This is a genomic window from Sporomusa rhizae, from assembly GCF_041428845.1.
In the GTDB taxonomy this organism is placed as follows: Bacteria; Bacillota; Negativicutes; order Sporomusales; family Sporomusaceae; genus Sporomusa; species Sporomusa rhizae.
This window is the reverse complement of sequence record NZ_CP156925.1, coordinates 556,676-614,346: the sequence shown is the minus strand read 5'-3', so window position 1 is coordinate 614,346 and position 57,671 is coordinate 556,676. Positions and strand designations below refer to the sequence as shown.

The window sequence follows — 57,671 nt, the reverse complement described above, 5'->3', positions numbered from 1 at the left end:
GGCATTTTCGGGGCATTTTTGTCGCAGTATGCTATGAATCTGCAAAACAGTGTTTATATGCAGATTGGAGTAATCATGCTGATCGGTTTAGCTGCTAAAAATGCAATTCTAATCGTTGAGTTTGCCAAAGTCAGAGTAGACAAAGGCATGGACCCGGCTAAAGCTGCAGTCGAAGCCGCAGCCCTAAGGCTTCGGCCAATACTGATGACTTCTTTTGCCTTTATTATCGGTTGCCTGCCACTAGCGATTGCCAGCGGTGCCGGTGCCGGTGCAAGACAAGCAATGGGAACCGCGGTGGTCGGCGGCATGACGATTGCTACAGCTTTTGGCATCTTCCTCATCCCAGTATTATTTGTTGTTGTAGAATGGCTGGTAATTAAATTAAATTGGAAGAAAAAGAAGAAAGAAGCTTATTCAATATAAATATTACTATAATAGCAATGTCCTTGATTCCTCCTGCTGAGGATCAAGGACATTGTTCTACGTGCATTCATGATAAAAGGCCCACTATTTATTTAACCCTTTCCCACCAGCGGGAAAAGATTTGTTGCTGATTTTCAAGTTCTACTGGTTCCCCGATCATTGGAGTAAGAAGTTTGTAGTTCTTATTCTGACTAGCATCAGTTATACGTTTGAGCGGTTCATCCCAAGAATGATTGGCGAGTGCGAACTTGCCTGAATGTCCTGGCAATAAGGCCTTGGCTTTTAATTCTTCAGCAGCCTGTGCCATTTCTTCCGGCATCATGTGTATATATGGCCACCTTTTGTTATACTGTCCGTTCTCCATAATTACAAGATCAAAACCATTTAACGTTTCACCAATATTCTTGAAATGTGGCCCATATCCACCGTCACCACTGAAGAATATGCGCCGCTTGGGGGTTACCATCGCAAATGAAATCCACAGAGTCTTATTGGGTCTTAGTAAGCGGCCAGAAAAATGGCGCGCCGGCAATACGTGGACGATAAAGTCTTTTTCAAATTCTAATTTTGTAAACCAGTCAGCCTCATGTATAAGATTTTTTTCGAATCCCCACTGTTCAAAATATGCTCCTACTCCTAAACCGCAGATCACATTTTTGATTTTTGGTCTCAAAGCAGTAACCGTGGGATAATCTAAGTGATCCCAATGATCATGAGAAATAAGCAAATAATCAATTTCCGGCATATCTTCCGCCGTGTATTGATACGTTCCTTCAAAAGCCTTGTTTACGAAAGAAACAGGTGCTGCAAAAGAACTAAATACTGGATCAATCAGAACCCTTTTGCCTCCAAGTTGCATAAAGTACGAAGAATGACCAAGCCAAATAACTATGTCCTTACCTTTGTCCAAGGTCATCAGGTCTGTTTTTACTGTAGGAATAGAATCTATTGGTACTAACCGTTCTTTTTTGCTAAAAAGAAATTTCCACAGCACAGAAGCAGAACTGCTATCTTTAATTAATTTAGGAGTGGTAATTAAATTCTGAAATTGCCCGTCAACGTAATTAGGTGAACTTTTGATTCTTTTAAGGCGGACACCTTCCGGCAAAATTCCAAACTTAGGCCGCTGTAGATAAAGACCTATACTAAGAGATAACAGAGCAAGGCATATTATTAACAAAGCAAATAGCATTTTTCTTTTAAAACTCCTTTTTATCCTATTTTCCGTCCGTATTCTCTACGGTGTGATGGTAATTTAAGCATACATCTTAGAGTAAACTCAAAGTCAAGCACCTTTTTATCGTTTGACATTATGGCTTAGAGTAACAATTTTCCTTGATCCTAAAACTACTATCTGAAGCTCTGCTTTAAAAAATATAGGCATCAAAAATGGCTCCTAACAGCAGTTGGCAAGAGCCATTACCGTTTTATACGGACTTGACGCTAGACAACATTAACATAACAATAAAACTCATAGCTAATTCTATTTTATTCTATATATTTTTTATTCTATGGTTATTATTGGTAAGGGAATGGACTATATTTATAAATAAAATAGATTAATAGGGACGGCGATGATGTTGGAACTATTATGCTTCCGGATTGTAGTGGTTTGTATTTTTATGATAGCGGCATGGCGTCTCGGTGATTGGAAAAACTGGCAGAGGTATTATCCCACTATTCTTTTTGTGATGGCGGTCAATCTAAGTGCCGGTTACCTCTCTTACCACCATTCACTTTGGAATTACTCAAAAGACTTCGTTGTTACAACGGGAACTATTGTTGAATTTGTTAACACATATATAAACCTTCCCTCAGCTGTCCTAATATATTTATCTTTGTTTCCAGCGCATGGTGTATTACGGCAAAGAGTCTACCTGGTTCTTTGGGTAGTCATTTTCGGGACACTAGAATTTATTGACCACTATGTCTTTAATGGGATATTCTATACAAACAGCTGGTCTTGGGCACATTCAGTTATCTTTGACATAGCTATGTTCTATATCATCCGAGTGCATTTTATCAGTCCGTGGAAAGGTTGGGTTCTCTCTTTTATAGTTGCCGCATTTATAATTTCGCAGTTCGGGTTCTTAACGGCTGAAATGAAATAACTCTAACATGACGCTGTAATTGAACTAACAAAATGAGGACACCTGATTGATTTACAGGTGTCCTCATTTTGTTTTATCAGTTGCAAAGCTCATGCGTAATTTTTTATTCTGTTTTCCTAATAACATATTCAAACCCAAAATGTCTGTAATCCTCCCAAAAGAGGCTGCGATTCTTAGGAAATTGGGATGATTCACTCAGGCGCCGCTGTTCATTAAGCGATTCTTCCTTTGGACGTTCTTCTGCCAGCAGCTCTTGTCGGCATTGATCAAAAAGGTCTGCGCCTTTGGGCGAGTTCACCAAAATAACGGAGACTCCCAAAGGGTCAAACCAATCAGGGCTATATTTCTCTATTCCCCAATAATCTGCGATAGTCAAATCAGAAGCACGATGAATATCCGTAAATCGGCATTGGGAACAGGACGGGCGAGTGATGGCACCTACTGTAAAGAATAAATGATAAAACCGATCATCCTCTTGTAATATATCCGGATTTCTTTCTGTAGAAAAGAGAAACCCCTTATTGCTGTTGGCACGACTCCAGCCATGTTTCTTCGAGCGAAATTGTACATTGACAAGCTTTCCACCATTTTCCCGTTCAAGTAACCGTTTATACTCCTCCCAGATTAGTGGGCTTGGAATACTATGACAAATCAAATCGCAAATATACAGCCTGTCCGTAAGTCGGGATTTAGCCATAAATCCACGCAGTCCGGCAGCTTGACAAGGGGTTCCGGTGAAAAGTACCTTGCGACCCTCTTGCAGGTCGGCCTTAATTTGAGTAAAGATGTCCCGCATATCGCTTTGCACATATTTAGATATCCTCATTCGGTCCCGCTGTCCGGCGGTTTCCGCCCGTTGATGAAGGACATGAAAATCTTCATCATAATCCGCGCCATAAATAACACCGTTCTGCCGAAGAATAAGATTGGAAATAGCAGTAAATGCGCCACCGGATGTAGATTGCCGCAAAACCTCCTCCGCTTTATGACGCGCAACGTAAAAACGGGGTATACCGGTTTCTTTGTAGTTACCTTTACTTGTCAACGGACAGATGTCGGTACATTTGCCACAATCAACACAATTCCCTTGATCAATTTCTGGGTATAAAAAACCTTCCTCGTCCGGCTTCATGGTAATGGCTTGTTTAGCACAGACGTTATAGCAAGCACTGCAACCGCAACAGTCCTCTTTTTTTAGGTAAACTGAGTTCATGATTACATGCTCCCTTCTTTACTAGATACCAATATATATCCCATACAGAGAACTGCGGAAACGGCTTGAAATCTGTCATGTTCCGCATAGACACTCTCTTATTTTTCGATTTTAAATAATCATTTTTATCTCCAATACGATTATTTAAAATCATTTTATCTTCACCCCAAGCTATTGTCAATCCCCCGTACGTTATTGACATACGTTTTAATTAGCACGTACAATACATTTGAGACCATGAGGAAAGGGTGAGCGTAGGTGGAAACAATAGAACAACGAGCCTGTAAAACAGAGCTTTCCAGTAATGATAAAACGGTTTTGGACTTTATACTTAAGAACAAAAAACAAGCTTGCTTTCTTACATCCAACGAAATTGCAGAAAGGCTTGGTGTAAGCGCTTCTACCGTAATACGTCTTTCCAAAAAACTTGGTTTTGACAATTTTACCACATTCAAAAAAGCCTTTCAGCGAGAGCAAGCAGAACGGGAGCCTGATTGTATCCCGCTGGAAATACCTTATGAAAAAATCAAGCAGTATGAGAATCTTACAGATTCTGAACTGATACTTGCAGTAAGACAAAATACTTTGGCAAATATCAAAAAGGATATCTCAAATGAATCAAACGCTACATTTATTGAGTCGGCAGAGATAATCTCCAAAGCGAAGCGAGTATACATTGTAGGGTTCCGCACTTGTTATGGATTTGCGTTTTCGTTTGGCATTATGCTATCCTGCATCCGTCCGGGAGTCTTAGTCATCGGTAACCAGCAGCCGTTAGTGGATTGTCTGATTGATTTGGACGCTGAGGATGTAATGATTGCGATTTCTTTTAAGCGATATTCCAGCGATGCTATTTTTGCCGTCGAGATGGCAAAGGATGCCGGCTGCAAAGTTATCGCTATGACAGACAGCTACACGGCACCTATCGCGCAGGGAGCGGAAAAAGTTATCGTCAATAGCATAGATAACGTAAGCTTCTTCAACTCATACACAAGTTTCATAATGAATATGGAAACAATTACTGCGCTTGTTAGCAAGCGGAACAAAGAATTAAATGAAGGCCGTCTTATGAAAATGGAAGATTATCTCGAAAGGACAGGACAATACTGATCTGTAAACACTGTCCCATTCCCCGGTATGTATAGTACAGTAGCGTCTGCAGTATAGAAATTTAGAAACATACTCTGATATAAAATGTAGAAGAACCCAGTGCATCCACTGGGTTCTTCTACATTTTATACATACCCTCTCGCCAAGCTGTATAATTTCCTTATTATAGGCTTCTCTGTCTATTTCATTCACAATCAAAGCCAGCATCCTCTACGGCCTTCGCTAGTGCATCCCGATCAGCGTTGCCCTCTACAAGCGCTTCTTTCCTTTCTAAATCGACACTGGCGCTTACTACTCCCGGAACAGCCTGAAGTGCTTTTTCAACAGCCATTTTGCAATGACCGCAGGACATACCCTCTATTTTTAAAACTATATGACTCACTTTCATCACCTCCCCTCATAAAGTGATTGCTTAGTCCCGTTTACTCGTTATAAGGGTTGAAGCGTTTCAGTCTCAATGCCGCAGTCTCTACATGTGTTTGATTCCCGTTGTTCATACTTTTCAGCTCGATAATCTTAACTATAAAATATAAATAATAAATATATTTTATTTTTTGTACTATACCCCTGTATAGTATATACTATGAACCTAAATTTTCTTATTGTCAATACTTTTAGTTTGGCCTGGAAAAAATAATAAGCCGATGTTAAGGCAAGAACACACTGCATCAATATGCTCCGTGACTGTATTGACATTTGCGCCATGTCTGCACAATATATGGCTCGCGGCAGCCATCATGCCAAATAGCTATGTTCTCTCTGCGCAACCATTCGCGATACGTGCGCCAGTGATGCGCTCAGTTCAAAGACCCTCATTGCCAAGAATGCGCCAATACTTGCAAAAGCATGTGCAGCAGAGTGTCGAAAAATGGCCCAATAACTACAATATGCCCCCATACATAAGGCATGTTGCCTATGTACGGGGGCATATTTTTTAGTAGTGAACAAGTTTCATGGCAATGAGAATAAAAAATCGGATAGTTCTGGTCTTTTGTTTTTAACACTCTTTCAAATTCAGCTTGCGCTAATTAAACCATAACTATCGAAATAATATACGGCACGTCATCATATATTCTTAAATAAGTATTAATTTGCTGGGGATGGAAGAAGCAATGCTAGATTCATTCTCACCATTTATAAAATTGGTAACAACACGCCTTAAACCTCTAGGCCCAAATAAAGCTATGAAGTGTGCTGTTGCGTCAGGATCAATATTGGTAAGGCAATTAAATCCAGATGAACAAAAAATCATTGGCAGTGCTTTTTTAGTGCTAGGAAAGAAACATACTAACAAAAATACCATACTATCACTATGATAAATCAGAAACTGAATGGCAGCTAGCGCAAGATATTCAAATTGAACTTTTAGAAATAGAAATTGAAATACAAAAGTTGCAAAAATGTATAGATGACTAGCAGAAAAAACTAGTAGTTCAGCTAAAAAATAATTGCTTTTAGCATTTATTTTTCCTTATATATTATTTTAAGGATGAAAAGTATATGAAAAATGAAATGCTTTTTTTTGAACTGTCTACTGATGAACTTACTTTCTTAGCATCGCTTGTTGCTTTACTCTTATCTAGAGGATTAAATGCGGATCAAATAAATATACTGGGTAATTTTATAGTAGCTGTAGGATCTTTAATGACAACAATAGCCGCACAAGAAGCAGCACTTATCGCACAGAATGAAAAACAACAGAATGAAAAAAACTCAGATGATGTGCAAAAACAAATAAAGGAATTGCAAGAAAAAATTCAGCAAATCTTAGAAAAAAAATAGTCACCAACCTTTTAGTCCCGCATTACATGCAGCATAGCACCAAAAATGACTAGGCAACAAAAAAATGACATCGTTATTTAAGCATAACGCTTAAGTAACGATGTCTCAATTTTTGTTATTGAATTATTGTATCTGTATCAGCAGGGACAGACGACACAATTTTAATTACAATATGATAAGGCAGGCATACAACTGCTGAGGTGCACTTTGAATCCACATTTTCAATAAACATAGCACATCAATTGAGGTGACCGAAGAAGGCTATAGTTTAATAGCTTTTAAGAAAGGTAATTTGTCTTCTATATATCTCCAAAGAAGAAAAAGTGAAATGGTATTTGAATTTTCATCCCAAAATTAGAAAACCCGGCTCCGCCGGGTTGTATTAAATCCGTTTATCTACCTTTTTCCGAAACTATATCACGCGCCCAAATATAACGAACTAAATATCCCAAAACCAGTATTTGCACAACTATCAGCCACCACATATTCGTCACCTCAACATTTTTTTGTGGCATTCATCTGTATATGAAGGAGCCTAATCCGGTTGCTCGACGGGCAGGAAGACAAAAAAAACACTGCCCAAACCTAAAGTACTTTCAACTTTCACCTGCCCGCCATGGCTTTCGACCAGTTGCTTAACAATAGCTAGCCCTATGCCGGAGCCACCGCTTTTTCTGTCACGGGACTTTTCCCCCCGGTAAAAATGGTCAAACACATAAGGCAAATCCTCAGGAGCAATTCCTGGGCCATTGTCTTCAATCGATATTTTCAGCCATGGCTTATCTTGAGAGTTAGCTAAAGTGGTAGTAACTTGCACATGCCCTTTGCAGGGCGAATAGCGGATTGCATTAACTAAGATATTGTAAAAAACTTGACTCATCCTGTCAGAATCCACTAGCGCTACCGGCAAGTTTTCCGCCAGTGTATGGCTGACCTCAATCTCTTTTTCATCCGCAAGTGGTTTTAGCATCATGACTGTCCGGGTAATTAACTGATTAATGTCGATTGGCTGCTGTTCCAAGGCCAACTGCCGTACCTCGGCAAGCGACAAATCACGCAAGTCGGTAATCAGGCGGTTTAACCGCACAGCCTCATCATGCAGTGAACTCAGTTGTTCTTTACTTGGCTCAATAACACCGTCAACCATGCCTTCTAAGTGCCCCTGGATAACGGCAAGCGGTGTCCGCAGCTCATGGGCAATATTGGCTAAGAGCTGTCGCCTGAGTTTGGTATTTGTCGCTAACGTTTCAGACATGCGATTAAAAATGGTTGCTAAGTGCCCGACCTCATCATTGGTTCCAACCATAACAGTTTGTCCCAAATTCCCCTGCTCCAACTGTTCAGCCGCGCGGCTTAATTTACGAAGCGGCACAGTAATACTGCGCGCCAAAGCATAGCTGGCCGCCAAGCCAACTGCCATAATACCGATACCTACCCATATCAGGGATTTGTGCACAGACGCAAGAAAAGTTTTTTCGAGCGGGCCCATAACCAACGTTACGGCAGGTTGATCGGTCAGCCCCTGGCTCATTTCCATATGCTGTACCACCAGATACTCTTGAAATAATTCAATCATCTGTTCATCAGCCAGATAAATTAATAAAAAAACCGTTGCTGCAATAGAGAGAAACATCAGCCCGGTGATGCGGGCTGTAATACTGTTAACTCTATTCATTACTGTCACCAGTGAATTTATAGCCAATCCCGTAAACGGTCTGAATATAAGTCGGCTTCTTAGGATTTGGCTCTAGCTTGCGGCGCAAATTCTTAATATGGGCATCAATGGTTCGCTCATAGCCTTCGAACGTATAGCCTTGCGTTTGTTCTACAATCTGCAGACGGGTAAATACCCTGCCGGCATTAGATGCCAATATTTCTAACAATTTAAATTCTGTAGGTGTTAATTCTATTTCCTGGCTGCCGTTTAGTACCTGATGACGTTCGAAATCAATAGTAAGCCCCCCTGCCTTAATTGGTTCTTTACGTATCACTTCTTTATTAGCCCGGCGCAAAATGGCTTTAACGCGAGCAACAACTTCTTTGGGGCTAAAGGGTTTAGTAACATAGTCGTCAGCGCCAATTTCCAATCCTACCAGCCTGTCACTTTCTTCATCCCGGGCCGTCAGCATGATAATGGGAATGTCGCTGTCACGGCGAATTTTCTTGCAAACCTCATAGCCGTCGAGACCAGGCAGCATGAGGTCAAGCACCATAATGTCCGGTTTACGTTCTCTAACTGCAATCAGGGCATCTAATCCGTCCCCGGCAGTATACGTAATAAACCCTTCTTTATTAAAGTAAGTTTGCAATAGCTGAACTAATTTCACATCATCATCAACAATTAATACCGTATATTGGGCCATAGTAGGCCTCCTCTCACACATTGTCCTTTATTTTTTCTTACTATAGCTACTATCGCTACAATACATCATACAGCTCTATTCATTATTGCTTCCCCTAGTTCTTCACCTTTAGTATACAAGGCTATTATGAATAAGTCTTGAATAAACTATGAAGAAATTGTGATAATTTAACCTATCGGCAAAAATAGCAAAACAGCCCCTCCTTAAGAAGGACTGTTTTAGAATATCCGGGACTGGAGGGTCACCTACTATTTTTTTCTTAACATTTCCGCAAAAGGCGTTTGCACAGGTGTAATATAAGACAGAAACCAGGATTGCTCCTGGTTTCTGTCCAGTTCTATTATTTATTATTGTTATTTACATTGCCTGTGCCACAGGTTTGATTCATTCCGCTATTACCCATCATGCCGCCGTTCATCATGCCACCATTTTGCATCATCTTTTGCATTACAGGGGCCATCTGCTGCATATGCTCATTCATTTGAGCTGCTTGGTCGGCTGTGATAGTACCGTTGTCGACAGCTTGCTGCACCATTTGTTTGTGATTGTTGAACATCTGGTTAAACCAGTCATTCGACTGAGCCTGGTCAGCGGTCGCTGCAAATACCGGCACGGCGGCTAAGGCTGCCAACATAGCAGCAATCAATATTTTCTTTTTCATATAATTATACCTCCTGTTTTTGTTTGTCTATATTTTAATCTAACATTGTGGAGAAATTATGGAGCCTTTATGAAGAATCTATGTTGATTTTATTCTAATTCTTTTTTCATTCGCTGATATTCTTCAGCATTAATTTCACCCTTGACATACCGTTGTTTTACTATTTCTACCGCGCTTGTTGTCTGTGGCACCCCGCCGCGAAATACAGCTTTGAACATCCAAATGGCTGCCATTATAATTAGAGCGGCAAATGCTAGGTGAATAATCATGCCGAACCCCATGCCTAACCAGCCCAGTGAACCCCCGCCAAAACCACAACCCATCATCATAGTTTGCACCTCCTTCGTTTGGTTTCATTGTATCTAAACAATGTGGAGATTTTATGGAGAAAGTGTGCATCTTTTATGTTTATTTAGCGGTAGCCTTACAGTAAAAGTACTGCCCTGCCCAAGTTTGCTTGTTACACAAACTTGGCCGCCGTGTACTGTCACCATTTGCTTAACTAAGGCCAATCCCAGACCGGTACCACCGCTTTTTTTTGATCTAGCCTGATCAACTCGATAAAAATAATCAAATATATGTTTACTGTCAGCTGGCGCAATTCCAATACCAGTGTCGATAACATCTATATAGACATCTTGTTCGTGCCAACCTGCTTTCACGGTTATGCTGCCATCCGTGGTATAGCGGATGGCATTAATTATTAGATTGTAGACCATCTGCTGCAACATAGCATTATCTGCCCATAAATGCGGAACGTTGTCATCCACGTCTAAAATTAATTCTAAATTCTTTTCATATGCCAAGGGTTTTATCTTCTGTACTACCTGGCTCAGCGTGGTATTTACTTCAACATCGCTGTATTCAGGTACCATCTGTCCGGCTTCTAACAAAGATAAATCCCGAAGCTCCCCTACCAATTTCGTTAACCGGTCCACCTCTTCAGTCAGTGAATTAATTTGTTCTTGCTCTGGTGAAATAATTCCATCAGCGATACCTTCTAAGTTTGCTTTCAGAATTGTTAATGGCGTGCGCAGTTCGTGCGCAACACCTGCTAAAAACCGTTGTCTAAGAATTGTATTGGACTTAAGCTTCGCCGTCATTTCATTAAACGCTTCCGCTAATTGTCCTACCTCATCTTGCCGCTCAATAGCAACCGCTGTATCAAGGTTACCTGCTGTGACGTTATTGATAGCTTTATTAAGATTGATCACAGGTACAGCAATACTACGAGCCAGGTAGTAGCTTACTATCGCACCGATTAGCAACATAACAACGGAAGTCACCACTAGCGAATGCCGAAGCGATGTCATAAACTGCCGTTCCGGCATGCCCATCATGGCTGCCATACTGCCATGATTCATCATCATGCCATGCATCCCACTCATATATAAGTACGAGCTAAAATTCTCAGATACCTGATAATTAACAACAAACATTAGTCCGACTACTACAATAAATGTTGTTGCAAAAACAGTAATTGCAACCCGGGCAAGCAAACTACGCATTTTGTTCACCTGCCAATTTATAGCCAACGCCATAAATAGTTTTAATATAATGCGGTTCATCAGGCAAAGCATTTAATTTTTTACGCAGGTTTTTAATATGCGAATCCATCGTACGCTCATAGCCTTCAAACGCATAACCTTGTATATTTTCAACCAATTGAAGCCGGGAAAAAACCTGACCGGGATGAGCAAGTAATAGTTCCAATAGTTTATATTCTGTTGGTGTTACTTCTATAGGGGTTCCGGCAAGAGTGACAATATGATTATTTTTATTCAAAACCAGTCCGCCGATTTGGCTAACGCCTTCCTTGCTTTCCCGTTCAATAGGTTGTAAGCGGCGGAAAATCGCCCGAATCCTGGCAATCACTTCTTTGGGGCTAAATGGTTTAACGACATAATCATCAGCACCTAATTCCAAACCGATAATTCGATCCATTTCGGCATCTCTAGCTGTCAGCATGATGATAGGAACAGCGCTGGTACGTCGAATTTCTTTGCATACCTCCCAACCATCGAGACTAGGCAGCATCACATCGAGAAGGATTATATCAGGTTCAAGCTTACGCGCCTTATCCACCGCTTCTAAGCCATCCTTTGCTGTTATTACCGTATAACCCTCTTTTTCTAAATATGCAGTCAGCACTTTCACTATCTTTTCGTCATCGTCCACAACTAATACTTTCATATTACTCACCCCATACCTTTTATAAATTACTCAGCTATAAAAATCACGCCCTGCTAGAAGCAGAGCGCTACAATAACTAGCTCACTTTTACTATTTGTTATATCCGAAACTGCCTCACAGCATTCGCCAATAAAAGTGACATTTGTGCCAGCCTCTGGCTTGAAGCTGCCATTTTTTCCATTGATGCCGACTGTTCCTCTGTTGCTGCAGAACCTATCCTCTTTTCTTTGCTACTGCTAGTATACATTTTCATTATGAATAACTTATGAATTTTTCGTGAACAATTTGTGTCATTTAGAAATATTTCGCGGCTATTAATTTAAATCCCCCATTCCCCCAAAATGGCTGATGCTTGCAAAATGTGCCTAGTCGAATACCGGAAAAGGCTTACTGCAAACAAACCCGCCACTTGAGCATTTGCTTAAGTAACGGGTTTTGTTTGACTAGCGGTAGCGGCACGTATCTGAGCTTATTTCTATTTGAATAGCAGAGAACTGAAAACTGTATTCCTTGCTAATAATAGATGACGCCACATTTAAAATTGTTTGGCTATTACCCTCAGACTCAATTAGTAAATGGCAGGTAAACGAATGAACACCAGAAGTAATTGTCCAGACGCGCAGATCATGAATGTCCAATACCCCATCAATACTTTCGAGTAACTTTCTAATTCTTATAGGGTCAATATGTTCCGGCGTTCCTTCCATCAGGATATGAACTGATTGTTTGATTACACGCCAGGCTCCCCGTAAAATTATGATTGCAACTACGACGCTAATAATAGGGTCAGCAACGTACCAATTATAATAATACATCAGAATTCCAGCAACAATTGCTCCTATTGATCCAAGAGCATCACCGATGATATGAAGATAAGCGCTTCGCATGTTAAGGTTATCTTTGACATCCCCCTGGCGTAAAAGTGCCACCGCGCTAAGTACATTGGCAATAAGTCCGATCAGAGCAATCGTCATCATGGTTCCACTCGCCACAGTCTGGGGTTCTAAGAGACGCTTATATGCCTCGATCATTATTAGACCCGCGATAACAAATAATGTTATGCCGTTAATAAATGCCGCAATGATTTCAAAACGGTGGTACCCAAATGTTTTGCTTGAAGAAGGTGGTCTAGCTGCCAACCACATAGCAAATAAACTAAGCAACAAAGATGATACATCACTCAGCATATGTCCTGAATCTGAAAGCAGTGCCAAACTATTTGTTATTAGGCCCCCAACGAATTCTAGAATCAAAATTATAGTTGTAATTGTGGCTGCAATGACTAAGCCCTTTTGGTTACCTTTTCTTTGCTCATCATGATGCGAATGCATGACTATACCTCTCTCAATTTATATTTAAAATACCTGTTCATTTATTTTTTGGAGTAAATTAAGCAGTTGTTCTGCTTCTTCTTCAGAAAGGACCGAGAGAATTTGATCGGATAAGCTCGTATGGTACTGATGGTGCTCGTCGTACGCTTGCTGGCCTCTAGGCGTTAAAGAAATGAGGTATACGCGCCGATCTTCTTTTATTGGTTCCCGAACCGCGTATTTTTTCTTTTCCAATCTATCGACGGTTACCGTCGTAGTACCTGTTGTCACTCCCAGTCGTTGCGATAATGTTTTCATATTTATTTTACCGAGTTCCCCCAGCGCTTCGATGGCATGCGCCTCAGAAACGGCAAGATCACTTGCACGAATCACTGAATTTTCCCATGACGAAAAACCATTGAAAAAAGTAAACAGCTCATTGGTTAATTGATCCCTCACAGCAAACATCTCCCCCATTACTTTTATTATATGATTATTTTATCATCTTATAGTTTGAATATCAAACATTTATTTTTAAAAAAATGCGCAGTGCTACACCGGTTATGCTAGCTGCATAATAGGCCAGCAATTGAAGTGGTGCTACGTCGAAGATCGCGGAAGGAACTTGTCGGTAGCGGGATGTTTTTTCAAAGGAGTATGCAACTTAACATGGAATATATAACCTATAAAGTATTTTTATTCCATTAAGAAGGTGAGGCGATAGCATTTTCTTCAAAAAGAACCTTTTTCAAAAAATATTTGAGAGGTGGCGAACTATGCGTATGAAAGTGCTAAGTCGGACTGTTGTTTTATTGGCTTGTTTCTTCATTATTACTTCGGCGTTGCCTGCTAATGCTTGCTTTTCAATAATAGTGGGCAAAAATGCTTCGCAGACAGGTGAAATAATATTGGCACACAATGAAGATAATGGCGGGCCACTGGTAATGCCACAATATAAAGTACCGCGTATGAAACATATGCCGGGCGAAATGTTAACTCTGGAAAATAATGCAGCAAAAGTTCCGCAGGTGCCTGAAACCTGGTCCTATATATGGTCTGAAACCCGTATACCTGCACCTGGCGCTTCTTTTAGTGATTTCTTTATTAATGAATGGGGCGTAGCCGTTACCAGTGATAACTGTGGACCATCCAGAGAGGATAAACCTGAGCTTGTAAATGGCGGAGTAGGTTTTGGCATTAGAGAAATTGTTGCTCAGCGGGCCAAAACTGCACGCGAAGGAGTAGAAATAGCCGTAGAATTAATTGAAGAATACGGCTACAATGCATCAGGGCGTTCCTATCAAATTGCAGACAAGAAGGAAGGATGGATGCTGCAAATTGTCAATGGCAAGCATTATGTTGCCAAAAGAGTGGCGGATGATGAAGTAGCGTTAATTCCTAACCATTACACGATTCGTAAAGTGGATATGAATGATAAACAAAATTATATTGTTTCACCTGATTTGATTAGTTATGCTATCAGTCGAGGCTGGTATACACCTGCTGTTTTGGGTGACTACAGTGATTTTGATTTCGCACAGGTTTACCAGAACCCTACGCGTCAGAATCATCCTGCAAACATTTACCGTCATCAGCATTCCCTCGAACTTTTGCTAAAAAAATCTATTGGGCAGAAAGATTTTCCGTTTTCAGTGAAGCCTGAAAAAAAGGTTGGAATGGATGTTATCAAGGAAATAGTAAGAACTCATTATGAAGGAACGGCAGATGATGTAACAAATAGCTATCAAATTTCATCGCCCCATTTCACTAGTAAACGTGTAATTTGTACATCAACCACACAACAAAGTTTTATCGTGCAGTTTAGAGACAATCCAGATTTCACTGTTATCTGGAATGCATTAGGACATCCCTGCACCAGTCCGTATGTACCATGGTATTTAGGTATCAATAAAATTCCGGATGGATTTGGTTGGATAGATGCACAAAAAGGCATAGACAGTCACTTTACTGCCGCAGTTAATGACTATAGCTATAACGACAAACGTGCCTGGTGGGCCATTATGGATTTGCAAAATATTGCTGATCCGCAGTATGGCCAGGTAATAGCGAAACTAAAAAAATCCAGAGATAATCTTGAAAAGCAATATGTAAAAGAACAACCTGTTTTAGAGGGAAAAGCACAAGAAATATATAAGCAAAGTCCTGAAAAAGGAAAAACCTATTTAACGCAATACACTAATAAGCAGGCTCAATTAGCTGTTAATACGGCTAAAGGTTTATATAATGAACTTAATGTAGTAAAAATAAAAATATTGGCCGATAAAATCAGTCAAAATGATAAACAAGGTCGCGTTTCTGTAGTAATATATTCAACTAAAGATTTTGATGCTGGCCAAATTGATGCGTCCACACTGGCACTCGGTGATGCCTATCGCAACTACAAAACCGATTGGGCACACCCCCTGCATACCCGGCTTAAAGATGTAGATAATGATGGGCGTGTTGACATGATTGTATCCTTTAACGCAGCAGATGCGGCAAAATACGAAAAGCCCCGCTATGCCGACATGTGGCTAACAGGTAAGCTGGCAAGTGGCAAAAGATTTGTAGCCAGAGATTTTGTAGAAATAGTACAATAAAACCTAATGTCGCCTAGCGATAAATTTATATCACTAATGCGATAGTCCCGTTCGCTTACGCAATAAAACAGCGACGCCGTACTGCTCTTGGGCGCCGCTGTTTTTTCTTTCCCGCTATTTAATCACGGTGAGATCTTTTGTATGATGATTCAGTACTTTGCAGCCGTCCTTCGTCACTAATACCAGGTCTTCGATCCGCACGCCAAATTTCCCTTTCAAATAGATTCCCGGTTCAATCGAAAAAATCATTCCTTCTTCTACAACCATATGGTTTGCGGACGATACATCGCCGAAGTCATGCACTTCGATACCGATGCAGTGGCCAGTGCGGTGCGTGAAGAATTCGCCATACCCGGCTTCTTCGATCACACTGCGGGCCGCTCGGTCGATGTCAGAGAAGCGTACGCCGGCCCTCACCGCCGCGATCGCATTTCGGTTTGCTTCTTTGACCAAATTGTATACTTTTTCTGCTTCCTCCGACACCGACTGGTAAAATACCGTCCGCGTCATGTCCGAACAATAATCATCCTTGCGACAGCCGATGTCGATGACGATGCAGTCGCCCGGCTGCACACAGGTGGCATCGCTCGTGTGGTGCGGCTCTGCTGCCCCCGCGCCGTACGATATAATCGGATCGAACGAAAACCCTGCCGCACCAAGTTCTTTGTAGATGTCTTTCAGACATTCGACCATTTCGATTTCCGTCCGTCCGTCTCGGATTTCTTTTTGAATCCGGTCCATCGCCAGATCATTAAGGCGTGACGCATTCTCCATCCGGCGCTGCTCTTCTTCGTCCTTGCACATCCGCACGCAGTCTACAGCGAAAGAGCCGCGAACCATCTTCACGCTCGGGTTGATTTCCTGCAGTTCTAGCAGGAAGCGGGCCGGCCAGCTGTTATCGATACCGAGTACACCGCTTGCCGCAACGGCCCCATTCAGCACGGCGACAGGGCTTTCTACGTCCGTAAAATACGTCACCGGTATCCCCAGATTCTCCGGCTGCTGAAACATTTCATGCACAAACAGATGGCATTTTTCGGTCTTATCCAGCAGCATCGCCAACATCCGTTTGCCGGTATTGATCCACGCGCCAGTAAGATAGAAAATTGTCGCCGGATCGCTGATTAGCAGTTGATCCATCTCCATCGCGGCCATATTAGCCGTCGTTTTTTGTATGCGTTTTTGATTATTCATGACTCTTCCCCCTTTTTTTATGAAAAGGGCGTTTGCCGGCACCAAGCACCCCCGAAAACACCCTTAAATGAGTTATACGCCGACCGACCGGGTTGTCTCTCTTTCTTCTCTGTCTTCCAGCAGGCGCACCAGCTTCTTGTCAGCTGCGAACAGTACGATCGCCGACACGAACAAAATGACGGGTATCACGACGTACGACTGCATGATCGGATAGGACGAAGCGATCGCATACAGATAGCCGTAGGACTTACCGGCGATAAACGTGGCAAAAATCCATACACCCATCAATGCCGAATACAATTTGTTTGGGGCATATTTGGCAACAAAAGAATAGCCGAGCGGCGAAAACAACATTTCACCAATACTTAAGAGCACGCCAAACGCCATTAACCAAAGCAGACTGGCCCTGCTTACATCCGGTGCACCTACGCCCCGCGACAGTTCCGCGCCAACCAGCATTAAGAATGATAGTCCCAAGAAAGCGAGACCAAGTCCCAGCTTTTTGAACAGGCTTAAATCTCCGCCCGGGCGCTTTGACATTTTGAACCATAACGCTCCCAGTATTGGACCGAGCGCAATGCAAACAAAAGAATTCAGCGAATCAAACCAGGACAACGGCACTTCGAAACCGCCCAGCTTCATATCGACAAACTGGCCGCCGTAATCGTACGCTGCCAGATACGTCAAATACCAAAACATCCAGAATATGACCGAAAACAGCGACACCATCACAATTGCAAATACTTTTTTCTTTTCCGCTATCGTCAGCGGCTTCGCTTCGGTTTCAACTTTCTTTTCAATGTGTTTGCCGGCTTTAAACGGTTTTTTGCCCGCTTCGCCCAGGAATCGCAAGCCGAATAGGAATCCGACCGCCGTAATCGCGCAAATCAGGCCGCATACTTGGAATGATGGCCGAAATCCCTGGACACCGCCCTGTGCAAACGTAGTGGCGACAAGAATGCCGACTGCCGTTGTGCCGATGAAGGCACCGATATTTACGAAGGAATATTGTACGGAAAAGGCCGAATCCAGTTGTTCTTTATCTTTAAACAGTGCGCCATTGATTGCGGAAACATTGCCTTTAAACAGACCGGTTCCAATCGCCACCAGTGCGATCATCAGATTCATCGCCTGCGCATCCTGAGCGCCGCCGCCGATGAAATAGCCGGCCGCCATCAACGCCAAACCAACCGGAACGCAGTAGCGCGCGCCGATGTAGCGGTCGGACAGATAGCCGCCGAAAATCGGAGCCAGATATGTAAATGCGACCAGATTGGACTGAATCAATGCCGCCTCGACCTTGGTAAGTCCCAGACCGCCTGTCACAACGGTAGCGGCAACAAATACAAAGATCAGATACTTGGCCGCATAATACGCCATCCGTTCAAACATAAATGCCAAACAGCAAACGTAAAAACCAAACGGACGTCTGTTATCCCCTGCAATTTCGCCCATATTTTCCCCTCCTGTTTTCGCTTGTATTTATATCGCCCGCGTGTACATTTTAAGCCAGTCCCGTTCTTCGTCGCTTACATGCGGCGCCAACTTTTGGTAGACCTGTTCATGATATGCATTCAAATACCGTTTTTCCGCGCCGCTCATTTCTTCCGGATCAATGGCGTCCAGATCGATAGGCACAAACGTGACCGGCTCCATATGCATGAATTGACCGAACTCGTTTTCTTCCCCCCGGCAAATAATCAGTTCATTCTCCAGCCGGATGCCGTGTGAGCCTTCAATATAAATGCCCGGCTCGTCGGTAATTACCATGCCCGCCTCCAGAACATGTGCTTCGTTTTTACCTGGCGCGCTGTACCAGCGGAACCCGCTCGGCCCCTCGTGGATGTTCAGCAGATAGCCGACGCCGTGCCCAGTGCCGCATTTGTAGTCGAGATTCAGTTCCCAAATCGGCTGCCGGGCCATAATGTCCAAGTTGTACCCTTTACAGCCATACAGGAAGTTCGCGCGCGCTAGGTTGATCATTCCCCTCGCCACCGCCGTAAAATGTTTTTTCAGTTCGCGACTCACTTCGCCAATCGCTATCGTCCGGGTGATGTCGGTCGACCCTTCCAAATAATTTCCTCCGGTATCAGCCAGGAACAGGTACCCTTCCGCCAGTTCAGCATCCGTTTCCGGCGACGCCGAATAATGCATCATCGCCGCATGTTCTTTAAAGGCACAGATCGGGGCAAAGCTGGGCCACAGATATCCTTCCTGCTCGGCGCGGAGTTCCTCCAGCTTTTTCGCGACACCGATCTCCGTGATGCGTTCCTTTCCCACCCGGGTTTTCAGCCAACGCATCAGCTGGGTGCAAGCCACGCCGTCCTTAATGTGCGCTTGTTCGATATTCGCCAGTTCCACCGGATTTTTCACGGCTTTAAACAAGATTGTTGGGGTCGGTGCTTCGATTTTCCTCACGTTTTCCGGTATATTTTTGTACAACGCGTAATTGATCCGATCCGGATCGATCAGTGCCACGGCCTGAGCGCCAAATGTCTTGACCGTCTGGTAAATTTCGTTGTACGGGCGGAAAACCACACCATCGTCGACCAGTTTTTCCTTTACCTGCGCATCGAGACGGCTATCGTCAATGAACAGTTTTACGTTATCCAGCGAAACGATCGCATAACAGAGCACTAACGGCGAATACAGGACGTCGCGTCCCCGGATGTTGAGCAGCCAGGCGATGTCGTCGAGTGTCGTCAGTACGTGATGCTCGGCTCCCGCCTCCTGCATTGCCGCCCTGGCCCGCTTCAGCTTAGCCGCCGCGCTCTCACCGCAATACTTCTCATCTAAGACAAACACCGGTTCAGCAGCCATTCGCGGCCGATCTTTCCAGACCGTATCGACAAGGTCATAGCCGTACTCGATGCCAGCCTTCTTCGCCGCCAGCAGTTTTTCATACTCCTGCCCGTCACGCATTGCGATCAGCCGTCCATCGAAGCCGAGTTTTCCGCCTTCCGGCATCACGTCTTTCACGTATTCATACACCGTCGGCACGCCGGGATTGCCGCTCTTGAACAATTGAACCCCGCTGCCTTCAAGCTCCCTCTCCGCCTGGATGAAATAGCGACCGTCCGTCCACAAACCTGCCTCATCGGCCGTGATCACCGCAGTTCCGGCCGACCCGCTAAACCCGGTAAGAAACGCTCTTGCTTTAAAATGCTCGCCCACATATTCGCTCTGATGATTGTCGGACGACGGCACAATGTAGACGTCGATCCCCTTCTCCTTCATCAGTGCCCGCAGCTCGGAAATTCTCTCTTTTCTCCTCATAGATATCCCTCCCCCTATTTCTTTAGATAAGTTTGCCTTTTTTCAATCACCACCTTAAATAGCATCAATACATGCACTTTTATGTAAAATTACCCTCTCGACATCGCTACTGCTGCTCGTTAGCTTGCAATGCTTCTTTTCTCCGCCGGTCGGTAGGGAACTTGTTGGAATTTATATTTGTCTGAATACTGTGAATTTAACCCATACTGTAATTATATTTAGTATTACTGTAAAAGTAAAGGTACTTTTTCTTGACGCACGTCGAATATAGGCCTACCTCACTTGCTTGTATCCCCATCTTTCTTGTTCACTGCTTTTGCCTGCATTATGGGTAGGTTCCAAAGGGGTCGCAGCTTACACTTTAAACAAAACGCGGAAGGAGCACAAACTGTTCCTTCCGTGTTTTATTTGCAGGTGTCACATCTACGTTCCCGGCAGATGACTTTGCCGCCGAATTTTGTTACAATAACTTTAGCTTTACGAATTCACAAACTTCGGAGGACGTCTACATGGTTACTGAAATCGGGGAAAAAATCGGTGCACTGCGCAAAAGTAAGGGACTTACTTTGAAAACGATGAGCGATCATTGCGGCCTTTCGATCAGTTTCCTGTCGCAAATCGAAAATGGCAGTTCATCGCTCGCGATCACCTCGTTGAAAAAAATCGCGGACACACTGAATGTGCCCATCACATATTTCTTCGACTCTCACGAAAACTACAACTACTATATCCCACTGGAAAATCAGAAGAAATGGAGTATCGAAGGCTCTCCGTTCGAATATGTGCGACTGGCCGGCAATTTTCCCGAAACCACCTTAGAACCGCTACTGATGACGCTGCCGCCGCACTCAACACTCGGACAGGTGTTCAACCATCCTGGCGAAGAGTTCGTGTACGTTTTGGAGGGTCTGCTTGTCGTCGATCTGGAGAACAAGCAATACCAGGTTAAGTCCGGCGAATCACTCCATTATCCGTCAACACTATCTCATTCCTGGTCCAATCCGAGTTCGCAGCCGGTTCGGGTGCTGTCGGTCTCTTCGCCGCCGCTGTTTAAATAATCCGCAGAGAAAAAGCGGTATACTCTCTTATGTGGCAGTCAGGACCACCCGAAAAGGGAGAGGCTTGACATAATTATTTAAAGTACCAATGGGGGCTAAAGTCGTGGAATCTATGACTTTATTGTGGCGGGAGCGTGTAGGAATCGAACCCACCCAGGACAAGTTAATGCCCCGCGAACGGTTTTGAAGACCGCAGGAGCCACCAGGCCCCATCCGCCCCCGTGAATAATAATCATCTAATAGCAATACCATAATCTATGACTCAAAATAAGTTAAGTTGGTTCTGTTTTGTTACTCCTGTTTATTCTATTCAAGTTCATCCTTGCTCAAATCACCCGCAAACTTATCAAGCTTTAGCATCATGCCGTTAATATCCTGAATCGCGCCAGCCACGCTAGTAATAGCCTCGGCAATTTGTGTTATAACGCCATCCAATTCTTTTATACGTTTGTACATATCTTCGCCATCATTCTTTATCACAGTTAAAATGTCTTCAATTTTTTTTACCGAATCAGTACTGCTGGCAGCAAGATTGCGAATTTCTTCGGCAACTACACTAAAACCGCGTCCTTGTTCACCAACCCTTGCGGCTTCAATGGCTGCATTTAGTCCTAAAAGGTTGGTCTGCCCGGCGATAGTTTGTATCAACTTGATTACCTGATCGGTTTCCATGGCTTTCTCTTGAAAACCCTTGGCAACATGGGCAAGGTTGATTGTAACTCTTGAAACCTCTTCAGTTTGCGCAGAGATCTCCTGGGTAGTGCTTGCTAGTATATTAACATTCTCGTATAAATTTCCGGATATATCCTTTATCTGATTCTGCCGTGCAGGGGTACTGTCTACACAAATTGATCCGATAACTACATTTTGCTCATTAAAAATAGGTATGGCTACGGCAATGAAGACTTCACCAAACATATCCTTATCTCCATGGATTACAGTCCGGCGTTTCTCTTTAATGGCAGTATGCATAGCACTTCCCGGCTTTAAAGGAGTTCCTGGCACAATTTTTAGATCCTGTTTTGCACTAGGCTTGTATAGTCTAAACTTTTCTGTGTCAGATACCATAATACTAACTTGTTCCATAAATAGGCTAGGCACTAAAGGCACAATTTCTATAATTTTGTTCAAAATTGCTTCATCTTGAAAGCTCACTTCATAATCTCCTCAAAATATCATCTTCTTAATGACCCATTATACTTTTCCATAAGCGGGGATATTCCCGCTCATGGAAAAAAGGTAGTTAGCTTATCTTAGGCTGATATGTTTGTATCAGCCTTTTTCATTGCTGAACGAAGCATGGTGATAGCAGTGTAAATAATTATGCATACAACCATCCATTTAAGAGTTTCCAACGGAAGTTCTTTAACAATATAAGCGGCGATTAATACGCCAATACTACCAGCAAAGGTAATAGCAATAGATGCTTTAATATCATAAGCGCTTTCTTTAACAAATTTAATACTGGCTGCAGGCATCAGAAAAGCGCAAGATGCCATCATAATCGGGAACGCAACTTTAGGACTCATGCCTAAGGCATACACTAAAGCCATACAAGGCGCATACAAACCAATGCCGATAGTCATAAGGGCACCTAAGATTAGGTTACCAATAATGCCCGCGATGAGAGCTCCGCCGGTAAGGCCAATAGCAGAACCACCAACAGGCATAATCTTCAAGAGGCCGGCCAGGAACACAAAAGCCACAATAAGCAGGGATATACCCATACCCATTTGGATTTTCCTTTCCGGTAATTTAGCCACAATACCGGCACCCATAACAGCACCTATAGCAGACGCAGCAATCATTGTAATTAGGGTAATCGGCTCCACTTCAATAATGGTAATAAACAGCAATGCTTCTATTACAACAGGTATAGTCATGCTGACATTGAGAGTTCCCGGAAACAATCTATCAGGTACAAGTTTAAAGAACTTAAACATTGCTGTAGTTGGGGCAAAGCTGCCGATACCCAGCGTATCAAAAAAGTTGGCAATAAAACCAACACCTGAAAGGCTTGCCCAGCCAACGTTGGACATAGAGTCCTTGTTTTTTAGAGCATGGGTGAAAAATATATAACTGAAGGCTATTGTTATCGCACCAAGGGCAGCTTGAACGAAGGCAACTAATGACATAATTTACCTCCTGCCTTTTATTATTTAAATTATTAAAGGAGTTTTAGATTTTTTTTTTTGCATTTTGCTCAACGCAAGATGGATGCTTAACCTAATTGAAAACCATATTTCAAAGGGTCCTCTGGATCAATGACATACTGACAACAACCGGTAATATAGGCACAACCGGTTATTTCCGGAATGATGGCTGAGTATCCAGCTATCGTGGTAGTTTCAACAACTCTTCCTTTGAATAATGTACCTGTGACACTTTCATACACAAACTCTTCATTGAGACCCAGTTTGCCTTTGGCAAACAAGGTTGCCATTTTCGCACTAGTCCCCGTACCGCAAGGTGAACGATCGGCCTGACCATCGCCAAAGATGACAACATTCTTGAAATTTGCCTCGGAATTAGTAGCAGTATCATAGATTTCTACCAAATCAATGCTGCGAATATGTTCTTTTTCTGGATGCTGTACCTTAATTTGCTCATTAGCAGCCTGCTTGATGGCCATACCAATTTTAATAAGTTCACCAATATTCTCAGTTGAAATCTTGATAGCTAAGTCTTTGGCATTAACTATGGCAAAAAAGCTGCCACCAAAAGCAATGTCGGCCCTAACTTCCCCCAAGCCCGAGACTTGGAGCTTAGCATCGGCCTTATATAAAAACGAGGGTACATTCCGGATGGTCGTTGATTTGACTGCGCCGTCTTTAACTTCTAATCTGGCCTCAATTAATCCGGCAGGAGCTTCTATCTTTAGTCTTGTAATAGGCTCTACCGGAGGTACCATGCCAGTTTCAACTGCTACAGTTGCTGCACCAATTGAACCGTGACCACACATATTCAGGTAGCCACCGCCGTCCATAAATACAATACCGAAATCAGCCGATGGATCAATAGGACTGGTAATAATTGAGCCAAACATGTCACGATGCCCGCGGGGCTCATGCATCAATGCTGTACGCAAATAATCTAGATGCTGTTCCAAATATTCCTTTTTTGCACTCATAGTGCATCCCGGTATATTGGGAACACCACCTATAACAATACGGGTAGGCTCTCCCATAGTATGAGAATCAATCGCAGTTATATTTCTGCTAAACCTCATTTAAATTGCGCCTCCAAACATTTTTTTAACAACCGAAGTGCTCTAACGGTGTCAACTGCTGAAACTGTATTCTCGCCCACAATTTCTGTTTCTTTGGCTTCCCCTGACTTATCAAGATCAATGATATTTACCATATATTCATTTTCAACAACGAAACCGTCAGCGGAAAAAGTAAGCCCCACGACAGGAATGTTTTGTTTCCCCAGTTCCTCCATATGTGCCGCAAAATCAATATGCTGATTGCCGTAGCCCTCTGCGTAGATTAAAATCCCATCCACATCAAGAGCATCTGCTAACACTCCAAGGCGTTCTGCCCCATAGAATTTTTGACTATTATCCTGGGGACTGCCTATAATAGCCACACCTACTAGGTCAATACTCTCATCCTGCCGGGTTATTTCGATTAAGGGGTCACGAAAGTGATGTAGTGTAGTTTCCTTCATGGACGGTCCAACACCCATAAAATCCTCTCCTATGTTAACGAATGTATTCCACCGTCTTTTATTTCATTTGGGGTCAGTATAATCGGAATATTGCCCAAATCAATTATGGACTTACCACCTTGAACCCCAGCAGGTTCAGTAGGCAACAGAATATTGTCATGCATGGCTCCCTGACCGCACAGCTGCTTGACAATCAGTATTCTGGGTTTACCCCGGCGCCTTTTATCCTCGAATACTGTTGTCTTTACTACTTCCTTAGCTGGCAACGTACGCAGCACCGCGCGAATAGTTTCGATAAAAGAATCACATAATTGGTGGGCGGATATCGGGCCACGACGTTCCATTCCTGTGCCCTTTTGAAGGACGACATCCATGCGCAGGATAATATCCTTGGCATCTGGCGTTCCTGGCATACCGAATTTAACTCTTTCAGATAATATGCCGTGAGAAGATCCAAATTCTGCAATTTGGCGACCGTCTTCATCGATACCTGTTAAAAATATCACTACGCCGCTCAAGTACCGGGTTTTACCGTACCCTATACTCCCAGATACCTTAGTAGCAATTGGAATTATATCCATAACGCTATTTGTTTGAATATTTCGGTAATTCGGCTCAATAATATCAATTGTTACTTTTTTTACTAACGTGTTTTCCCGCAGCAGTGGAATAATCAAGTTCTGATCCACATACAGCGTCTTGTCTTTTATATCAGTTTTGGTTCCTAGAGTTACCTTATTTACACTAAACTCTTCAATAATTAGTTTTCTTAGAACTGTTGTCTGTTGGTTATCCAGCTGAATGCTTTCCGTTGGAGCAGACTGAGTGCGCTGTCTTTGGGCAGTTAATAATCTTTCCGGCACATCAATGGTTATGCCTTTGGCCTGAGATACGTCGAGCTTCAACAAACTCTCATCTCCAAACTTGGTAATCCGGAAAACTCCGACACTCTGGAGTTTCCCGGATTAGAATCTGTTTTAGACCTTAGCCCGGTATTCGTAAGGCAAGGATACAATTTTACCGCAGGTATCAATACTTACCAAGGCTTTAAGAGTATCCTTCAGAATACTTGTTTGCATATCCTTATTATGAGGTTCGCCTACATTGGCTCCCATCGGCACCAACGGTGCCGAAACGCGCGGTGATCCCTGCTGTCTGGCAACAGGTGGTAATGCCGCAATAATAATAGTAGGGATACCAATTGCTTCAATTGACCTCTGCACAATCACGGCAGAGCGATGGCAAGTACCTCAGCCAGCGGTTAGCAATGCGATGTCTACTTTATCCTCTTTCAGGATTTTCGCAATTGCCGGACCTGTCTCATTTTCAAATTTTTGAATATTGCCGCCGCCGCCCATGAAGCCAATGAATTTTGGAGCCAGGCTGCCAATTACTCCTTCGTCTGCTAGCTCATGCAGCCTGTCGATAGGGAACATGGCGTTGATGTCTTTGTTAACATCGCTGTTATCATAGCCACCATGGGTAACCATCAGTTCAGATGATGGTGTTGACGAGAGAATTTCTCTAAAACTAAAATCACCCGCTAGGCTGAAAGGGGTCTGGGATTTGATGTGTACACCAGCCGCAGTAATAAAAGCCACTGAACATTCATTAATTGGCTTAGACACAGGTGTCCAAACTGGTGGTGGTGTGATAGGTACGTAAATCTCAGATTGTAAACCTTGCACAATAGTTAGACTCACTGTTTTACCTCCTGTTTTTTTATTTTTGACTTACGCGAACATAACTCAGATAAAACTCCACTTCGTCGTCGATTTGAAGTTTATTATCGGAGATTATAAATCGCAGGGGAAGATTTAAAACACCAAGCCGCCCGTTAATTGCAATTTTAACCCCGACATCAGTTATCTCCACGAGTTTGCCTTTTAGTAAACGCGGATTTAATTCATATTCCATTACTTGTCAGCCCCACTAGTTTCTGATTTGCCTCGATAATGGATTGATCCCATTTTCTGGCCGGAGCTTTAATCGGCACACCAGCCATTTTAGTTTTAAGCATTGCCAGTGCCCTAATGGCGTCTTCCGGGCATAATGTGTTATCACCAAGAATTTCTGATTCAAAGCCTTCCGGATTTTTATTAAGATCGATCATACTATCCATATACTTGTTACCAACTACCAAGGCTCCTTGATATGCTGAATAAGTAACTCCCACTACGCTAACACCGCGTTGCCCGATTTGTTCGATATGGCTGGCAAAATCGATATGGTTATTGCCAAAACCTTCAGTAGTAACAATTGCACCTTCAACGCCGAGTGCTTCAACGATAGCTCCAACCCGTCCTGATACATAACTCTTTTCTTCATTAATCTGGGGACTGCCGACAAATACCACGCCGACTAAGTTAATTTCCGGATCGTTTGCCATTAAATTGACTAAGGGCTCACGGAAGTAGTGGCGGGTATTTTCTTTGGAAGCCGGACCAATACAGGTTAGTGCATGGATACCGCCATCACGTACTTCGTTAGGCGATAAAACGACAGGAACGTTACCAAGATCAACATTAGGGCGGCCACCAAAAATACCAGCCGGCTCGGTGGGCAGAATAACATTGTCATGCATTGCTCCCTGTCCCATGATTTCCTTAACCAACACTACCCGTGGACGACCGGTGCGTTCAACGTCGTTATACACTACTTCATTAACGCTTTCACTGGCAGGCAGCTTTTTGAGAACTTCTCTAATTTCATTAATAATAGTGTCGCAGGCTTTGTGGGCTGCAAAAGGACCTCTTCTTTCCATTCCTGTTCCGGCGGCAATAGTTACCTGAAGTTTTACCATAATATCTTGTTCATCAGGACAACCGGGGCGGTTGTAGCGGATCTTCTCATCCATGAAGCCTTCGCAGGAACCAAACTCATGTACTTGGAGACCACTTTCGTCTAGACCGGTCAAAATTACTACCATGCCGCTCAATACGTTGGTAACGCCTTCGCCCAGACGACCTTCAACTTTGGCGGCTACAGGAACAACGTCCATAATTGTATTGCTGAAGACATGTTTATTGTCTGGAGTGATAATTTCCATTTCAAGTTTCTTAACCAACTCGTCGCTGCGCATTGCAACTTTGCAAAGGTTCTTATTGATTTCTAAAACACCGTTTGCAAAAGAAGTTTTTTCACCTAGCTCAACTTTTTTGACGGCAAATTCACGTTTAGTGAAGGTTCGCTTTACTTTGTCTTCGCACTTAATGGCAGAAGCAGCAGAAGTGCCACTAGCGCTCTCACGTACCATGCCGCCATCACTAACCATTACTGTGGGGAACTCAAGGTTGATACCCTTACCTTCTTCAATGCGAATTCGCACCATGCCGCCGGATACTGAGGTTTCCATTGCAGCTGCAGCTTGACTGCTGCCAGAGATTATTTCGGCTACGGGCTCTAGTGGGGTGGAAGCTGGTGCTTGATTAACCACACCCTCCAGCAAATTCGCCGTAAGCGGTGTTAAAGCATCAATATCTTTTAGTAATTTAGCGCCAATAACCTGACCAATCTTGAGCACGTCATCGGAAATTGTCAGTAACCCTGAATCCTCAAGATCCGGGAAGATACCGGGATCTTCAAGGTCAGACGGACTAATTATTGTGCCTTTTGTGGTCAAACAACATACCACTGCAGGGTCATTGGCATGTTGTTTAGCAGTTTCGGCAGTAATAGACATATTGTTCCTCCTTTGCAAATTAGTTAATTTTAAGCCTGCGTACCAACTTATGATTAACAGAACGCAACACATGGTCGGTATGATGGTAAACCGGCAGTTTCAGCTTAGGGGCGACTCCCATAACTGTATTAGTGCAGTCGCTGCAATTACTCACAAGCAGAACTTCGGCACCGGATTTTTTTAGTTTCAGAATCTTTTCAGCTTGTCCTGGGCAGTTGCCCGGATTCTCACACTTCATAGTTCCCCGAACATCAACGACTTGTTTACAGGATTCTACTCCAACAACTTCTGCTCCCATTTTTTTCGCCAATTCTCTAAGGCGGGTTTCCGTAGCCCCGCAGGCACAGATCAAGAGGCCTATTTTACGATTTTCGTGAGGAAGTGGTACCGTAGCCAGGATGCCGCCGCTGGTTTTGATAATAACATCGTCAATAGCGGCACTTTGCCCGGTGAAAGGCCCGCCTAAAACGATCTCGCCATAGTCGCCGTCGATACCGCCGGCAGCTTCTATAAGTTCCCTAATAGAAGTACCTATCGGGACATCCATAAAGACTTGAGCGTCACGCCCACGCTTTAGATGACCGGCAACTGTAATGTTCTTGGTTATTACCGGTTTTTTCAGATCTACGGCTTCAGCAATTCTGGCCAGGGTTTCAACATTAGCGACTACCGCCTTAGCTGCTACTGGTAACTCAGCAGGACTAAGCAAGGTTCCGAGAACTTCGCGTATAATAGCCCGTTCTTCACCCATGGGATAGAGATCAGGTAATTCGGAAATTGATATACGTTCGTCATCAATTACCGAGTTCAGAGACTTGATAGCCTGAGTATTTTTAGCCTTAATGGCAAAAATGCCTCGCGATGCATTTACAGCCTGCATAGCATATTTCAAACCAGCATAAGCAAGTCTGGGATTTTCAACTAGTTGCTTAATATTGTGTGCCAGGATAGGTTCACATTCCACACCGTTGGCGATCACTATTCCGCCTTGCAAGTCAGTGCTTAGCTTCACATGAGTGGGAAAGCCTGCTCCTCCCATACCCACTATACCGGCATCTTTGATGATGTCGACAATGCTGCCGGTAGCATCTAATGGTCGATAGGTATCTGTCTGAACTTCATCCGCTTCAATTATTACTTCCTTATCAGTAACTTCTAAAACTCTACCGTTGACACTGGCATGAATATTGGCTCCAAGACCATTGGGAGTAGCTATTAACATTCCCTTTTCTACCATATCGCCTTTCTTAACAAGTGAGATGCTAACATTGCCAATGTGCTGCTTCAAAGCAATGCGATATTTTTTTTTCATTTCTATCACCCCCCCTTTTGTTTATTATTAATACTATTAACGCAATAACCATGCCAACTGTAATTAAGGGTTAATAAATGGCAAAAACCAGGGATTAAAGTTACATATATTTGCAATTGTCATATGAATGTATTATCAGATTTACATTCAAAACCACTTCTTCCGATTTTTAATTAACATTTAAAATACTGAATCGTCATATTTTCGACACTTCTGCCTCCTCAAAAATCCTAAAAGTCCAATTTTCTACACAAAAAAAATAAAGGCGTCCAACTAACCGACATATGTCAGTTAGTTGGACGCCTTTATTTACGCTTATGTTTTTAACACTTTACTCAATACCTAATTTTTCGAGCTTGTAATATAAGCTGCTTCTAGGAATATTAAGAAGTTTAGCAGCTTTGGCTTTATTATTGCCCGTTGCCTCCAAGGCATTTAGTACCGCCTGTTTCTCAGTCTCCATCACCACATCCGCTAGCTTTAATTTAGGTTGGTGTGCAGTAGTCCCATTTATTCCACTCGTTTCTTTTGAGAAATTTTCCGGCAGCAAGGGCAATAGATTTGCAGAAATAGTATTATTGTCCGCTAAGATGACCAACCGCTCCATTACGTTTTTCAGTTCGCGTACATTACCCGGCCAATGATAATCCATTAGTACCTTCATTACTTCCGGAGCAATCTTATCTATCGCTTTATTATTGGCCAATGAATGTTTTTTTAAATAATGGTCGATCAGTATCGGTATATCATCGATTCTTTCCCGTAATCCCGGAATTTTCAGGGTAAATACATTTAGACGATAAAATAAATCCTGCCGGAAGGTTCCCTGTTGCAGCATATGCTTCATATCACGGTTGGTGGCTGATATAACCCGGATATTAACTTTAATTGGCTTGATGCCTCCTACGCGATAAAACTCCCCGCTCTCCAGCACTCGTAAAAGTTTAGATTGCATATCTAGGGGCAATTCGCCGATTTCATCCAGGAATACGGTACCCTTATTGGCAATTTCAAACTTACCCGGCTTGATCTTTTTTTGCGCTCCGGTAAATGCTCCCGGTTCATAGCCAAATAATTCGCTTTCCATTAGCGATTGGGGTATAGAACTGCAATCTACTACAACGAATGGTTCCTCTTTACGGCTGCTGCTCATATGGATGGATTGGGCAAACAAATCTTTGCCTGTACCACTTTCACCTATGATCATGACGGAAGCTTCTGCTTCGGAAAGCCGTTTGGCCATCATAATCAAATCATACATTTTCTTACTGCGGTAGATGATTTTATTAAAAATTTGATAGCCCTGTAGCTTTTTGAATTCTCCTTCGGCATACTCCAAATACTTAATCCGTTGTTTTGCTTCTACCAATTCATTTCGCAGTCGCCAAAATTCAGTAACATCCTGGTCGATGGTAACAGCTCCGATTATTTTGTCTCCTTCTCTGATCGGGATAGCACTGATAATGATTCTGGATCCTTCTCTTGGGGAATGTTCTACATACTCAACGGTTTGTCCGGTCTTAAGCACTTCAAGGCCAAGGGGAGTGGGGAAAAACAGCTCAATGTGCTTTTGTACTATTTGTTCCCGTTTAATTCCATATAGCTTTTCAGCACTTCGGTTCCAATAAATTACTATCCCTGTTTCAGAGATCACGCATATAGCTTCATTGATATTTTCTAATATATTTTCCAGAGAAATAGCCCATTGAGTTTGGACCAAGCCATCTTCTTTGCTTTTCTCCTCGAAAATATTTAGCTTAGCTTTCATATCGCTTCTCCTACTCGCAATATACATCTTTGAATATTTTAAAATCTAGCTGTAAACTTAGAGGTCGTCAAACTATCATTTAGAGTTCTAATAGCATATCTTTGATTACACTAATGCATCCTTCTAATTTCAAGTACCGAACTTCACCAGTCCGCCTGATTTTGCATTCCAGTAAATTATCTTCTAAGGTTTTAGCCCCAATAGTAATTCTGAGGGGATAGCCGATTAAATCGGCATCTTTAAACTTCACGCCGGGGCGCTCATCGCGATCATCAAAGGCCGCTTCCACCCCTGCTGCCGTTAATTGGTTATATAAGGACTCTGCAAGTTCTATTTGACGGTTGTCCTTGCTATTAACAGGCACTATGACTACATGATAGGGAGCAATAGCTGCCGGCCAAATAATGCCATCTTTATCATTGTTTTGCTCAATGGAAGCAGCCATAGTCCGTGAAACTCCAACCCCGTAGCACCCCATAACAATAGGTTTTTCAATACCGGTTTCATCAACAAATACGGCATTGAGAGCTTTACTGTACTTGGTTTGCAGTTTAAAAATCTGACCGACTTCAATCCCTCTGGCAGTAGCCACAGGATTTCCACAGTGAGGACAGGGATCTCCTTCTTTGATTTGCCGGATATCAGCAACAATTGTTGGTTTAAAATCCCGGACAGGATTGACATTGATAAAATGAAAGTCCTGTTTGTTGCCACCGCATTCTGTATTGACCATGTTCATGACGGTGTGATCGGCAACGATAATGGCTTCTTTAATACCAATAGGTCCGATGTAGCCCGCCTCACTGCCCATTTGCTCTCTTACAACAATATCATCGGCCATAGCCAAAAACAGGCAGTCCAACGTATTTTTTAGTTTAATCTCGTTAACCTCATGATCACCGCGAACCAGTGCCAAGATTGGCCCTTTATCCGTTATGTAAGCCAGCGTTTTGATGGCATGCTCAGGCTCAAAGCCCAAAAACTCTGCCACTTCAGCCATGGTTCGGCAATTTGGCGTATTTACCAGCGCTAACTCTTTTACGTCGGCAGCCGGTACCTCAATGGCTTTAAGCTCAGCCTGCTCAACATTGGCAGCATAGTCGCAAGCGGTACAATAGGCAATGCCCGCTTCCCCAGATTTGGCGATAACCATAAATTCAATGGAGCCGCTGCCGCCAATGGCACCGGAGTCAGCTTCAACCGGACGGTAACTCAACCCGCAGCGTTCAAATATCTTGCAGTATGCGTCGTACATTTTCCAATAATTTATCTCTAAACCTTCTTCATCTTTATCAAAAGAATATAAATCTTTCATGATAAACTCTCGTCCACGCATTAGACCGAACCGGGGTCTAATTTCATCTCTAAATTTATCTTGAATTTGATATAACATTAATGGCAGCTGGCGATAGGATTGAACATCAGCCCGTACCAGTGATGTAATAATTTCTTCATGAGTTGGTCCGAGGCAAAAATCTCTAGAGTGCCTGTCTTTTAACCGGAACATCTCATCCCCATAGACAGTCCACCGGCCCGTTTCTTTCCACAATTCAGCCGGCTGGATAATTGGCATCATCAGTTCTTGCCCGCCTTTGGCATCCATTTCTTCCCGGCAGATTTGTATGATCTTTTTCAGTGTCCGCCAAGCTAACGGCAAATAATTATATACTCCCGGCGCAGCTTTACGGATCATTCCAGCTTTTAGCATAAGTTGATGACTGATAATCTCAGCTTCAGACGGAATCTCCCTCAACGTGGGTGCGTATAGTGTCGAAACTTTCATACTAATCCTCCCTCACATTATACTTCGATCAAAATATTTTTCATCTCCTTTTTCTATATTATTTTACATATTCCTCCTGAAAATAAAAGTATTTCCAATTGAAATTGTTTCAATCAGCGATTCAGGCGGGGGGCGAAATTCTCCTGTGGGTAAAAAGAAAAAAACTGTTAGAACAGTCCTTTGGCTTTTTTATAAAAATAAGACAATTGTAATAATAATGCAAAAATAGTAAGTAAAGATACATTTTTTTAGAAAAAGCACACTTTTGTTTGTTTGTGGTAAAATAATGTAAAAAACAATACTATAATGAACGAGGTGCAATTTTCCGGTGAATCTAATAATATCATACTAAGGAGTAAGCCATTGAAGTATTTGATAATTGGAACGGCAGGTCACGTGGATCATGGTAAGACTGCGTTAATAAAAGCATTAACAGGTACAGATACCGACCGTTTAAAAGAGGAACAGGCGCGAGGAATCTCAATCGAACTAGGCTTTGCGTCTTTACAATTGAATGATAAAATTCTGGCTGGTATAGTTGACGTGCCAGGTCATGAACGGTTCCTAAAAAATATGTTGGCGGGAACTGGCGGCATCGATTTGGCGGTTTTAGTAGTAGCCGCTGATGAGGGAATTATGCCGCAGACAAGAGAACACTTGGCTATGCTGCAGCTCTATGGGGTACGGCATGGTGTAGTTGCTATTAATAAGGTAGATAAAGTAGATCAAGAATGGCTGGCAATGGTAGAAGAGGATATAAAAGATTTGCTGAAGGGAACCTTTTTAGCGAATACGCCGCTGTGCCGTGTATCCGCAATCAGCGGCGAGGGTATTACTGATTTAAAAGCGAAACTAACACAACTGAGTGAACAACTAACCCCCAGGGATTCCGAAGCACCATTCCGACTTTGGATAGACCGGGTTTTTGCCGCAAAAGGGTTTGGTGTTATTGTTACCGGTTCTGTATTAACAGGACAAGTCTCTATCCGTGATATGTTGCAAATTTACCCTACAAATGATGTTGCCAGGGTAAGAGGCTTGGAAAGCCATGGTGTAAAAGTGGATACCATTTATGCCGGCCAACGGGCGGCTATTAATCTGGCTGAGGTAAAAAAAGAAAGAGTAGACAGGGGAATGGCTTTAAGCGCGTTAGATCACAGCCAGGTAAGTGATACTTGGGATGTCATTACCCAGTGGCATTCTGAAGTGAAAAGCGGCACTAGAGTGAGACTGCACATCGGTACGGGGGAACATATCGGACGTCTTTATAGCTTTAAAAATGCGGCCCCATCTTATATGAGGCTAATATTAGAGGCTCCCCTGGCCGCAGCTATAGGTGACAGAGGCATTCTCCGCTTATATTCTCCTCAATACCTGATTGGTGGCGTAAGGCTGGTTGCCCCCGGACAACCCAGCAGGACGTTAGGGCCAGCGCGTCAGTCGCTGGCTGATGCCTTGAGAACAAATGATACTAAGCAAATTATCTATCGCTTAGTAAGCGAATTCCGGCGGCCGGTATCTAAGGCTGAAATACTAAAGGTTTCAGGCTATTTGCTTGAGCAACAGGTAGTGACGATACTCAGTGAGTTAACGGCAGCAGGGGCTATCAAAGTTTTGGACGGTTATTATCTGAGTAATGAAACCTTGCAAGAATTGAGCGATACGTTAAAGAGCCTCTTATCCGATTATCATCGCGATCAGCCAGAACGCGGTGGTGCGCCGCTGGAAAGCGTGAGACAAAAAATGGGGCTTGACGAAAAGTCGTTTAATCTTTTAATTGCCTATTGGCAGCCATCAGAAATCATTACCAATAACGGCAGCGAAATTGCCCTGCCCGAATATGCCGCTAAACATACCGACAAGAAGCTGAGTATTAGAACTCAATTTGAAGCGGTAATATCACCTGACGAATTACTGACAATAGATGTTGAATTGTTAAGCGAGAAATTACAATTGACCCGCGACAAGGCTAAAATGGTTTATGATTTATTTACCGGGGATGGAACCTTCGTCCGTATCGGCGATATGTATTTATATAACAAAACTATCGAAAAAGTGGCCGGTAAGCTACAGCTCTATTTTCAAGAGAATCAGACCATTAATGTTGCCGAATTTCGTGATTTGTTGCAAACTTCTCGCAAAATAGCTTTGCCGTTGCTTGAATATTTCGACTTGCATAAATATACCATTCGTAATGGCAGCCAACGTGTAATGGGTTCAAAATTAAAAAATTTTAATATTTATTTATAACCTATGATTAGCCCCCGAAAAAGCACATCTGAGAAAAGGGGAAGCAAATTAACCTTTCGGGTGCAAGCCAACCACCCTTTAGGCAGGAATTTGACTTTTTTCATGGAAGATTGTGTAATATATCTCTTAAATTGGAAGAAGGAAAGGGGTTTATACTATGGACAACTTAAACGAGAAAGTTGACAGTCTACGTGATGAACTGGTTGCTGCCGTGCAGCAGACAGTTCAACTCCGGAGTGTCGAAGGAGACCCAACTGAAGAAATGCCGTACGGTCCAAAGGTCGCTCTGGCCTTGTCGCATATTCTTGGTCTCGCGACCGGTCTGGGCTTTACTACCCGCAACCTAGACGGTTATGTTGGTTACGCCGAATACGGGTCCGGGGAAGATTATGTGGCAGTTCTGGGCCATTTTGATGTCGTTCCTGAAGGAAGCGGCTGGAAGTACCCGCCGTACGGCGGCGAGATCCATGAGGGCAAAATATACGGCCGCGGCGTAGTAGATGACAAGGGCCCTACTCTTGCCGCATTATATGGGTTAAAAGCGATTAAGGTCGCCGGCTTGAAACTGTCCAAGCGGGTACGTATCCTCTTCGGCACCAACGAAGAAACTGGATGTAATGAAATCTCCCACTACCTTAAAACCGAGAAGCCCCCGGTCGCCGGATTCACGCCGGACGCCGATTATCCTGTTATTTATGCCGAAAAAGGTATTATGCGGTTTGCCCCAACCAAAAAATTAAATCCCATAAGCGATGGATCAGTCCGCGTTAAACGGATTAAGGGCGGCGAACGCCCCAATATTGTCTGCGGTTATGCTGAAGCGACCCTGGAAGCCAGTTCTCCCGACGCAGTCCTCAAGGCCTGCACTGAATTCGCCCGGACAAGCAGCGTCAATATCAAAGCAACCGCAAACGGTAATACAGTACTTATTCAGTCCCATGGCGTGTCCGCCCACGCTAGCCGGCCCCAGTTGGGCAAGAACGCCATTACCCAGTTGGTTGCGTGCTTGGCGGCCTGCGACCTTAGCGGCGATATTGCCGCTTATATCAATGCCATTCATCACTACATCGGTAATGAAATAAACGGTCATTCCCTGGGCATAGGATTTTCGGATGAGCCTTCCGGCAGTCTGACTCTAAATGTCGGCATTATCGACGTTAATGAGCATCAGGCCAGCATCACCTGCGATGTGCGTTACCCGGTTACTTGTAAGTTTGATCAACTAATCGCCCCTGTGGAAAAAAACTTTAATGGAAGCGGTATCGAGGTAGACAACATCACCAATACCAATCCACTATACTACCCGAAGGATCATCCCTTAATCCAAACTCTCTCCCGCGTTTTTACCGAACAAACCGGGATTCACGTCGACCCCATCGCCACCGGCGGCGGCACTTACGCAAAGACTCTACCGAATATCGTGGGCTTTGGCCCAAATTTTCCTGGTAAGAAAGACTATTGCCACCAACCTGACGAGCACATGACAATCGAAGATTTAATACTTAACGCAAAAATATATGCCCATGCCATCTACGAATTAGCGAAGTAGTAAAAAAAGGAAGTATGGCCTCAACATAAGGCCATACTTCCTTTTTTTTATTTGAAAAATTTTCTAATATCCTTAAAGTCTTATCCTTTAGTAATCTTAGTCTGAATTGCGTTTGTTTTAGGAGGAGCGGCCAAAACCGGCAAAATCAATGCCACTACTAGTGTTACGGAAGTAATAACCAATGCTTGGCTATAGTTGCCTGATGACTGACGAATACTAGCAAAAAGCATAGGGCCCATAATACCGGCGGCTCCCCAGGCAGTCAACATCCAACCGTAAATCCTTCCTACGTACTTTGTTCCAAATACGTCTGCAGCATAAGCCGGCATAGTAGCAAATCCACCACCGTAACAGGCATAAATATAGGAGCAAACAATAGTAAACATCATCATATCGCCAACACTGGAGAGGAAATAGAAAGCAACCGCCTGTGTACCAAACAGAATAAAAAAGACTGTACGGCGGCCTATTTTATCTGACACAGACGCCCAGAATAGTCTGCCTAAACCATTGATGATCGCAAAGATCCCAAGAATAGCCCCCGCTTGTTTTGCCTTTTCAGCAGCACTCATTGTACTTGGCATGAGGTCTTGTGCCATAGGCGAAGCCTGAGAAATTAACGCTATTCCAGCAGTAATATTTAAAAATAACATTGCCCATAGTAAGTAGAAGTATTTCGAATGAATTGCTTCTCCCAAAGTCATACCCGCTGAAGCTTTGCTCCCAGCCGGTGGTATCCACCCCTCAGGCACATAGTCAGCCGGCGGCTCAATCATTAACTGTGCTGCTGCAGTTACGGCTACAAGAAAAATACCTCCAAAGATATAAAATGTCATAGCGGTACCCATACTAGCAATCATTCCAGGAGAAAGCATAGTAAGTAATAATGACCCAAGACCAAATCCCATTACTGCTAATCCAGTAATAAGGCCGCGTTTGTCTGGAAACCATTTAACTAATGTAGCTATAGGTGTGATATATCCAAAGCCGAGACCTAATCCACAAACAAGACCATAACCAAGATATATCACTCCAAGTGAACCAATTTGGTCACCAAATCCGGTTATAAGTGTGCCTATACCAAAGAGAACACCGCCCATTGTAGCTACTATGCGTGCACCTTTAGTATCCAAAATATAGCCACCTATTGCGCTTGATATCGCTAAACACCCAATTGCAATCGTAAAAGTTAACGTAACATCAGAGTTACTCCAATTGTGTGCCGCCATCAACGGCTTCGTAAATACGCTCCACCCATAAACTGTGCCGAGGCAGATTTGCATAACAATTCCCGCTAAAGCAATGAGCCACCGATTAGGGTACTTTTTTCCGTCCATAAAAACTCTCCTTTCGAAGTATGGTCAACTCATGCATTCCCAACGGGAAACTAAAATAATATACATATTAGGGCAGCTAGACATCTTTTATACCAAGGGGTACATGTCCTTTCCCAATTAGTTACATGAGTCACAATGTCATTATAGACGGAAAATTCTTTATTTTATACTTCTACTTCCCGACAGGCATAAAGTCAAGGCTAAACTGTCGTTTTCAACTTCTGACGTGTCTATTAGTTTAAAATGAACTCCAACTATAGAAATATTTTCGTCCTGCGCAAAAGAAGCATGGTTTGTAACTTTTTAATTCCGAACAGAATTTGAAAAAGCACCGACGACCTGCAATAAGTCATCGGTGCTTTTTTAGTTCACGGCAAACACACCGGGGCATTTTTCTATTTTTTTATCGCCTTAAAAGCTTCCGTTTGTTGTTTAATTCCTACTTCGGTTGCAAACCGTTCAATGCTGGAAGCGCCAAAGAACCCCTCTACATTATGCGTTTTGGTAAGAACATATTGAGCATCTGCCGGTTCGGCAATGGGACCACCATGGCATAAGACAATGATATCTGGGTTAACTGCTTTACCTGCGTCACAAATCGCTTGCACTTTAGTCACACAATCATCAAGTGTTAATGCTGTTTTTGCACCAATTGTTCCTTTAGTGGTTAATCCCATATGGGCGACAAGAATATCAGCCCCGGCTTTAGCCATCTTGATAGCTTGCTCGGTGTCAAACACATAAGGTGACGTAACCAGATCAAGTTCATGAGCTTTTTTGATCATTTCCACTTCCTGGTCATAGCCCATACCGGTTTCTTCGAGGTTTTGGCGGAACACGCCATCTATAAGTCCGACCGTCGGGAAGTTTTGAACACCGGCAAACCCTTGCGCTTTTAACTCCTTCAAAAATACTTCCATAATACGAAATGGATCTGTTCCACATACACCGGCTAAAACCGGCGTATGTTTCACCACAGGCAGTACTTCCCTGCCCATTTCCACAACGATTTGATTAGCATCCCCATAAGAGAGCAATCCGGCAAGAGAGCCTCGCCCGGCCATTCTGTATTTTCCGGAGTTGTAAATTATGATGAGATCAACACCGCCGGCTTCGCCGCTTTTTGCCGATATTCCTGCGCCGGCACCTGCCCCGACAATAATTTTACCGGCTGCAATTTCCGCTTTTAATTTTTTTAGGATTTCACTTCTGGTTTGCAACATAACACATTCCTCCTATTTATTTCCGTTTTTTAACAATTCAATTAATTTGTTGGCGGCTGCGTCCGAAAATGCAGGATCATTAATATTGGCATCAATTTCAAGAATTTCAACCAGGGGATTGGTAATACTCTTTTTCAGAGTATTAAATAACATGGCATCCTCTTCCGGGCCATAAAACGGCTGGCCGGAAGCATCAATCATAGATACTCCTTTCAGCGGAAGAAGTAATGCCGCCTTAGATTGGCACATATTCAGCTTTTCTGCAATGGCTAAGCCCAGTTGTCTATTTTCATCAATAGTTGTTCGCATCAATGTAACGGTAGGGTTATGCTTATAAAAATTACGTCCCGTGTATTTTTCCGGAACAGAGGTAATTGGTCCGAAATTAACCATGTCTAAAGCACCGACCGACACTACTTGCGGTATACCTTTCAAAGCCGCCGCTTCCAGTCTTCGCTCTCCCGCCGCCATGTTGCCACCCATAAGTTCATCACACCATTCGGTTGTCGTGACATCAAACACACCTGCAAAATAGCCGTCTTTGATCAACCCTTCCATAGCTTTTCCACCTGCACCTGTAGCGTGGAAAACCAAAACTTCGTAGCCTTGACGTTCCAGGAATTCTCTAGCCTGATTAACACATGGTGTCGTCACACCAAACATGGAAGCCGCAATCAATGGTTTCTTTTCTACGGCTTTATTAACTTCAAATTTTACCATTCCGGCAATAGCTAATGCCGCATTGGTAAAAATCTTGGTGGAGATAGAATTTAAGCCTGCCACATCAACAATGGACGGGTACATAAAAATATCACTGGTTCCTACATACATTGATACATCACCGGCGGCCACTGTGGAAACCATAACTTTCGGAACACCGACCGGCAGCGCCCGCATGCCGGGAGTAACCAGTGAAGTCCCGCCGCTGCCACCACAGGAAATTATCCCATCGAATTTGCCTGCCGCGTAGAGTTGAGGCAGCAACTTCTCCAGCCCTCTGGAAAGTACATCGGTTGCTGTAGCTCGGTCTTTTCTTGCTGCTATTTCCTTAATATCGGCCCCTATCATACTGGCTATCTCCTCATTGGATACATCAACCGCCAGTTTTGGTTCAAAAACACCAGTATGAATCAAGAAAGTTTTTAAGCCCAAGCCGTGGATAATCTCTTGAATATAACTTAATTCTAGAGATTTCGAGTCAAAGGTACCGGCAATAGCAACTGTTTTCATACTAACCACTCCTAATCCCTTTTTTGTGGCGGAATTTTCCCACTAATTAAATAATACTATTTTTTCGTCATTACTTACATGTATGTTTGTCATATGTTCATGTTTTTATGTTCTGTTTGTAGGTTTCAGGAGACATACCGGTTAGTTTCTTAAATGTTTTGCTAAAATGTGCATAATCTTTAAATCCGACCATATTTGCTACTTCATTCAATTTGATATTATTGATCTTCATAATTTCTTTGGCTTTACTTATCCTAAACTGCGCTAAATACTCCGGAAAGGTCCGCCCCACTTCTTTCCTGAATAAACAACTTAAATGTGAACGGGAAATATGAGCCACGTTAGCAAGATCGGAAAATAATATTTCATGCATGTAATTGATCGCAATATATTCTTTAATGAACTCCACATAATCATAGTGATGTTTAACACCTTCAATCATTTTTACAAGCAGCTCATCTTGCGCAAGATAGCCTGTTTGTTTAAATGCTCTGGTTATATTGGTTATCGCATCCTCCGACGGTATTCTTTCAAACGAGGAACCACCGATATATCCCATGGTTGCGGTGTTATTATACATAAAATTCAGATCAAGCGGTGTTTTTACAGGTCCGCCATAGATCATTTTAATAGTATCTTTGCCTAATTCATCGCAAACATGAAAAATTTCATCGGCAATAACTTTGGCTGCCTGCAAAGACAAAACCTTCTTAGCGCCGGTAACTCCTCCCTTAGTAAGCCCGAAATGAGCGCAGATTAGGTCAGCTCCGGCCTGCAACATATCCACTGCCTGTTGGACATCAAATACAAAAGCCAAGGTAAATAAGTTTTTGCGATGGGCAATACGTATTGCCTCAACTTCGGTTTGAAAGGTAATACCACTTTCCTCCAGTGCTTCCCGGAATAGTCCGTCGAACATGCCTATAGTAGGAAAATTATTGATACCAGAAAAGCCATTAGCCCTTATTATGTCTATATATTGATCAAGGTCTATCGTTGGATCGGTCGCATTGAGTCCAAAAATTACAGGACTTTCTTTGGCTATTGGAATGATCTCTTTCATACCAAATTCCATCACCATTTCATTGCAGTTAGCATAAGGCAGCCAGCCTGCTAAAGAGCTTTGCCCCATTTGCCGGAAACGTCCGGAGTTTAGAGCGAGAAGGATATCGGCTCCGCCTTTCACGGCATACTTAGCGGTTAATCCGGCTCCAACGGCAACACCAATGATGTGACCGGTTACTCTTATTTGGGAGTTTAGCTTATGTAATAGTTGTTCACGCTCGAAAGCCATTTGGATTCCCTCTTCCCGCATAAGGCGAATTATATGTAATTCATTTAATATAGTATAAACCCCCCCGGAATATCCGAGAGGGTAGTTACTTTATTGGTCAAATTTGACAGCTATTATTGATAAAAATCAGCTATAATTAAATAGGACAGAGATAGCTCCTCTGTCCTAAACTGAATACAGGAGGTGACGCTATGTGGATTTCTCCACGAGTGATTGTCTGGTTGATTATCGCGCTCACGATAATCTTGCTTAAACCAGTGGCAATCACTGTTTGGCTCAAGTAGCCTCCAGTATTCCTAAGCCAAAACGCTCTGTTACCAGCAGGGCGTTTTGCTGTATTAACCTATGTTTATTATAACCGATTTATGCGAGATGTAAAAGTAAATTTTTACTTTTCATTTGCAATTACTTTTTCCATTCGGCTAAGACGGAGGTGGAAGATAGTTATTTTTCTTTTTGGTTGCGACTAATATCATATATTGAAAAAGGAAGTATAACCTTCTTCGACAGAAGGTTATACTTCCTTTACATTTAAATGTACTGAACAAATAAAGTTGTACACTATCGAGCTGAGTATTCCGGTCTCAAAGTCATCACCTGACCGGTGATTGGAAATCAGTATACCGACTAAATGGAAATCAACATACCGGCAAACAGAAATCAATAATTGCTTGTCCTATAATGAATTTATACATCGAATGATGTAAATTCATTATTAGGAGGGTCAAATTTATGACCAAGTACAGAGAAATCCTTAGGCTGACAAGCCTAGGATTCTCACAACGTAATATCATGCAAAGTTGTGGTGTTGCTCAGAAAACTGTCGTAAAGATTCAACGCCGTGCTAAAGAGCTAGGAATATCATGGCCTTTAGACGAATCAATGACCGACAAATCTTTGGAAAATTTGATGTTTCCAAAAGAACAGAAAAACTTTGGGAATAAACGACTCCCCGATTTAGTCCACACTCGTAAGGAATTGCTTAAAAATGGTGTAAGTAAAAAATTATTATGGACTGAATATTTAGAAGACTGCCGACTAAACGGCGATGAACCGCTTATGTACTCGCAGTTCTGCCATTACCTTTTGCAAGATGAGCAAAAACGTCGTGCTACGATGCATATTAGCCGCAAACCAGCTGAACAGGTCGAAGTAGATTGGGCTGGAGATCCAGCAAAGATTATTGATCCTGATACTGGTGAGGTTACTGAAGCTTATCTTTTTGTCGGTGTTATGACATATAGCCAGTACGCCTATGTGGAGGCTTTTATCAATGAAAAGCAGCGTGCTTGGATTACGGCTCATGTCCATATGTACAACTACTTCGGCGGTGTTGCAAAAATTCTTGTTCCAGATAACTGCAAAACTGCTGTAGTTCATACAAAAGATTGGTATACACCTAAACTTAATGTAACTTATCATGAAATGGCTGAACATTATGGCACTGCCATTATTCCAGCTAGGATTAGAAAACCTAAAGATAAAGCAAATGTTGAAGGTACTGTTGGCAACATTTCCACATGGATAACCGCTGCGCTTAGAAATGAACAATTCTTCTCTTTGGATGAACTTAATGCTGCAATCCGAGAAAAACTCGAAGCATTTAACTTAAGAACTTTTCAAAAGAAAGAAGGTAGCAGATGGAGCCTCTTCCACCACGAAGAGTTGCCTTTCCTAAGCCCCCTACCAGCTACCTTTTACGAACTGGCGGACTGGAAACAAGCCACCGTTCAGTTTAATTATCACATATCACTCGAAGGAATGCTATATTCTGTTCCATATGAATACATCAAACTCAAAGTCGATGTGAGGGTAACTGATAGAGTCTTAGAAATCTTTTACAATCACAATCGTATTGCATCTCATAAACGCCTTTACGGCCGCAAGGGGCAATACAATACTATTCTGGAACATATGCCGCCGGATCATCAGAAGTATCTAGAATGGAATGGAGATCGCTTTAAGCATTGGGCCAAAAAAATTGGGACTAATACTCATAAAGTCATTATTGCCATCCTATCCTCCAGCCGCGTGGAACAACAAACCTATAAAAGTTGCATGGGATTACTCAAGTTAGCCGAAAGACATTCAGAATCACGTCTTGAATCGGCTTGTGAGAAAGTTTTGAGCTACACAGCAAGTCCAAGTTATAAGAGTATCAAAAATATTCTTACCACAGGAATTAAAGAGAGCTTAAAACCAGGCACAGAGAATCCCCCGAAAAACAATTATGGCGTAACACGCGGTGCAAATTACTATGGAGGTAAAGGCAATGATAAATAATCCAACAATTGATAAACTTATAGAAATGCGTTTAACTGCAATGGCCGAAGCTTATCTGCAACAAGTCTCTGATCCTAAGATGAAGGAGATTGACTTCGAAGACCGTATGGGCATGGTGGTTGATATTGAATATACCAGAAGAAAAAACAATCGCTTGAATCGCCTCATTAAAAATGCTGAGTTTGAGCAACCGGATGCCAGTATTATGGGAATCAACTATTCATCAGGACGAAAAATCAACAAAGATTTGATCAAACGCCTTGCGACTTGCGAGTACATCGCAGAATTCAGAAATATTTTCATCACTGGTGCAACAGGCTGTGGTAAAACATATCTTGCCAATGCCTTTGGCATGGAAGCCTGTAAGCATTACTACAAAACACAGTATGTTCGTCTGCCGGATCTACTTCTAGATCTCGAACATGCAAGGGATGAAGGCACTTATAAAAAAGTAATGATGAAATACTCTAATCCCGTTCTTCTGATAATTGATGAATGGCTACTTTTGAAACCTACTCAAAATGAAGCAAAGGACATTTTCGAACTCCTTCATCGACGAAGAAAACGTTCATCTACAATCTTTTGTTCTCAATACAGGCATGAAGGTTGGTATGATCAACTTGGCGGTGATGCTTCACCTCTGGCTGATGCCATTCTTGATCGAATCGTTCATGATTCGTACAAGATAAATATCGAAAGCATTGATCCAACGAAAGATTTATCGATGAGAGAGGTTTATGGATTAGATAAACGACTAAGCGAATAAATTAAGGCATTGGACTACCAAAGTATGATTTCCAGTTCCGGACTCATGATTTCCTTGTTTCCGGAACTGCGATTTCATCGCACAAGAATATTCAGCTACATAACACCAGTGTTTTCGGTGATAACACAAATAAAGTCGTACACTAACACATTACTAATACTACAATGATTTTATAAAACCTGTTGTTATTCACAAATAAAGTTGTACACTACCTACCCTTTATCTCTAACACAAACTGTATTTATTAATTGTGTAACTTCCGTTGAATCGTCTTTTCGTATACCTGTCATGTGCCGAATACTATCTTCGGTAACTGTTTCTCCCTTATTAGTAAGCTCCTCTATTGCCCAATTAACACACCTGATTTGATATTCACTTCGAGATTCAACCAACGACTTTAATAATTCTAGCGACTTGGGATAACCACCACGATATTTCATAATTGTCCCTGCTTTTGCTATTTTTAATAAATTTCCCTTGGTTAAACGAAGAGGCTTTCCCTGCTGTTGCAAAATGTTCTTAGTAGCCGAGGTGATTTTACCGCACATAGCAACGTCTAGCTCTGCCCAATTCGTGTTCCTATATTCTGATGGAAGTTTCGTAGATGCCTCTGGCATAAAATGTTCAAACCATTCTCTATCATTCTTTCTTAGCCATTGAAATTCTTTAGTTGCTTCATCAAAAATTTGTTTTCTTGTTAAATTAGGTTTTTTTTCTAAAAGAAATAAAACAGTTTTACGATATGGTTCCTTTTTTGATATGTCTATATTATAAGTACGCGTTTTTATGGGCAAACCGTTCTTCACAAGATGCTTCGATATATCGAGTTTTTTAAGTACTTGTTTTTCCGATAGGTGTTCACGCTCTGAAATTTCCTTTACCTTGTTTTCAAATACGTGACCATAGGTAAGAATGGTTCGATACTGGTATTTATCAACTGTCCCAATATGCCGAGTATATTCAAACCCACACCCACATGAGAATACCCCATACCGAATGTTATTCGATTTTTTTAAAGTACATTTTTCAATAACACTTTTGTGATAATGGTCAGCTAAAGGATTTAAACAAACCCAAGGGGCATCTCCAAAGGGTTTATACTCCAAATCTGCTTTCTGGAATTCTTCAAAAGTTCCAAACAAAAATTCAGTAACCAACAACTGCTTAATAGGATGTCTAAAACACTTTCCCCTTAACGTTTTTATAAGCCAATTTTGTACTCCCTCTTCGATAGTACAACCAATATCTTTTAAAAACGCCTCACCATAATTGTGGGAAAAATCCATTCGAAGTCTTTCAATTTGTTTTCTGGCTCCTTCCCAACTGTACCCCAACTCCATAAGTCTTGCTTGATACTTTTGTTTTACGGATTCCAATTCAAAAATATCATTACAATTTAAGACGCTCCATGCATTAATGGCAAGTCGACAATGTTTTTCGAGAAATTCTTTACTCGCAATGGGGAATTTTTCTATTGTATACTTTTTATCCAACATTGATGCATCTAGTGCCACAAAGCCTCGTCGTTTCCCAGAATTATCCACAACCCCAGCCGCCTCGACATCATAAGTTATTTCCCTATGATGAGGACATACTTTTATTCCTGGAATCTGGTGTTCCCGATGCCAGTATGGCTCCCCATATAATTCAGTATCTTTCTCTGCACATTTTAGACAGAACCGTGGACTATTCCATTGCTTCGCTTTGTCATAGTCAAGTCCCGCAAAAGCAATTTTATCTGTTTTCCCCTTAGATAGCATGCTATGGTGCAACTCTTGAAACATTTCTTTACCAGAATACACTGCATACAAGTTGAAAAGCGTATGACCATCTATAATTTCCCCAGGAGTGTAAGAATGCTTTAGAGGGGTATTACTTACAAACTTTATGATATCATTTGGTAAACCATCAGGAGGAACAGCACTACTTTGGTAAATAATGTTCATAACTTGATTAAAACCAAATCCCTCAAGACGTTGAAAGTACCTGGCTAAAATGCTATACACTGTTTCGTTAGGATATGGAGTAGGGAAATACCCATTAATCATAGCATCGCTCCATCTATATTACGCCAAATTAGGAATTATTAAATCTGATACCTCACAACTATAAGAATTCTCTTCACTTTTAACTGCATCTAGCATTGGTTGAATTAGTTTCAAATTTTCCCGAATAACAGCTCTAATTAATTCAGGTGTGATTCTCGGCATATCGAGGTTAATTGCTCGTTGCTGTGCTAATATGTAACTTTTAACAGCTACCCAAGGTATTCCTATAGATTCTTGGTATAAAACGCACACAATTTCAGATGAAAAAGGCACAGTTTCTATAGTCCATTGAAATCTTAACAATGTTTCGACCAGTTTATTCCAATCATAGCCTTGCTCTACTCGATTCCAAACTAAATTTTTTTTACAACTGCTCCTTACCGATGGAATAAATTTTTTATATACAAGCTCATATGCTTTAGGTGTACCTATTAATAAGACTGGGATACCAATGTTATTGACCAATTGAGATAGAAACTGCAAAGCTTTTGTTTGTTCCTGCTCGGAAGCCTGTAACAAATGCTGTATTTCATCAATAACCAATAAGCCAAGACCATGAAGCCTTAATATTTTTGCGGTAAACGTCGCTAATCTTTCAGTTGAACACTTCTTAGGTAATAAACTCGCATATTCAGTTTGCAAGACATAATCTACATTATTAACGATTAGATTGCATAACCCTCGAAAAGAACCATCGTGAATACAATCGATATTAAGCCAAACAAGTTGACTAAGTGGAACTTTATACTTAAATTCATCTTCTAGATGTAAAACTTGTGTGAGAGAACTTAAAGCATGTTGAACAGATACAGATTTCCCCATCCCGCTAACACCAATCAGAGTCCCTCCCGATGCTGTAAGTTTTTCGTTTTGGTAAAAGTCAAGAAATCTATCTTGCCGAAATTTCAAAATATTATTAGTAGAATATGGGTTCCTTCCTTTATATCCTTCCCAAATTAAACATTCAACTAGTGTAATTAACTCGACTTGGAATGACAAAGGGGAATAAAGCATTTCCAAACGTTTGACACAATGAATCCGAAGATGTGAAGGTAAATCTTTCTCTGCTTCATTGAAAAGCACGTTTTCAAATTTATCAATTTTAGTGGGCAATTTCCATGACTGTTTTTTTAAGCTATCCATGTGAAATTCAATCCATTTCCTTTGCTCCCTAACACCAAAGGTATTGGTATTTCACCACGTCTATAAAACTCTATTACTTCCGTTTTATTAATTACATAAGCATCATTACAATTAACCTGACCTTCCTGTAAAGTAAATATCTTTCCAAATAGTTGTATTGGCTTTGGCTCTTTCATAACAAACTTTACTGCAAATCCGTCTTCTGAAATAATACTTTCAAAATCATCAATAGAAGGTGTAATCTTCATTGTTAAGTTATTTAATGTAAGCGTATTCTTTCTTATAGCGGCTAATATATAACTCATGTTATTTAAATCGTTCTCAGTTATTTCATTGATAGCATCGAAAACTACGCCAAAATACTTTTGAATTTCAAATAAATCTGAATAAAAACGTGACAAATACTTCACTTTATTTTTTAAGTCGTCTGCCACTTCTGTTGGAGAAGGTATGCTAGGTATCTTAGTACCGTCGTTACATAAAATTATAATTTCGTCTCCCTGTAGCCATTCATTTATGAAACTATAAATTTGTTTAGCTTCTATAACATCTATATTAGTGGCAGTTTCAAAATTAAAATCAGTATCACCACCGTCCATAACTTTAAGTTTATATGAAAGCAAAACATATTTGTGGTCAAAGTCCAATTGTATTAAGTATGGAGAGCAATAAATATTACCTTGAATATGATTTAAAGCTTGTCCGCTGTTCTTCAGCAAAAAAGAGCATTCAAATGTTTTCTTCGGAATTGCTTTTAATTCTAATTCTACATTTTCCACATCATTCACTATTGGTAATTCAAAACCTTTTAAATAAGTCTTAAGGCTTGAAATTGAACCTTTGCTTATTTTAACACTATTAAAATTCAATCCATGCATGAATGCTTGTAAATCTTCCATTGGTAACTGATTATCATTGTTAAATTTGATACTACCTTTTATTGCTGAGTCAGCACATTGAACAGATTCCAAGTATAAAGTTCCATCACTTTGTATATTAAAATTGGCATCAATATTATATTCGTGTAAAATATGACATACATCAGTATGATGTAAATATCCTCTTTGTAAATCCTCAATCATATGTTTTTGTATTTCTTTATGTATTATGGGTATAAATTCTTCACCCGTCATATTAATATATTCTATGTTCTTTTTAGCCAGGTAATCTTGTCTGTGTTTTGGCAGTCGTGGACTTACAAAATAGCATTTGTTGCGAAATCCACCGAGTTTATCATCTATAGCGGAAAATATACTTTTAACATTTTCGTCCTCCAAAGAGTATCCTATAAATAATATGGAATATTTCGCCAAAAAAGATTTTACGATAGACCATATCGGCTCATCTTGTTGAAAAGCAAAATGGTTTACATAATCTGTTTTTGTGATAATAATGGACTCAGGATATGAAAAATCACCGTGAATTTTATATAGTCTTACTTTATGTACATCAGTCGAAAATGGCAAAAGAAAACTATTGGGAATAACTATTAGCTTGTCCTTATAGGCTTGTTCGAATAAAGTGTCATAATTAGTTGTGATAATTTCATTAATTTGAGGTATTTGTCGTAGCATTTCATGAATGGATAAATCTTTAGGATTTATCATAATTTCTTTTTCAAGAATTTTTATTAAATCGTTTTTATTGTCAGAACGAAGCAAAACAAACTCTTCAGAAACATCTTGCAATGTTTTTGTAACGCTTCGTAATATATCTTTTTCCTCATCTGTGCTTTGATTAATTATAGCATTAACTAAAGTTAAAGCAGAAGGCATACCCGCATAGAGAGAAAACCCCGCACCAACCCATAAGATTACTTTTTTCTCTCTAATTTTCATTATTAATTCGGATATTTTATTCATAATGTTGTCCTCTCATTTAGAAAATATATGTTAAAGCCCCTCCGAAATTAGCAGATATTATGATGTAAATATGAAAATCCGAAATCACCATCTAGTTCAAATTTAATTATCTTCCTTTTCTCTTCTCCCATTTTTTCAAATTCATCCTTTAAATAATCAAATGTTTCTGGACTAATTTCATAACCGTGATTTTTAATCTTCGTTAAAACATTATTATTTAAAAGCTTTCTAAATTGAGGATTTTCTTCTACAAAATCAAATTCTGTTTTTACTCCACACACTTTATTATGTATTACAAACCAAAACAGCCCGTAATAATTTGTCAAATTTTGGTTTTTTAACCATTCTACATCTGTTATAGGCTTACTCATTATTTGTTCCCTATGATTTATTAATTCTTGGGTAGCTTCTTGCAATTTCTCGTCTAATGACCTTATTTCTTCATCTTTTCGATAAAGTCTTACCAAAAGATAAATTACAATTACAGATAAAATACCCATAGGAATATACCAGTTATTTTGAAGCCATGAAAGTGCAAATGTACCTATAGTACTTATCAAAAATGCCCCCCATATACTGCGGGTCTCCCATATATAATTTGCTATTATTTTTGAACCTACAGCGTCCTTCCAAGCAGTACTCAGGATTTTCATCATTATGCTTCGCCCTCTCCACACCCATAATTTATACTAGACTAAATTGCCTATCGTGCTACATGCATAAAATTCGGAATTCGTTTAGCTAATTCTTCTTCTGAAGTATCGAATGAAATCACGTTTGCATTATCTGGGATTTTGATTCTACTTATATGTATACCAGTATGACATTCTTTGCACCAAATATTTAAATAACCAATCCTTGTTACTAGATTTCCAACATACTGATAATCTATAGAATGGTTTTTGCATTTGGGGCAAGTTGATTTCACATGACTATTCCTATTTACGCTATCAACAATTTCTTTAGCTAATTTTAACCATGCCATATGCATAATTTTACCTTCTCTCTGTAAAGCTATCTGAGTCTAACATCAAGGAAATTGCAATCATGCATAAACTCATTAAGACAATCTTCATATTGCTGCCTTAAAAAATGAAGCGAAGGGACATTTTCTAGCCATTCAATATCCCTCCCGATATAGTTAGGGCGTCCTGTCCTGTCTATCCCAATCCGTGTCCATTGTACCGATGTATCAGTATATTTGACCTCACATACAATAATTGTACAGGAAAAATCCAAATCATCTGGGCATATAAGCATAGGCACTATCGTCGTTTTAGTCTCACACAATTTTGTCTTTATCCAAACATATTCTTGTTCTTTTGGATTTACAAGCCATCCTAACCAAGTAGGAATTAGACCTAAATAATTCTTATCATCAAGCTTACTCGACAACCATTTATCAAGTCTTATATCATCAACGAATATCATTAAATGCTCACCATTTACATATTCTGTTGTTGTTAGCTCAGCTTTAATAAAATTCAATATATCACCTCTGTCCAAAAGAAACTATGTTCTACAGGCCCACTGCCCTTCTTTGATTGTATATGTCTATACTGTTTCCCCAAAATAGACTTCTTCAATAATTAAGCAAAACACCAAAAATATCCTGCAAAATAAAAATCCTGCTCACTTATATAAAGGAAGCAGGATTACCACGTTCGAATGCCCGAGAATAACCAAAGCACTCTTTAAATAGTTTTCTACCAATATATTTATAAAATTGGCTGTATTTATCTCTGTAAAACTCATTCCAATAACTAATCATTCGCGCATAACTTTTGCAAAATAATTTATTGTTTTCACGGCAAAATTTCTTAAAGCATTCCGTATTTTGTTCTTTTAATATGGTATAAGTCATTTCCAATATTTCAACGACATATTCATCGCAAACTTTTACGATATACGGAATAGCCCAATCCTCATATTCCATTAATAGCAATGCTCGTAAGTGTCTTTGGCGAACGAAACCATCACAACTCCTTGAGTAAATACAGTGCAAAACCATTTGCTGATGAAAAGTCAATTTATTGAGCGTTTCATCAGCAACATCCAAGAAGTAAATTCGATAAGGAAATTCAACTGTTGCACCGTTTAAAAGGTACTCGATTTTGTCTTTAGAAACTCCAATGAAAACATTATTATACGTTTCAGTTGGGATTATTTCTACTACTTTAGATACATCTTCATATAGTTCAATTGGAAAACCAAGTTGAAACACTTTATAACTTCCTCTCTTGTAAAACTCAATAACGGAAATTGTTATACATTATCATTTTGTATTTTTCTAAAGTATCTCTATTCACAAGAAAAACCACAAGTCTATTTGTTTCGCGAGTTGTCGGTTTTAAAAAAAGAAGATATTTTGAATCAGAAATAGGAAGTTTATAAACTCTCCCAGAATGATATTCAACCACTGTATGATGCAAAAATACATTTACGTAGTCTACACTATCCAAGTCATGCGTTCTATCAGGGATTATTGAAATAGTATTTTCAGAAATCTTTACTAATCGTTCATCATAAAAATTCTTTAATATTCCCTGCAAAAAATAATCTTTGGAAATGGGATAATTTATATTTAAGACACCTTCTACTTCCGTAGAAAAGATTAAATTTAATGTACTATTAAATGCAGGAAATATAGCTTTGCGTCCAAAAATCCAATCTCTATAAGACAGAGTATTAAAATAGAGTATACTTTGGACAGCTATAATTACCAAGGCTAGAATTATTATTGTCACATGCTTACTTAATTTGCCTTTTCTTCTCTTCACTTTTAGAATTCGTCGAAAGGCTCCGCCAACTAAACACATAATAGATATTGATACAAAAAAGAAAGCATACTGCCAATTACTATACTTATCAGAAAGTATTACAATAAAAAATGCAAAAACCGAGATAGTTACGGCATATTTATTTCTCTCAAAAAAAATTAATCCTTTACTTTTAGCTATCGCAAATAATTGGCTAAAATTCAAATTATAGACACGTACTTTGTGTAATAAATCTAAAAACCATTTAATTAGAAAAATAAAATATCCTGGTAACAGTATTAATCCAGCATTTGCTATTCTTTTTATAATCGGTAATTCCCAATTATTTTTCATTTCAGCAAAGTAATTATATCCGAATATCGTTGTAAATATTAAGTATGATACAACAATTGAAAACACAGGATTTTTTAAACGTATGGTTTTGTAAATCATATATGGTACAACTATTATGCAAAACGGAATTAAGACCAATATGGTAAAAATAAGTAGTGCTACTTTTTGATATGAGCCAAATAAAGCAACATCAACAATAAATTCTCCAAAAGAAAAATCCAATAACCTTGTATATACTAAATAATCATTGAAATATATTAGTATAACAAACAATAATAAGTAACCCTTGATTTTACTTATTACAGAAACCAACTCTCCTAAGAATGACCACCCGCTACTTGAATTTGTTTTAGTATTTCCCATTTGAATTCTCCTAATGAAACCATTTACTATATCTTAATTATCCTTATAATACTTGTCCCAATTATTATAATCCGTTAATTCATCAAATTTGGGATTTTGCCTCTCAATAACTTCTATTATTTCCGCTGCATCCAGGTTACGTTTTATATACATTTCAAATACTGACGGTGGTTCTGGATTTTCTATATCACCAGCAACCAGATTAGAAAGAAATCGTTCAGCCAAGCTATTATAATAATGTTCGGCATCCTTTACTGGTATTGAACATTTTATAATACATGGTGTTCCGAGTTTTCTTAAAGTAGGTACGATTATTTTGTCAGCTTCATGGTCCCCATACACTCCCTCTCCCCCCCACGAACGAAAGAAGCGATAAATTCCACCAACGTCATTTTTCAAAATTGACCGATTAGCCAAAAAGCAAATCCGACCTGTCCGAACTCCATGTTTATTTTGGAGTATTTCATTAATATCTTGGCTATTAATTAGGTAATCAAATTCCTCTTGTAATAGATATCCGTATTTGTAAGCCGAAGTTAACCGTTCTTGAACTAATTCTTTCGATAAAATCTTCAGTCCATCTTTTTTTATATTTTCAATTTCATAATCAATTAATTTTGTACAATGATAAGCAACGATATTATTGGATTAAGCCTACTGCATTGCAATGATTTATCCAATTAACAATTTCTAGCGTAGCTTGCTTTACAATTTCCGATTGCTTTTTTTGAAATTTTAAGTCTGCAATTTCAGCACATGAATTAAATAAATAATCATTTTTCATAATGAATTTCTTATTAATAATAATTACAAATACAAAATTGCTCTATTAAGATTTATTCGTATAACATTCGCCATTTATTACCATTTTTCCTGTTTAAAGTGTAAAAAAGCAGGCTTCTGCCTGCTCTTGTGCGCTTAATTACTAATAAAAGACAGGCGAAGAAGAAAAAAGTTCACCACTTTTTACTGAAAATCATGAAAAAATCTCCCTATTGGGGAGACAACATAAAATTCACGATATATGCTATTACTGCTAACCAAATAAAAATAAAAATACCGCCTACTACCCAATTCTTAGGTTTACTTCCTGGTGGATTAGTTCTGGCATATTCCCTGCAATCTTCAATAATAGGTTCAGGGATTAATTTTAGTGCCAGCCAAATTCCCAGTGGTATTATTATAAAATCATCAAAGTAGCCGATAATCGGAATGAAGTCAGGTATTAAGTCTATTGGACTTAGAGCATATCCAACGACTAAAGCAACAACTATCTTTGCCAACAACGGAGTTCGAGGGTCTCTTAGTGCTAAATATAGAATGTATACCTGGCTTTTTAATTGCTTAACACGTTGTTTAAAGGATAACCAAATATTAGGTTTTTCTTGATAGTTTGAATTCTCCATGTTTGTCTCCCTTATCATATTTGACTGTGATTGCATTTTATATAATGCACATTGACTAGCCCCAAAAGATGAGTTCTAACCCCATAACAAGCAATAGTAAAGTCACGAATTTTACAAATGTTTCTTTAGGCAGTTTTTCAATGACTTTTTTTCCTGCCCAAGTTCCCGCTATCATAGCGATACCAATAAATAGTCCTAGTTTTACTGCTTCCAAACCTATACCCAAGTATTTTTGATAGACAATACTCTTAGTGACGTGCATAGCTACAGCAGTTACCGCTTCACTAGCTATATAGAATATTCCTTCTATTTTTTATTCGCTCCATTGTGTTTTATTAGCAGTTAATTTTACGGCATTAACGGTTTGCTATTAGTCAATAAGTTAGGTATAATGCAAATATAACATAAAGAAACGAGGTGAGAAGAATCATGCTGAATGGAAAACGTCTTCTAAAAATGGCTCCTATCAGATGCTACAACAGATTTGTGACAGAGGCTTTGCTTGAACTTTGTCCTATCGAAACCAAAGCCGCCGTTAGCGCAGTAAGGTCTTCTCGCTTTTATACAGCGTTAAAAGAAGACCCTCAAATGGTTATGCATGACTCTCCTGACGAATGGGCTGAAAGTGTAGCCAATCAGTTTAATCTTTGTCGCAGATAAATCACAAAAGCTCTAAACATCGTGATATATGGCTTCTACGTTTAGTACTATACTAAATGTTCCGCTAAGTAAAAATACTATTTACAGTTCCCTTTCTTATGCGTATACTAATGTTATAATAGAGGTCGCGAAGCCTACCAAAATCGCTTTCTTAGAGGTTTGTAAAACCTTCCAAAATTACTTTAATAGGGGTTGCGAAGCCCATCAAAATCGCTTTAATAGAAAGCTGAGATTTTTCAGCTTTTTTGTCTTCTGTCATAGTGGTTACTAATCATAAATACAAAAAAGTAACCGCTCCCTCGCTAAGAACGGTTACTTTTTTCGTAGAAATATGAAATTTAGCTAACCATCTTTACTAGCAGTTTGTGGGCTGGCGTGTTAGAGCACGTCAGTCCTTTTCTTATATTATACCCACATATCCAAAAGATGTAAAGTTATAGCTTGGCTCGAACTGCTATCTTTGTACAACCAATTATACATTTTCGTTCTCACGTTTTAGGTCAGCAAGAGACACATATTCTTTTTTTCCATATTCATTTTCAGCTTCGGAGACCAGACGGTCCAATGCTTGACTCATCTTCGTTTGATACTCTTTAATAGCTACTTGATTAACGGGTTTGCCATCCTTGGCAATATCCGCAAGGATGAGGTCTTGTAACTCGTCTGAAATTGTACGAGGTTTCAATACAATTTGCTCTCCGTCCACAATTATCTTAATTCTACTGCCTGCACCGAGTTTAAATTTATCGCGAACCTCTTTCGGCAGGACAAATTGCCCTTTACTACTTATAGTTACGTCATATTCCGTCATACTGTTACCACCCCCGCGAGTAAGAAGTAAGAATTCTTATTTATATTATGCTCTAAGTATCCCGCAAACTCAAGCTCGGTAATACTAAACAGGGCTAATAAATTAATCCCTGTTTTAACTATAGCTTCCTCTCCCTTTTTGTTCGAGGTCTCTACTTTTCAGCAGAATTTACGATTAAATTCCTATTTCAATATCTCTTATTTTCTGGAGCCAATTGAAATTGCTAAACTTAGGATGGTAGACAAGTCGCTGCGACTTAGATGGCTTCAAAAAAATCCCAAGGCGTATCCATGTATTGGTACGCATACATCGATTCTTCCTTTTCCATTGCCCGATATAACATATCAAAGTTTGCATGAGCAATCAACGCTTGTTGTATATCCTTTCCCCATTTGTTCCATAAACGTGGCGAAATAATAATAGCATCAGACCATCGTGGCATTTGATTATTGAGATAATTTTTCCGCTCTTCAATTGATAACATCATGAATTGTTTAGAAAAATCCATATAAGAAATATCATTACTTGTAAGCCAAGACCAAATACAATATGACTTCTTATCTCCAGGGAAAATATTTAGATATATATTTTTGATAGGCATTTCAGCTAAATAATCATTAATCTCATTTCCATTGATGTCATGTTCCAGCCCGTTCATCATTGAAATAGCAAACTCAATATTATATGGAATTTCCCAAATTTGATATGATATTTTTTCATAATCACCATCAATTAAATATTTATCAAACAGTTCCTTTTCCGTGTCATTGTCTTGTGCCGCAAACTGATAAGCATTTATTAAATCAAAATAATCCTGAGTAG

Annotated in this window: 53 protein-coding genes and 1 tRNA gene (2 of these 54 running past the window's edge); 11 read left to right on the top strand and 43 right to left on the bottom strand. The window is 40.8% G+C overall.

Annotated features, from left to right (window positions below; translation table 11 throughout):
* Window positions 1–423, top strand: partial view of an efflux RND transporter permease subunit gene (locus tag SRRS_RS02820; protein WP_371366037.1) — the end only. The gene continues 2,721 nt to the left of window position 1, outside the view; only the last 423 of its 3,144 coding nucleotides appear in the window; its start codon lies beyond the left edge, outside the window; the stop codon is at window positions 421–423.
* Window positions 424–511: 88 nt separating this feature from the next.
* Here SRRS_RS02820 and SRRS_RS02815 read toward each other — a convergent pair whose 3' ends face one another.
* A complete protein-coding gene (locus SRRS_RS02815; protein ID WP_371366035.1) occupies window positions 512–1,615 on the bottom strand; it encodes an MBL fold metallo-hydrolase in 1,104 nt (367 codons plus the stop codon).
* A gap of 382 nt (window positions 1,616–1,997) precedes the next feature.
* Between SRRS_RS02815 and SRRS_RS02810 the strand changes: the two genes are divergently transcribed.
* The gene (locus SRRS_RS02810) at window positions 1,998–2,534 is read left to right on the top strand and encodes a CBO0543 family protein (protein WP_371366033.1); all 537 of its coding nucleotides are present in this window, start codon (window positions 1,998–2,000) and stop codon (window positions 2,532–2,534) included.
* Between the two features lie 103 nt (window positions 2,535–2,637).
* Here SRRS_RS02810 and SRRS_RS02805 read toward each other — a convergent pair whose 3' ends face one another.
* The gene (locus SRRS_RS02805; RefSeq protein ID WP_371366031.1) at window positions 2,638–3,747 is read right to left on the bottom strand and encodes a Coenzyme F420 hydrogenase/dehydrogenase, beta subunit C-terminal domain; all 1,110 of its coding nucleotides are present in this window, start codon (window positions 3,745–3,747) and stop codon (window positions 2,638–2,640) included.
* Window positions 3,748–4,005: 258 nt separating this feature from the next.
* On the opposite strand from SRRS_RS02805, the gene SRRS_RS02800 reads away from it, so the two are divergent.
* Window positions 4,006–4,857 (top strand): MurR/RpiR family transcriptional regulator, encoded by an 852-nt coding sequence (locus SRRS_RS02800; protein ID WP_371366029.1) that lies wholly within the window; start codon window positions 4,006–4,008, stop codon window positions 4,855–4,857.
* A 184-nt stretch (window positions 4,858–5,041) separates the two neighbouring features.
* On the opposite strand, the gene SRRS_RS02795 is transcribed toward SRRS_RS02800, so the two are convergent.
* Window positions 5,042–5,245 (bottom strand): heavy-metal-associated domain-containing protein, encoded by a 204-nt coding sequence (locus SRRS_RS02795; RefSeq protein ID WP_371366027.1) that lies wholly within the window; start codon window positions 5,243–5,245, stop codon window positions 5,042–5,044.
* Between the two features lie 1,112 nt (window positions 5,246–6,357).
* On the opposite strand from SRRS_RS02795, the gene SRRS_RS02790 reads away from it, so the two are divergent.
* Window positions 6,358–6,639, top strand: a complete 282-nt coding sequence (locus SRRS_RS02790) for a hypothetical protein (RefSeq protein ID WP_371366025.1) — start codon at window positions 6,358–6,360, stop codon at window positions 6,637–6,639.
* A gap of 535 nt (window positions 6,640–7,174) precedes the next feature.
* Here SRRS_RS02790 and SRRS_RS02785 read toward each other — a convergent pair.
* The 8 genes from SRRS_RS02785 to SRRS_RS02750 form a co-directional block, all read right to left on the bottom strand.
* Window positions 7,175–8,314, bottom strand: a complete 1,140-nt coding sequence (locus tag SRRS_RS02785; RefSeq protein ID WP_371366023.1) for a sensor histidine kinase — start codon at window positions 8,312–8,314, stop codon at window positions 7,175–7,177.
* Window positions 8,307–9,002, bottom strand: coding sequence for a response regulator transcription factor (locus SRRS_RS02780; protein ID WP_371366022.1), 696 nt, complete (start codon window positions 9,000–9,002; stop codon window positions 8,307–8,309). The genes SRRS_RS02785 and SRRS_RS02780 overlap by 8 nt, the downstream gene beginning before the upstream one ends.
* 340 nt (window positions 9,003–9,342) lie before the next feature.
* Window positions 9,343–9,663 (bottom strand): DUF2680 domain-containing protein, encoded by a 321-nt coding sequence (locus SRRS_RS02775; protein ID WP_371366020.1) that lies wholly within the window; start codon window positions 9,661–9,663, stop codon window positions 9,343–9,345.
* 89 nt (window positions 9,664–9,752) lie between these two features.
* The gene (locus SRRS_RS02770; protein ID WP_371366018.1) at window positions 9,753–9,992 is read right to left on the bottom strand and encodes an SHOCT domain-containing protein; all 240 of its coding nucleotides are present in this window, start codon (window positions 9,990–9,992) and stop codon (window positions 9,753–9,755) included.
* Between the two features lie 51 nt (window positions 9,993–10,043).
* On the bottom strand, window positions 10,044–11,171 hold the full coding sequence (locus SRRS_RS02765) for a sensor histidine kinase (RefSeq protein WP_371366016.1): 1,128 nt from the start codon (window positions 11,169–11,171) through the stop codon (window positions 10,044–10,046).
* Complete coding sequence (locus tag SRRS_RS02760; protein WP_371366014.1) at window positions 11,164–11,856, bottom strand: response regulator transcription factor; 693 nt, start codon at window positions 11,854–11,856, stop codon at window positions 11,164–11,166. The genes SRRS_RS02765 and SRRS_RS02760 overlap by 8 nt, the downstream gene beginning before the upstream one ends.
* A 443-nt stretch (window positions 11,857–12,299) precedes the next feature.
* Entirely contained in the window at window positions 12,300–13,187 is an 888-nt protein-coding gene (locus tag SRRS_RS02755; protein WP_371366012.1) for a cation diffusion facilitator family transporter, read from the bottom strand.
* A 24-nt stretch (window positions 13,188–13,211) separates the two neighbouring features.
* Window positions 13,212–13,625, bottom strand: a complete 414-nt coding sequence (locus SRRS_RS02750; RefSeq protein WP_371366010.1) for a MarR family winged helix-turn-helix transcriptional regulator — start codon at window positions 13,623–13,625, stop codon at window positions 13,212–13,214.
* A gap of 323 nt (window positions 13,626–13,948) precedes the next feature.
* Here SRRS_RS02750 and SRRS_RS02745 point away from each other — a divergent pair, with 323 nt between their 5' ends.
* Window positions 13,949–15,766: a dipeptidase gene (locus SRRS_RS02745; RefSeq protein WP_371366008.1), complete on the top strand. Its 1,818-nt coding sequence runs from the start codon at window positions 13,949–13,951 to the stop codon at window positions 15,764–15,766.
* A 114-nt stretch (window positions 15,767–15,880) separates the two neighbouring features.
* Here the strand turns inward: SRRS_RS02745 and SRRS_RS02740 are convergent, their stop codons facing one another.
* The 3 genes from SRRS_RS02740 to SRRS_RS02730 all read right to left on the bottom strand — a co-directional run bounded on the left by SRRS_RS02740 (window position 15,881) and on the right by SRRS_RS02730 (window position 20,236).
* Entirely contained in the window at window positions 15,881–16,960 is a 1,080-nt protein-coding gene (locus SRRS_RS02740; protein ID WP_371366006.1) for a M24 family metallopeptidase, read from the bottom strand.
* Between the two features lie 72 nt (window positions 16,961–17,032).
* On the bottom strand, window positions 17,033–18,415 hold the full coding sequence (locus tag SRRS_RS02735; RefSeq protein WP_371366004.1) for a peptide MFS transporter: 1,383 nt from the start codon (window positions 18,413–18,415) through the stop codon (window positions 17,033–17,035).
* A gap of 27 nt (window positions 18,416–18,442) precedes the next feature.
* Window positions 18,443–20,236 carry an aminopeptidase P family protein gene (locus tag SRRS_RS02730; protein WP_371366002.1) on the bottom strand — a complete coding sequence of 598 codons (1,794 nt, stop codon included), beginning with the start codon at window positions 20,234–20,236 and terminating at the stop codon, window positions 18,443–18,445.
* A 509-nt stretch (window positions 20,237–20,745) separates the two neighbouring features.
* On the opposite strand from SRRS_RS02730, the gene SRRS_RS02725 reads away from it, so the two are divergent.
* Window positions 20,746–21,294, top strand: a complete 549-nt coding sequence (locus SRRS_RS02725) for a helix-turn-helix domain-containing protein (protein WP_371366000.1) — start codon at window positions 20,746–20,748, stop codon at window positions 21,292–21,294.
* A gap of 124 nt (window positions 21,295–21,418) precedes the next feature.
* Here the strand turns inward: SRRS_RS02725 and SRRS_RS02720 are convergent.
* The 12 genes from SRRS_RS02720 to SRRS_RS02665 form a co-directional block, all read right to left on the bottom strand.
* Window positions 21,419–21,515, bottom strand: a tRNA-Sec gene (locus SRRS_RS02720).
* Window positions 21,516–21,600: 85 nt separating this feature from the next.
* Window positions 21,601–22,449, bottom strand: a complete 849-nt coding sequence (locus tag SRRS_RS02715; RefSeq protein ID WP_371365998.1) for a methyl-accepting chemotaxis protein — start codon at window positions 22,447–22,449, stop codon at window positions 21,601–21,603.
* A gap of 98 nt (window positions 22,450–22,547) precedes the next feature.
* Window positions 22,548–23,429, bottom strand: coding sequence for a permease (locus tag SRRS_RS02710; protein ID WP_371365996.1), 882 nt, complete (start codon window positions 23,427–23,429; stop codon window positions 22,548–22,550).
* A gap of 86 nt (window positions 23,430–23,515) precedes the next feature.
* Window positions 23,516–24,523: a proline racemase gene (locus SRRS_RS02705; RefSeq protein WP_371365994.1), complete on the bottom strand. Its 1,008-nt coding sequence runs from the start codon at window positions 24,521–24,523 to the stop codon at window positions 23,516–23,518.
* On the bottom strand, window positions 24,520–24,984 hold the full coding sequence (locus tag SRRS_RS02700; RefSeq protein WP_371365992.1) for a glycine/sarcosine/betaine reductase component B subunit: 465 nt from the start codon (window positions 24,982–24,984) through the stop codon (window positions 24,520–24,522). Before SRRS_RS02700 ends, SRRS_RS02705 begins: the two co-directional genes overlap by 4 nt.
* Window positions 24,985–24,995: 11 nt before the next feature.
* The gene (locus SRRS_RS02695) at window positions 24,996–25,874 is read right to left on the bottom strand and encodes a glycine/sarcosine/betaine reductase component B subunit (protein WP_371365990.1); all 879 of its coding nucleotides are present in this window, start codon (window positions 25,872–25,874) and stop codon (window positions 24,996–24,998) included.
* Window positions 25,875–25,943: 69 nt separating this feature from the next.
* A complete protein-coding gene (gene prdB / locus SRRS_RS02690; RefSeq protein ID WP_371365988.1) occupies window positions 25,944–26,669 on the bottom strand; it encodes a D-proline reductase (dithiol) protein PrdB in 726 nt (241 codons plus the stop codon).
* A gap of 19 nt (window positions 26,670–26,688) precedes the next feature.
* Window positions 26,689–26,883, bottom strand: a complete 195-nt coding sequence (locus SRRS_RS02685; protein WP_371365986.1) for a CBO2463/CBO2479 domain-containing protein — start codon at window positions 26,881–26,883, stop codon at window positions 26,689–26,691.
* Entirely contained in the window at window positions 26,873–28,648 is a 1,776-nt protein-coding gene (gene prdA / locus SRRS_RS02680) for a D-proline reductase (dithiol) proprotein PrdA (protein WP_371365984.1), read from the bottom strand. The genes SRRS_RS02685 and prdA overlap by 11 nt, the downstream gene beginning before the upstream one ends.
* 19 nt (window positions 28,649–28,667) lie before the next feature.
* On the bottom strand, window positions 28,668–29,960 hold the full coding sequence (gene prdC / locus SRRS_RS02675) for a proline reductase-associated electron transfer protein PrdC (RefSeq protein WP_371365983.1): 1,293 nt from the start codon (window positions 29,958–29,960) through the stop codon (window positions 28,668–28,670).
* Between the two features lie 331 nt (window positions 29,961–30,291).
* The gene (locus SRRS_RS02670) at window positions 30,292–31,728 is read right to left on the bottom strand and encodes a sigma-54 interaction domain-containing protein (RefSeq protein WP_371365981.1); all 1,437 of its coding nucleotides are present in this window, start codon (window positions 31,726–31,728) and stop codon (window positions 30,292–30,294) included.
* A 79-nt stretch (window positions 31,729–31,807) separates the two neighbouring features.
* Complete coding sequence (locus SRRS_RS02665; protein WP_371365980.1) at window positions 31,808–33,511, bottom strand: proline--tRNA ligase; 1,704 nt, start codon at window positions 33,509–33,511, stop codon at window positions 31,808–31,810.
* Window positions 33,512–33,874: 363 nt separating this feature from the next.
* Here SRRS_RS02665 and selB point away from each other — a divergent pair, with 363 nt between their 5' ends.
* Together selB and pepV are read left to right on the top strand one after the other, a co-directional pair.
* Window positions 33,875–35,761: a selenocysteine-specific translation elongation factor gene (selB, locus tag SRRS_RS02660; protein ID WP_371365978.1), complete on the top strand. Its 1,887-nt coding sequence runs from the start codon at window positions 33,875–33,877 to the stop codon at window positions 35,759–35,761.
* Window positions 35,762–35,918: 157 nt separating this feature from the next.
* Window positions 35,919–37,310, top strand: a complete 1,392-nt coding sequence (gene pepV, locus SRRS_RS02655) for a dipeptidase PepV (protein ID WP_371365977.1) — start codon at window positions 35,919–35,921, stop codon at window positions 37,308–37,310.
* A gap of 80 nt (window positions 37,311–37,390) precedes the next feature.
* Here the strand turns inward: pepV and SRRS_RS02650 are convergent, their stop codons facing one another.
* From SRRS_RS02650 to SRRS_RS02635, 4 genes are all read right to left on the bottom strand, one after another.
* Window positions 37,391–38,647 carry an OFA family MFS transporter gene (locus tag SRRS_RS02650; RefSeq protein ID WP_371365975.1) on the bottom strand — a complete coding sequence of 419 codons (1,257 nt, stop codon included), beginning with the start codon at window positions 38,645–38,647 and terminating at the stop codon, window positions 37,391–37,393.
* Window positions 38,648–39,042: 395 nt separating this feature from the next.
* On the bottom strand, window positions 39,043–39,870 hold the full coding sequence (locus SRRS_RS02645) for a phosphoenolpyruvate hydrolase family protein (RefSeq protein WP_371365973.1): 828 nt from the start codon (window positions 39,868–39,870) through the stop codon (window positions 39,043–39,045).
* Window positions 39,871–39,882: 12 nt separating this feature from the next.
* Entirely contained in the window at window positions 39,883–41,100 is a 1,218-nt protein-coding gene (locus tag SRRS_RS02640) for a Tm-1-like ATP-binding domain-containing protein (protein ID WP_371365972.1), read from the bottom strand.
* Window positions 41,101–41,197: 97 nt separating this feature from the next.
* Window positions 41,198–42,394, bottom strand: a complete 1,197-nt coding sequence (locus tag SRRS_RS02635; protein WP_371365970.1) for a phosphoenolpyruvate hydrolase family protein — start codon at window positions 42,392–42,394, stop codon at window positions 41,198–41,200.
* 732 nt (window positions 42,395–43,126) lie between these two features.
* On the opposite strand from SRRS_RS02635, the gene istA reads away from it, so the two are divergent.
* Both istA and istB read left to right on the top strand, forming a co-directional pair.
* Window positions 43,127–44,677 (top strand): IS21 family transposase, encoded by a 1,551-nt coding sequence (gene istA / locus SRRS_RS02630; RefSeq protein ID WP_371363667.1) that lies wholly within the window; start codon window positions 43,127–43,129, stop codon window positions 44,675–44,677.
* Window positions 44,667–45,443, top strand: a complete 777-nt coding sequence (istB, locus tag SRRS_RS02625) for an IS21-like element helper ATPase IstB (protein WP_371363668.1) — start codon at window positions 44,667–44,669, stop codon at window positions 45,441–45,443. The genes istA and istB overlap by 11 nt, the downstream gene beginning before the upstream one ends.
* Window positions 45,444–45,655: 212 nt before the next feature.
* On the opposite strand, the gene SRRS_RS02620 is transcribed toward istB, so the two are convergent.
* The 11 genes from SRRS_RS02620 to SRRS_RS02570 all read right to left on the bottom strand — a co-directional run bounded on the left by SRRS_RS02620 (window position 45,656) and on the right by SRRS_RS02570 (window position 55,592).
* On the bottom strand, window positions 45,656–47,491 hold the full coding sequence (locus SRRS_RS02620) for a TnsD family Tn7-like transposition protein (protein ID WP_371365968.1): 1,836 nt from the start codon (window positions 47,489–47,491) through the stop codon (window positions 45,656–45,658).
* An 18-nt stretch (window positions 47,492–47,509) separates the two neighbouring features.
* Window positions 47,510–48,634, bottom strand: a complete 1,125-nt coding sequence (locus SRRS_RS02615) for an ATP-binding protein (protein WP_371365966.1) — start codon at window positions 48,632–48,634, stop codon at window positions 47,510–47,512.
* Window positions 48,622–50,496 (bottom strand): SIR2 family protein, encoded by a 1,875-nt coding sequence (locus SRRS_RS02610; protein ID WP_371365964.1) that lies wholly within the window; start codon window positions 50,494–50,496, stop codon window positions 48,622–48,624. Before SRRS_RS02610 ends, SRRS_RS02615 begins: the two co-directional genes overlap by 13 nt.
* A gap of 47 nt (window positions 50,497–50,543) precedes the next feature.
* Window positions 50,544–51,152, bottom strand: a complete 609-nt coding sequence (locus tag SRRS_RS02605) for a hypothetical protein (RefSeq protein WP_371365962.1) — start codon at window positions 51,150–51,152, stop codon at window positions 50,544–50,546.
* Between the two features lie 47 nt (window positions 51,153–51,199).
* Complete coding sequence (locus tag SRRS_RS02600) at window positions 51,200–51,487, bottom strand: hypothetical protein (RefSeq protein ID WP_371365960.1); 288 nt, start codon at window positions 51,485–51,487, stop codon at window positions 51,200–51,202.
* Window positions 51,488–51,510: 23 nt separating this feature from the next.
* Entirely contained in the window at window positions 51,511–51,984 is a 474-nt protein-coding gene (locus SRRS_RS02595; RefSeq protein WP_371365958.1) for a hypothetical protein, read from the bottom strand.
* Window positions 51,985–52,132: 148 nt separating this feature from the next.
* Entirely contained in the window at window positions 52,133–52,720 is a 588-nt protein-coding gene (locus SRRS_RS02590) for a hypothetical protein (protein ID WP_371365956.1), read from the bottom strand.
* A gap of 25 nt (window positions 52,721–52,745) precedes the next feature.
* On the bottom strand, window positions 52,746–53,972 hold the full coding sequence (locus tag SRRS_RS02585) for a hypothetical protein (RefSeq protein ID WP_371365954.1): 1,227 nt from the start codon (window positions 53,970–53,972) through the stop codon (window positions 52,746–52,748).
* A 33-nt stretch (window positions 53,973–54,005) separates the two neighbouring features.
* The gene (locus tag SRRS_RS02580; RefSeq protein ID WP_371365952.1) at window positions 54,006–54,314 is read right to left on the bottom strand and encodes a hypothetical protein; all 309 of its coding nucleotides are present in this window, start codon (window positions 54,312–54,314) and stop codon (window positions 54,006–54,008) included.
* A 650-nt stretch (window positions 54,315–54,964) separates the two neighbouring features.
* On the bottom strand, window positions 54,965–55,378 hold the full coding sequence (locus tag SRRS_RS02575) for a YkvA family protein (protein WP_371365950.1): 414 nt from the start codon (window positions 55,376–55,378) through the stop codon (window positions 54,965–54,967).
* A gap of 55 nt (window positions 55,379–55,433) precedes the next feature.
* Window positions 55,434–55,592: a hypothetical protein gene (locus SRRS_RS02570; protein WP_371365948.1), complete on the bottom strand. Its 159-nt coding sequence runs from the start codon at window positions 55,590–55,592 to the stop codon at window positions 55,434–55,436.
* A gap of 215 nt (window positions 55,593–55,807) precedes the next feature.
* On the opposite strand from SRRS_RS02570, the gene SRRS_RS02565 reads away from it, so the two are divergent.
* Complete coding sequence (locus tag SRRS_RS02565) at window positions 55,808–56,038, top strand: hypothetical protein (protein WP_371365946.1); 231 nt, start codon at window positions 55,808–55,810, stop codon at window positions 56,036–56,038.
* Window positions 56,039–56,510: 472 nt separating this feature from the next.
* Here SRRS_RS02565 and SRRS_RS02560 read toward each other — a convergent pair whose 3' ends face one another.
* Window positions 56,511–56,849, bottom strand: a complete 339-nt coding sequence (locus tag SRRS_RS02560) for an AbrB/MazE/SpoVT family DNA-binding domain-containing protein (protein ID WP_371365944.1) — start codon at window positions 56,847–56,849, stop codon at window positions 56,511–56,513.
* Between the two features lie 256 nt (window positions 56,850–57,105).
* Window positions 57,106–57,671, bottom strand: the 3' portion of a protein-coding gene (locus SRRS_RS02555; protein WP_371365942.1) for an SEC-C metal-binding domain-containing protein. The gene runs 505 nt beyond the window's last position; the window shows 566 of its 1,071 coding nt (coding positions 506–1,071); its start codon lies off the right edge, out of view; it ends in the stop codon at window positions 57,106–57,108.

Excerpts from the sequence above, each read along its gene's own strand:
- pepV (WP_371365977.1), top strand. The coding sequence starts at position 35,919 with ATGGACAACTTAAACGAGAAAGTTGACAGTCTACGTGATGAACTGGTT.
- SRRS_RS02560 (WP_371365944.1), bottom strand. The coding sequence starts at position 56,849 with ATGACGGAATATGACGTAACTATAAGTAGTAAAGGGCAATTTGTCCTG.
- SRRS_RS02705 (WP_371365994.1), bottom strand. The coding sequence starts at position 24,523 with ATGAGGTTTAGCAGAAATATAACTGCGATTGATTCTCATACTATGGGA.
- SRRS_RS02670 (WP_371365981.1), bottom strand. The coding sequence starts at position 31,728 with ATGAAAGCTAAGCTAAATATTTTCGAGGAGAAAAGCAAAGAAGATGGC.
- SRRS_RS02610 (WP_371365964.1), bottom strand. The coding sequence starts at position 50,496 with ATGAATAAAATATCCGAATTAATAATGAAAATTAGAGAGAAAAAAGTA.
- SRRS_RS02665 (WP_371365980.1), bottom strand. The coding sequence starts at position 33,511 with ATGAAAGTTTCGACACTATACGCACCCACGTTGAGGGAGATTCCGTCT.
- SRRS_RS02815 (WP_371366035.1), bottom strand. The coding sequence starts at position 1,615 with ATGCTATTTGCTTTGTTAATAATATGCCTTGCTCTGTTATCTCTTAGT.
- SRRS_RS02575 (WP_371365950.1), bottom strand. The coding sequence starts at position 55,378 with ATGGAGAATTCAAACTATCAAGAAAAACCTAATATTTGGTTATCCTTT.
- SRRS_RS02745 (WP_371366008.1), top strand. The coding sequence starts at position 13,949 with ATGAAAGTGCTAAGTCGGACTGTTGTTTTATTGGCTTGTTTCTTCATT.
- SRRS_RS02740 (WP_371366006.1), bottom strand. The coding sequence starts at position 16,960 with ATGAATAATCAAAAACGCATACAAAAAACGACGGCTAATATGGCCGCG.
- SRRS_RS02685 (WP_371365986.1), bottom strand. The coding sequence starts at position 26,883 with ATGGAATATGAATTAAATCCGCGTTTACTAAAAGGCAAACTCGTGGAG.
- SRRS_RS02810 (WP_371366033.1), top strand. The coding sequence starts at position 1,998 with ATGATGTTGGAACTATTATGCTTCCGGATTGTAGTGGTTTGTATTTTT.
- SRRS_RS02755 (WP_371366012.1), bottom strand. The coding sequence starts at position 13,187 with ATGCATTCGCATCATGATGAGCAAAGAAAAGGTAACCAAAAGGGCTTA.
- SRRS_RS02785 (WP_371366023.1), bottom strand. The coding sequence starts at position 8,314 with ATGAATAGAGTTAACAGTATTACAGCCCGCATCACCGGGCTGATGTTT.
- SRRS_RS02775 (WP_371366020.1), bottom strand. The coding sequence starts at position 9,663 with ATGAAAAAGAAAATATTGATTGCTGCTATGTTGGCAGCCTTAGCCGCC.
- SRRS_RS02730 (WP_371366002.1), bottom strand. The coding sequence starts at position 20,236 with ATGAGGAGAAAAGAGAGAATTTCCGAGCTGCGGGCACTGATGAAGGAG.
- SRRS_RS02605 (WP_371365962.1), bottom strand. The coding sequence starts at position 51,152 with ATGATGAAAATCCTGAGTACTGCTTGGAAGGACGCTGTAGGTTCAAAA.
- SRRS_RS02805 (WP_371366031.1), bottom strand. The coding sequence starts at position 3,747 with ATGAACTCAGTTTACCTAAAAAAAGAGGACTGTTGCGGTTGCAGTGCT.
- SRRS_RS02650 (WP_371365975.1), bottom strand. The coding sequence starts at position 38,647 with ATGGACGGAAAAAAGTACCCTAATCGGTGGCTCATTGCTTTAGCGGGA.
- SRRS_RS02735 (WP_371366004.1), bottom strand. The coding sequence starts at position 18,415 with ATGGGCGAAATTGCAGGGGATAACAGACGTCCGTTTGGTTTTTACGTT.
- SRRS_RS02565 (WP_371365946.1), top strand. The coding sequence starts at position 55,808 with ATGCTGAATGGAAAACGTCTTCTAAAAATGGCTCCTATCAGATGCTAC.
- istA (WP_371363667.1), top strand. The coding sequence starts at position 43,127 with ATGACCAAGTACAGAGAAATCCTTAGGCTGACAAGCCTAGGATTCTCA.
- SRRS_RS02585 (WP_371365954.1), bottom strand. The coding sequence starts at position 53,972 with ATGGGAAATACTAAAACAAATTCAAGTAGCGGGTGGTCATTCTTAGGA.
- SRRS_RS02700 (WP_371365992.1), bottom strand. The coding sequence starts at position 24,984 with ATGGGTGTTGGACCGTCCATGAAGGAAACTACACTACATCACTTTCGT.
- SRRS_RS02790 (WP_371366025.1), top strand. The coding sequence starts at position 6,358 with ATGAAAAATGAAATGCTTTTTTTTGAACTGTCTACTGATGAACTTACT.
- SRRS_RS02645 (WP_371365973.1), bottom strand. The coding sequence starts at position 39,870 with ATGTTGCAAACCAGAAGTGAAATCCTAAAAAAATTAAAAGCGGAAATT.
- SRRS_RS02795 (WP_371366027.1), bottom strand. The coding sequence starts at position 5,245 with ATGAAAGTGAGTCATATAGTTTTAAAAATAGAGGGTATGTCCTGCGGT.
- SRRS_RS02640 (WP_371365972.1), bottom strand. The coding sequence starts at position 41,100 with ATGAAAACAGTTGCTATTGCCGGTACCTTTGACTCGAAATCTCTAGAA.
- SRRS_RS02635 (WP_371365970.1), bottom strand. The coding sequence starts at position 42,394 with ATGGCTTTCGAGCGTGAACAACTATTACATAAGCTAAACTCCCAAATA.
- SRRS_RS02615 (WP_371365966.1), bottom strand. The coding sequence starts at position 48,634 with ATGGATAGCTTAAAAAAACAGTCATGGAAATTGCCCACTAAAATTGAT.
- SRRS_RS02725 (WP_371366000.1), top strand. The coding sequence starts at position 20,746 with ATGGTTACTGAAATCGGGGAAAAAATCGGTGCACTGCGCAAAAGTAAG.
- prdA (WP_371365984.1), bottom strand. The coding sequence starts at position 28,648 with ATGTCTATTACTGCCGAAACTGCTAAACAACATGCCAATGACCCTGCA.
- prdC (WP_371365983.1), bottom strand. The coding sequence starts at position 29,960 with ATGAAAAAAAAATATCGCATTGCTTTGAAGCAGCACATTGGCAATGTT.
- SRRS_RS02780 (WP_371366022.1), bottom strand. The coding sequence starts at position 9,002 with ATGGCCCAATATACGGTATTAATTGTTGATGATGATGTGAAATTAGTT.
- SRRS_RS02760 (WP_371366014.1), bottom strand. The coding sequence starts at position 11,856 with ATGAAAGTATTAGTTGTGGACGATGACGAAAAGATAGTGAAAGTGCTG.
- SRRS_RS02770 (WP_371366018.1), bottom strand. The coding sequence starts at position 9,992 with ATGATGATGGGTTGTGGTTTTGGCGGGGGTTCACTGGGCTGGTTAGGC.
- SRRS_RS02710 (WP_371365996.1), bottom strand. The coding sequence starts at position 23,429 with ATGTCATTAGTTGCCTTCGTTCAAGCTGCCCTTGGTGCGATAACAATA.
- SRRS_RS02765 (WP_371366016.1), bottom strand. The coding sequence starts at position 11,171 with ATGCGTAGTTTGCTTGCCCGGGTTGCAATTACTGTTTTTGCAACAACA.
- SRRS_RS02620 (WP_371365968.1), bottom strand. The coding sequence starts at position 47,491 with ATGATTAATGGGTATTTCCCTACTCCATATCCTAACGAAACAGTGTAT.
- SRRS_RS02600 (WP_371365960.1), bottom strand. The coding sequence starts at position 51,487 with ATGCATATGGCATGGTTAAAATTAGCTAAAGAAATTGTTGATAGCGTA.
- istB (WP_371363668.1), top strand. The coding sequence starts at position 44,667 with ATGATAAATAATCCAACAATTGATAAACTTATAGAAATGCGTTTAACT.